Annotated in this window: 70 protein-coding genes and 2 pseudogenes; 11 read left to right on the forward strand and 61 right to left on the reverse strand. The window is 28.9% G+C overall.

The annotated features are described in order from the left end of the window. Positions 1-374 precede the first annotated feature (374 nt). Positions 375-554: a hypothetical protein gene (locus IC175_RS18290; RefSeq protein ID WP_021366504.1), complete on the forward strand. Its 180-nt coding sequence runs from the start codon at positions 375-377 to the stop codon at positions 552-554. Positions 555-655: 101 nt separating this feature from the next. Here IC175_RS18290 and vanZ1 read toward each other — a convergent pair whose 3' ends face one another. Then, entirely contained in the window at positions 656-1,165 is a 510-nt protein-coding gene (gene vanZ1, locus IC175_RS18295) for a glycopeptide resistance protein VanZ1 (protein ID WP_227851844.1), read from the reverse strand. A gap of 321 nt (positions 1,166-1,486) precedes the next feature. Continuing rightward, positions 1,487-1,876 carry a BlaI/MecI/CopY family transcriptional regulator gene (locus IC175_RS18300; RefSeq protein WP_227851845.1) on the reverse strand — a complete coding sequence of 130 codons (390 nt, stop codon included), beginning with the start codon at positions 1,874-1,876 and terminating at the stop codon, positions 1,487-1,489. Positions 1,877-2,296: 420 nt separating this feature from the next. On the opposite strand from IC175_RS18300, the gene IC175_RS18305 reads away from it, so the two are divergent. The 4 genes from IC175_RS18305 to IC175_RS18320 all read left to right on the forward strand — a co-directional run bounded on the left by IC175_RS18305 (position 2,297) and on the right by IC175_RS18320 (position 4,392). Next, positions 2,297-2,656 carry a DUF3796 domain-containing protein gene (locus IC175_RS18305; protein ID WP_227834498.1) on the forward strand — a complete coding sequence of 120 codons (360 nt, stop codon included), beginning with the start codon at positions 2,297-2,299 and terminating at the stop codon, positions 2,654-2,656. Further along, positions 2,656-2,859 carry a helix-turn-helix transcriptional regulator gene (locus tag IC175_RS18310; RefSeq protein ID WP_021384460.1) on the forward strand — a complete coding sequence of 68 codons (204 nt, stop codon included), beginning with the start codon at positions 2,656-2,658 and terminating at the stop codon, positions 2,857-2,859. The genes IC175_RS18305 and IC175_RS18310 overlap by 1 nt, the downstream gene beginning before the upstream one ends. 217 nt (positions 2,860-3,076) lie before the next feature. Continuing rightward, positions 3,077-4,045, forward strand: a complete 969-nt coding sequence (locus IC175_RS18315; protein ID WP_227851846.1) for a CPBP family intramembrane glutamic endopeptidase — start codon at positions 3,077-3,079, stop codon at positions 4,043-4,045. 29 nt (positions 4,046-4,074) lie between these two features. Then, positions 4,075-4,392, forward strand: coding sequence for a hypothetical protein (locus IC175_RS18320; protein ID WP_227851847.1), 318 nt, complete (start codon positions 4,075-4,077; stop codon positions 4,390-4,392). A 73-nt stretch (positions 4,393-4,465) separates the two neighbouring features. Here the strand turns inward: IC175_RS18320 and IC175_RS18325 are convergent, their stop codons facing one another. Continuing rightward, on the reverse strand, positions 4,466-4,753 hold the full coding sequence (locus tag IC175_RS18325; RefSeq protein WP_227851848.1) for a hypothetical protein: 288 nt from the start codon (positions 4,751-4,753) through the stop codon (positions 4,466-4,468). Positions 4,754-5,102: 349 nt separating this feature from the next. Between IC175_RS18325 and IC175_RS18330 the strand changes: the two genes are divergently transcribed. Next, complete coding sequence (locus IC175_RS18330; RefSeq protein WP_227435222.1) at positions 5,103-5,285, forward strand: hypothetical protein; 183 nt, start codon at positions 5,103-5,105, stop codon at positions 5,283-5,285. 73 nt (positions 5,286-5,358) lie between these two features. Here IC175_RS18330 and IC175_RS18335 read toward each other — a convergent pair whose 3' ends face one another. From IC175_RS18335 to IC175_RS18385, 11 genes are all read right to left on the reverse strand, one after another. Continuing rightward, positions 5,359-6,174 (reverse strand): N-acetylmuramoyl-L-alanine amidase, encoded by an 816-nt coding sequence (locus IC175_RS18335; protein WP_227851849.1) that lies wholly within the window; start codon positions 6,172-6,174, stop codon positions 5,359-5,361. A gap of 3 nt (positions 6,175-6,177) precedes the next feature. After that, positions 6,178-6,606: a phage holin family protein gene (locus IC175_RS18340; protein ID WP_255615875.1), complete on the reverse strand. Its 429-nt coding sequence runs from the start codon at positions 6,604-6,606 to the stop codon at positions 6,178-6,180. 63 nt (positions 6,607-6,669) lie between these two features. Beyond that, positions 6,670-6,852 carry a hypothetical protein gene (locus IC175_RS18345; protein ID WP_227851850.1) on the reverse strand — a complete coding sequence of 61 codons (183 nt, stop codon included), beginning with the start codon at positions 6,850-6,852 and terminating at the stop codon, positions 6,670-6,672. Further along, positions 6,852-7,151 (reverse strand): hypothetical protein, encoded by a 300-nt coding sequence (locus IC175_RS18350; RefSeq protein ID WP_227851851.1) that lies wholly within the window; start codon positions 7,149-7,151, stop codon positions 6,852-6,854. Before IC175_RS18350 ends, IC175_RS18345 begins: the two co-directional genes overlap by 1 nt. A gap of 11 nt (positions 7,152-7,162) precedes the next feature. Further along, positions 7,163-8,617 carry a hypothetical protein gene (locus tag IC175_RS18355; RefSeq protein WP_227851852.1) on the reverse strand — a complete coding sequence of 485 codons (1,455 nt, stop codon included), beginning with the start codon at positions 8,615-8,617 and terminating at the stop codon, positions 7,163-7,165. 17 nt (positions 8,618-8,634) lie between these two features. Further along, positions 8,635-9,435 (reverse strand): phage tail protein, encoded by an 801-nt coding sequence (locus tag IC175_RS18360; RefSeq protein WP_227851853.1) that lies wholly within the window; start codon positions 9,433-9,435, stop codon positions 8,635-8,637. 16 nt (positions 9,436-9,451) lie between these two features. Then, positions 9,452-10,060: a putative phage tail protein gene (locus IC175_RS18365; RefSeq protein WP_227851854.1), complete on the reverse strand. Its 609-nt coding sequence runs from the start codon at positions 10,058-10,060 to the stop codon at positions 9,452-9,454. Then, positions 10,060-11,112 carry a baseplate J/gp47 family protein gene (locus IC175_RS18370; protein WP_227851855.1) on the reverse strand — a complete coding sequence of 351 codons (1,053 nt, stop codon included), beginning with the start codon at positions 11,110-11,112 and terminating at the stop codon, positions 10,060-10,062. Before IC175_RS18370 ends, IC175_RS18365 begins: the two co-directional genes overlap by 1 nt. After that, a complete protein-coding gene (locus tag IC175_RS18375; protein WP_227851856.1) occupies positions 11,105-11,533 on the reverse strand; it encodes a DUF2634 domain-containing protein in 429 nt (142 codons plus the stop codon). Before IC175_RS18375 ends, IC175_RS18370 begins: the two co-directional genes overlap by 8 nt. After that, the gene (locus tag IC175_RS18380) at positions 11,533-11,859 is read right to left on the reverse strand and encodes a DUF2577 family protein (RefSeq protein WP_227851857.1); all 327 of its coding nucleotides are present in this window, start codon (positions 11,857-11,859) and stop codon (positions 11,533-11,535) included. The genes IC175_RS18375 and IC175_RS18380 overlap by 1 nt, the downstream gene beginning before the upstream one ends. Before the next feature lie 13 nt (positions 11,860-11,872). After that, entirely contained in the window at positions 11,873-13,372 is a 1,500-nt protein-coding gene (locus IC175_RS18385) for an NlpC/P60 family protein (RefSeq protein ID WP_227851900.1), read from the reverse strand. A gap of 300 nt (positions 13,373-13,672) precedes the next feature. On the opposite strand from IC175_RS18385, the gene IC175_RS18390 reads away from it, so the two are divergent. After that, positions 13,673-13,873, forward strand: coding sequence for a hypothetical protein (locus tag IC175_RS18390; RefSeq protein ID WP_074178739.1), 201 nt, complete (start codon positions 13,673-13,675; stop codon positions 13,871-13,873). Here IC175_RS18390 and IC175_RS18395 read toward each other — a convergent pair whose 3' ends face one another. From IC175_RS18395 to IC175_RS18615, 45 genes and pseudogenes are all read right to left on the reverse strand, one after another. Beyond that, positions 13,874-14,155 (reverse strand): hypothetical protein, encoded by a 282-nt coding sequence (locus tag IC175_RS18395; RefSeq protein WP_227851901.1) that lies wholly within the window; start codon positions 14,153-14,155, stop codon positions 13,874-13,876. Between the two features lie 5 nt (positions 14,156-14,160). Then, the gene (locus IC175_RS18400) at positions 14,161-14,796 is read right to left on the reverse strand and encodes a LysM peptidoglycan-binding domain-containing protein (RefSeq protein WP_227851902.1); all 636 of its coding nucleotides are present in this window, start codon (positions 14,794-14,796) and stop codon (positions 14,161-14,163) included. A gap of 23 nt (positions 14,797-14,819) precedes the next feature. After that, complete coding sequence (locus tag IC175_RS18405; protein WP_227822913.1) at positions 14,820-15,011, reverse strand: hypothetical protein; 192 nt, start codon at positions 15,009-15,011, stop codon at positions 14,820-14,822. A gap of 54 nt (positions 15,012-15,065) precedes the next feature. Next, positions 15,066-15,866, reverse strand: a complete 801-nt coding sequence (locus tag IC175_RS18410) for an SHOCT domain-containing protein (protein ID WP_227851858.1) — start codon at positions 15,864-15,866, stop codon at positions 15,066-15,068. Positions 15,867-15,941: 75 nt separating this feature from the next. Next, the gene (locus tag IC175_RS18415; protein ID WP_227851859.1) at positions 15,942-18,725 is read right to left on the reverse strand and encodes a phage tail tape measure protein; all 2,784 of its coding nucleotides are present in this window, start codon (positions 18,723-18,725) and stop codon (positions 15,942-15,944) included. Between the two features lie 3 nt (positions 18,726-18,728). Next, on the reverse strand, positions 18,729-18,875 hold the full coding sequence (locus IC175_RS18420; protein ID WP_227851860.1) for a hypothetical protein: 147 nt from the start codon (positions 18,873-18,875) through the stop codon (positions 18,729-18,731). Between the two features lie 26 nt (positions 18,876-18,901). Next, positions 18,902-19,372, reverse strand: a complete 471-nt coding sequence (locus IC175_RS18425) for a phage tail assembly chaperone (protein ID WP_227851861.1) — start codon at positions 19,370-19,372, stop codon at positions 18,902-18,904. 31 nt (positions 19,373-19,403) lie between these two features. Beyond that, positions 19,404-19,838: a phage tail tube protein gene (locus IC175_RS18430; protein WP_227851862.1), complete on the reverse strand. Its 435-nt coding sequence runs from the start codon at positions 19,836-19,838 to the stop codon at positions 19,404-19,406. Between the two features lie 13 nt (positions 19,839-19,851). Continuing rightward, on the reverse strand, positions 19,852-20,922 hold the full coding sequence (locus IC175_RS18435) for a phage tail sheath subtilisin-like domain-containing protein (protein WP_227851863.1): 1,071 nt from the start codon (positions 20,920-20,922) through the stop codon (positions 19,852-19,854). Beyond that, positions 20,923-21,375 (reverse strand): DUF6838 family protein, encoded by a 453-nt coding sequence (locus IC175_RS18440; protein ID WP_227851864.1) that lies wholly within the window; start codon positions 21,373-21,375, stop codon positions 20,923-20,925. Positions 21,376-21,382: 7 nt separating this feature from the next. Next, positions 21,383-21,793: an HK97 gp10 family phage protein gene (locus IC175_RS18445; RefSeq protein WP_227851865.1), complete on the reverse strand. Its 411-nt coding sequence runs from the start codon at positions 21,791-21,793 to the stop codon at positions 21,383-21,385. Then, the gene (locus IC175_RS18450) at positions 21,793-22,143 is read right to left on the reverse strand and encodes a hypothetical protein (RefSeq protein WP_227851866.1); all 351 of its coding nucleotides are present in this window, start codon (positions 22,141-22,143) and stop codon (positions 21,793-21,795) included. The genes IC175_RS18445 and IC175_RS18450 overlap by 1 nt, the downstream gene beginning before the upstream one ends. 1 nt (position 22,144) lies before the next feature. Then, positions 22,145-22,492: a phage head-tail connector protein gene (locus IC175_RS18455; protein ID WP_227851867.1), complete on the reverse strand. Its 348-nt coding sequence runs from the start codon at positions 22,490-22,492 to the stop codon at positions 22,145-22,147. Positions 22,493-22,520: 28 nt separating this feature from the next. After that, a complete protein-coding gene (locus tag IC175_RS18460; protein WP_227851868.1) occupies positions 22,521-22,742 on the reverse strand; it encodes a Rho termination factor N-terminal domain-containing protein in 222 nt (73 codons plus the stop codon). Positions 22,743-22,754: 12 nt separating this feature from the next. Beyond that, positions 22,755-23,693 carry a hypothetical protein gene (locus tag IC175_RS18465; RefSeq protein ID WP_054271807.1) on the reverse strand — a complete coding sequence of 313 codons (939 nt, stop codon included), beginning with the start codon at positions 23,691-23,693 and terminating at the stop codon, positions 22,755-22,757. Positions 23,694-23,724: 31 nt separating this feature from the next. Further along, positions 23,725-24,324 (reverse strand): phage scaffolding protein, encoded by a 600-nt coding sequence (locus tag IC175_RS18470; RefSeq protein WP_227851869.1) that lies wholly within the window; start codon positions 24,322-24,324, stop codon positions 23,725-23,727. Positions 24,325-24,442: 118 nt separating this feature from the next. After that, positions 24,443-24,637, reverse strand: coding sequence for a hypothetical protein (locus IC175_RS18475; protein ID WP_227851870.1), 195 nt, complete (start codon positions 24,635-24,637; stop codon positions 24,443-24,445). A gap of 22 nt (positions 24,638-24,659) precedes the next feature. Beyond that, positions 24,660-25,292: a hypothetical protein gene (locus IC175_RS18480; protein ID WP_227851871.1), complete on the reverse strand. Its 633-nt coding sequence runs from the start codon at positions 25,290-25,292 to the stop codon at positions 24,660-24,662. 66 nt (positions 25,293-25,358) lie between these two features. Next, positions 25,359-26,402, reverse strand: coding sequence for a minor capsid protein (locus IC175_RS18485; RefSeq protein ID WP_227851872.1), 1,044 nt, complete (start codon positions 26,400-26,402; stop codon positions 25,359-25,361). Between the two features lie 9 nt (positions 26,403-26,411). Continuing rightward, on the reverse strand, positions 26,412-27,995 hold the full coding sequence (locus IC175_RS18490) for a phage portal protein (RefSeq protein WP_227851873.1): 1,584 nt from the start codon (positions 27,993-27,995) through the stop codon (positions 26,412-26,414). Between the two features lie 22 nt (positions 27,996-28,017). Then, positions 28,018-28,248, reverse strand: a complete 231-nt coding sequence (locus IC175_RS19745) for a hypothetical protein (protein WP_227851903.1) — start codon at positions 28,246-28,248, stop codon at positions 28,018-28,020. Beyond that, positions 28,139-28,804, reverse strand: a complete 666-nt coding sequence (locus IC175_RS19750; protein WP_413927256.1) for an HNH endonuclease signature motif containing protein — start codon at positions 28,802-28,804, stop codon at positions 28,139-28,141. Before IC175_RS19750 ends, IC175_RS19745 begins: the two co-directional genes overlap by 110 nt. A gap of 278 nt (positions 28,805-29,082) precedes the next feature. After that, a pseudogene (terL, locus tag IC175_RS18505) lies at positions 29,083-30,414 on the reverse strand (phage terminase large subunit); the annotation flags it as partial. Next, positions 30,404-30,856, reverse strand: a complete 453-nt coding sequence (locus IC175_RS18510; RefSeq protein WP_227851874.1) for a helix-turn-helix domain-containing protein — start codon at positions 30,854-30,856, stop codon at positions 30,404-30,406. The gene IC175_RS18510 and the pseudogene terL, both read right to left, overlap by 11 nt. 78 nt (positions 30,857-30,934) lie before the next feature. After that, entirely contained in the window at positions 30,935-31,303 is a 369-nt protein-coding gene (locus tag IC175_RS18515) for a hypothetical protein (RefSeq protein ID WP_227851875.1), read from the reverse strand. Between the two features lie 58 nt (positions 31,304-31,361). Continuing rightward, positions 31,362-32,063 carry a BRO family protein gene (locus IC175_RS18520; protein WP_227851876.1) on the reverse strand — a complete coding sequence of 234 codons (702 nt, stop codon included), beginning with the start codon at positions 32,061-32,063 and terminating at the stop codon, positions 31,362-31,364. Between the two features lie 155 nt (positions 32,064-32,218). Beyond that, positions 32,219-32,425: a hypothetical protein gene (locus IC175_RS18525; protein ID WP_227851877.1), complete on the reverse strand. Its 207-nt coding sequence runs from the start codon at positions 32,423-32,425 to the stop codon at positions 32,219-32,221. A gap of 135 nt (positions 32,426-32,560) precedes the next feature. After that, the gene (locus tag IC175_RS19755) at positions 32,561-33,040 is read right to left on the reverse strand and encodes a sigma factor-like helix-turn-helix DNA-binding protein (protein WP_227851878.1); all 480 of its coding nucleotides are present in this window, start codon (positions 33,038-33,040) and stop codon (positions 32,561-32,563) included. Beyond that, positions 33,033-33,170, reverse strand: coding sequence for a hypothetical protein (locus IC175_RS18535; RefSeq protein ID WP_227851879.1), 138 nt, complete (start codon positions 33,168-33,170; stop codon positions 33,033-33,035). Before IC175_RS18535 ends, IC175_RS19755 begins: the two co-directional genes overlap by 8 nt. Before the next feature lie 30 nt (positions 33,171-33,200). After that, positions 33,201-33,677 (reverse strand): hypothetical protein, encoded by a 477-nt coding sequence (locus tag IC175_RS18540; RefSeq protein WP_227851880.1) that lies wholly within the window; start codon positions 33,675-33,677, stop codon positions 33,201-33,203. Positions 33,678-33,681: 4 nt separating this feature from the next. Then, positions 33,682-35,052 (reverse strand): DEAD/DEAH box helicase, encoded by a 1,371-nt coding sequence (locus IC175_RS18545; RefSeq protein ID WP_227851881.1) that lies wholly within the window; start codon positions 35,050-35,052, stop codon positions 33,682-33,684. Continuing rightward, entirely contained in the window at positions 35,001-35,327 is a 327-nt protein-coding gene (locus IC175_RS18550) for a VRR-NUC domain-containing protein (RefSeq protein WP_227851882.1), read from the reverse strand. Before IC175_RS18550 ends, IC175_RS18545 begins: the two co-directional genes overlap by 52 nt. Before the next feature lie 280 nt (positions 35,328-35,607). Beyond that, complete coding sequence (locus IC175_RS18555) at positions 35,608-38,025, reverse strand: virulence-associated E family protein (protein WP_227851883.1); 2,418 nt, start codon at positions 38,023-38,025, stop codon at positions 35,608-35,610. An 11-nt stretch (positions 38,026-38,036) separates the two neighbouring features. Further along, positions 38,037-39,995 (reverse strand): DNA polymerase, encoded by a 1,959-nt coding sequence (locus tag IC175_RS18560; RefSeq protein ID WP_227851884.1) that lies wholly within the window; start codon positions 39,993-39,995, stop codon positions 38,037-38,039. Beyond that, entirely contained in the window at positions 39,995-40,561 is a 567-nt protein-coding gene (locus tag IC175_RS18565; protein WP_227851885.1) for a DUF2815 family protein, read from the reverse strand. Before IC175_RS18565 ends, IC175_RS18560 begins: the two co-directional genes overlap by 1 nt. 29 nt (positions 40,562-40,590) lie before the next feature. After that, positions 40,591-41,184 (reverse strand): sigma-70 family RNA polymerase sigma factor, encoded by a 594-nt coding sequence (locus IC175_RS18570; protein ID WP_227851886.1) that lies wholly within the window; start codon positions 41,182-41,184, stop codon positions 40,591-40,593. Positions 41,185-41,236: 52 nt separating this feature from the next. Then, the gene (locus IC175_RS18575; protein ID WP_227851887.1) at positions 41,237-41,572 is read right to left on the reverse strand and encodes a hypothetical protein; all 336 of its coding nucleotides are present in this window, start codon (positions 41,570-41,572) and stop codon (positions 41,237-41,239) included. A 17-nt stretch (positions 41,573-41,589) separates the two neighbouring features. After that, positions 41,590-42,756 carry a DUF2800 domain-containing protein gene (locus IC175_RS18580; protein WP_227851888.1) on the reverse strand — a complete coding sequence of 389 codons (1,167 nt, stop codon included), beginning with the start codon at positions 42,754-42,756 and terminating at the stop codon, positions 41,590-41,592. 13 nt (positions 42,757-42,769) lie between these two features. Then, positions 42,770-43,207: a hypothetical protein gene (locus tag IC175_RS18585; RefSeq protein WP_227851889.1), complete on the reverse strand. Its 438-nt coding sequence runs from the start codon at positions 43,205-43,207 to the stop codon at positions 42,770-42,772. Positions 43,208-43,249: 42 nt separating this feature from the next. Further along, entirely contained in the window at positions 43,250-43,411 is a 162-nt protein-coding gene (locus tag IC175_RS18590) for a hypothetical protein (protein ID WP_227851905.1), read from the reverse strand. Between the two features lie 114 nt (positions 43,412-43,525). Beyond that, positions 43,526-43,744 carry a hypothetical protein gene (locus IC175_RS18595; RefSeq protein WP_009894510.1) on the reverse strand — a complete coding sequence of 73 codons (219 nt, stop codon included), beginning with the start codon at positions 43,742-43,744 and terminating at the stop codon, positions 43,526-43,528. Positions 43,745-43,812: 68 nt separating this feature from the next. Next, positions 43,813-44,436 (reverse strand): hypothetical protein, encoded by a 624-nt coding sequence (locus IC175_RS18600; RefSeq protein ID WP_227851890.1) that lies wholly within the window; start codon positions 44,434-44,436, stop codon positions 43,813-43,815. 21 nt (positions 44,437-44,457) lie between these two features. Further along, entirely contained in the window at positions 44,458-45,222 is a 765-nt protein-coding gene (locus IC175_RS18605; protein ID WP_227851891.1) for a BRO family protein, read from the reverse strand. A 19-nt stretch (positions 45,223-45,241) separates the two neighbouring features. Beyond that, positions 45,242-45,517, reverse strand: a complete 276-nt coding sequence (locus IC175_RS18610; protein WP_227851892.1) for a Bro-N domain-containing protein — start codon at positions 45,515-45,517, stop codon at positions 45,242-45,244. Between the two features lie 119 nt (positions 45,518-45,636). Beyond that, positions 45,637-45,822 carry a hypothetical protein gene (locus IC175_RS18615; RefSeq protein ID WP_227851893.1) on the reverse strand — a complete coding sequence of 62 codons (186 nt, stop codon included), beginning with the start codon at positions 45,820-45,822 and terminating at the stop codon, positions 45,637-45,639. Between the two features lie 162 nt (positions 45,823-45,984). Between IC175_RS18615 and IC175_RS18620 the strand changes: the two genes are divergently transcribed. After that, positions 45,985-46,341: a helix-turn-helix domain-containing protein gene (locus IC175_RS18620; RefSeq protein WP_227851894.1), complete on the forward strand. Its 357-nt coding sequence runs from the start codon at positions 45,985-45,987 to the stop codon at positions 46,339-46,341. A gap of 18 nt (positions 46,342-46,359) precedes the next feature. On the opposite strand, the gene IC175_RS18625 is transcribed toward IC175_RS18620, so the two are convergent. Next, positions 46,360-46,515, reverse strand: a complete 156-nt coding sequence (locus tag IC175_RS18625) for a hypothetical protein (protein WP_227851895.1) — start codon at positions 46,513-46,515, stop codon at positions 46,360-46,362. A 737-nt stretch (positions 46,516-47,252) separates the two neighbouring features. Here IC175_RS18625 and IC175_RS18630 point away from each other — a divergent pair. Beyond that, positions 47,253-47,471, forward strand: a complete 219-nt coding sequence (locus tag IC175_RS18630) for a helix-turn-helix domain-containing protein (RefSeq protein WP_227851896.1) — start codon at positions 47,253-47,255, stop codon at positions 47,469-47,471. 79 nt (positions 47,472-47,550) lie between these two features. On the opposite strand, the pseudogene IC175_RS18635 reads toward IC175_RS18630, so the two are convergent. Then, a pseudogene (locus IC175_RS18635) lies at positions 47,551-47,721 on the reverse strand (cell surface protein); the annotation flags it as partial. A 190-nt stretch (positions 47,722-47,911) separates the two neighbouring features. On the opposite strand from IC175_RS18635, the gene IC175_RS18640 reads away from it, so the two are divergent. Together IC175_RS18640 and IC175_RS18645 are read left to right on the forward strand one after the other, a co-directional pair. Further along, positions 47,912-48,733 carry a tetratricopeptide repeat protein gene (locus tag IC175_RS18640; RefSeq protein WP_227851897.1) on the forward strand — a complete coding sequence of 274 codons (822 nt, stop codon included), beginning with the start codon at positions 47,912-47,914 and terminating at the stop codon, positions 48,731-48,733. 124 nt (positions 48,734-48,857) lie between these two features. After that, the gene (locus tag IC175_RS18645) at positions 48,858-50,375 is read left to right on the forward strand and encodes a recombinase family protein (RefSeq protein ID WP_227851898.1); all 1,518 of its coding nucleotides are present in this window, start codon (positions 48,858-48,860) and stop codon (positions 50,373-50,375) included. The last annotated feature ends 38 nt before the right edge of the window (positions 50,376-50,413 follow it).

The raw sequence follows: 50,413 nt of genomic DNA on the forward strand, positions 1-50,413 counted from the left end.
TTGATAAAGCAGTTTATTATAAGTCTAAAGAACAAAAACTAGATTCTTTTGAATTAATGGTTCATTTAAAATTACATGAAGACCAGTAATACCAACAACGTATAAAGAGTAGTGTGTAATGAAATAAACACTACTTTTTATATGTATTTATTTACTCTATAAAATAATACCCATTCAAAATACTTTTCTTAAATCACTCAAACTAAAATACATATAAGATTATCATTAGTCAGTAAGTATATATTTTTCTACTTTCTAAAAATACATCCAAATCATCAAACTTTTTTAACAATTATTATTTTCAGAAAAGTGTTACTATTGAATATATTAAGAATAGTTAGAGATGGAGGAACTAAGATAGGAGCATAATTGTAATGTGTAGTCGTTGTGGAAAAGAAATAGATAAATATAGAAATAAATATATAACTTATTATGAGAAAAATACCAATGCAGAAATTAAAGTTTGTATAAATTGTGCGTTAGATTTATTAGAAAAAACAAGAGAAAATCAAGAATTGAACATACAAGAGTTTCAAGATACAATAATTCTTTAATAATTTAGGAAAGCACCTGTATAGGTGCTTTTTATGTGTAAATAATTTTATATGTAACTGTATTTTACGGTCTATTTTAAGCTAAACCTATATACTTATTTCTATAAGTTTGAAAAAATAACTAATCCTAAAAATAATACAACAATAATTGTCACAATCAATGCCAATATATTGATAATTTTTATGGTATTATTCTTAAATATTTTCGATAATAGCATAAAAACAGCTATTCCTATGATTCCTCCTAGTGTGTTTCCTATCAAATCAGTTATATCACTTGCACCTAGTGCAAATATATATTGAAGTGTTTCAAATGCTAAACTAACTCCAAAAATAGGTGCGACTTTTTTTATAAAGCTCCATTCTTCTTTTAGCATACACACATATATCCCAAATGGTATAAATATAGCCACATTTAATATAATCTCTGATATATCTACTCTATTATTAATTATAAGTGAACCCGCAAAAGGTACTAAGTTTATACTTCTAAGATTCATCGTTTCAAGAGTTGAAATATCAAATTGCAACTTGAATAGTATTATCCATGTTAAAACAATTATGTAAACTATAAATAATCCTTTTGTAATATTATGTTTTCTAGATTTCATTTATTACCTCCTTACTATATTATTGTATTATTTTATTAATACAATAATATAGTAAGGTAATTTATCTGTCAACTATTTCTTCTAAAATTATATTCCTTTTATAATTTCAATTTCTTTATCATATTTGCATGATTTAAGCTATTGTAGTATTTCATATCTTTCTTTAAAATTTAGTTGGTATTATTTTCTATATTTTTTACTATCAAATACTAAGGAAATAATCACTTTTCTTTATATAATTTTCTACCATCACATAACACTAACATTAAATCAAAACGCTACTCTCAATTGTCTCAAACTAAAAAGATACTGATAGCTTTATTAGTCATCAATATCTTCTTCTTTCAAATTTTTAAAGTATTCTTCTAATTTGTCCAAGCTTTTACTATCTAAAACTTCATCATCATGTAATGCTGAAATAAAACTCTTAAATGAATTGTTATGCATAAAACTAAAGAAACTCTTTGTCTCAACTTTTAAATAATCTTTCTCTTTTATAGCTATAGTATAATATGTACATCTATCTACCTTATCAGTAGTTAAAAATCCTTTGTCTACTAAATTTTTTAGGAATGTTAGTGTTGTACTCTTTTTCCAATCATACTTTAACTTCATAGCTTCTATGACATCCCTTGAGGCTAAGATATCATCCACTCCCCAAATATATTTCATCAGTTTTAGTTCTGCATGTGGTAATTTATTAATCTTCATTAGTTTACACCTCTTACCAATTTATGTATAACTAAATTTTATACCAATAAGAGTGTGTAATCAATTGAATTAGAATATATATTTATTCCAATTTATTCCATATAAAAAATAAGCACTCTTATAAAAAGAGTGCTTTGGTATATGTTAATGTATATATCTAATACAATTATAACATGTCTTATGTTCTAGTATGATAATTTTTGTTCGTTTTATTGTTACAACTTCTACTATAGTTTTATGTATTTCTTTTTAAATAATAAAAAACTACTTATTTTATTAATAATATAGATAAGTAATATTTATAAAATATTTTTTTATATTAAATTTATTTTTTATATTGCATGACAACCATAAAATGTTATATATTCTTAACAAGAAGTTAAAAATACATCACATTGCATAGTATTGGAGGAATTATTAATGAAAAATTTTAAAGAACTAAATAAGCTTGGATTTTTAGGTTTCTTAGGTTTTCTAGGGCTAATTGGTATATTATATACTGGTGAAATACATACAATTAGCTTCTGTGCGTTTTTTGTTTTCTTTAGATACTTTAATATAATGCCAGATGAATTATTTAAAGAAAATTTAAGAAAAGCAGCAACACCAGCATTTTTCTTAACACTTACATCATTATCAGCATCTATGGTTATATCTATTATTTCAGATAAAACTTCTAATATAGAAAATGGACTAGGAATTAGCTTTTCTATAGCAATGATTAGTTTTATAGGAATTTTCGCATATCTACAACATAAAGAAGGAAAAGGATTAGAATAATGATAATTCGTTCAAAAACTAAAGAATATAGAGCAAGGTACAATATGAATCAAGAAGAACTTGCATCATTGGTAGGTGTAAGAAGAGAAACTATTGGCAACCTAGAAAACGGAAAATATAATCCTTCATTGAAACTAGCATTTGATATTGCTAATGTATTTAATGTAAGCATAGAAGAAATTTTTGAATATATAAAGGATTAACAACTTAAATCAAGCGAATTGTAATAATAAAAATATAGTTCTCTTGTTTTTATGTTATAAAAAATGATATTTCTAGTTTTATATAACCTGTTAATATTTGTAATATTTTAGATACTCTTTATACTTACATTGCTGCTATACTTTTATTAAGAAAATTAATACAATATGAATTTGTTATTATAGAAAAGAAAGTAATATGTTAAAGGAGGTTTTTGTATTGAAATTACAAGAAAAATGGATTGATTTATTAAATCCAAGATATATTGAAAATGAAGAAAAAAGAAAGAAAACTCAGATTATAATATTTTTTTCTATAACTTTTGGCTTAACCTATTTATTAGGTTTACTATTATATTTCAATAAATTTATTGACCCAGAAAATTTTGCATCATTCATGATGATATTACCTTTATCTTCTGTTGCTATCGCAAAATTTTATACAGAAGGAAAAACTAATGATAGGTATAAGTTTTATTCATTGATAATATTATTTTTCCTTCTGTACTTTTTATTATTTATTATTGCCTCATTAAAGTTAATAACAAATAATGAATTCTCAATAATAAATGTTGTATTAACCTTTATAAGTAGTTTATGTGTTATTATTTATTCTTCTAAACCAACAGATTTGTATCTTCTAAGAAATCTAAGAATAGGTGCTTTATTAATTGTCTACTTTATATTTTCTCAAATTATCCTTGGATTAATAATAAGCAAAAATAATCTTAATTATAATGGTATTTTATTTTATCTTAATCTTACTATAATATCACTAATATATATTTATCCTTTTTTATCTGAAGAATACGGCTGGAGATGTTTTTTACAAAGTATTTTCTTTGGTAAATTTGGCAAAAAAATAGGTGTTATAATTGTAGGTGTTTGCTGGAGTTTATGGCATTTACCTTTACAATTTACATTCTATAGTCCAGATGCTCCAATAATGGGAAGTGTAATTCATTTAATATATGGAATCGGACTTTCTATATTTTTAGGTTATGTTTATTTGAAAACTAAAAATATATGGTTTTGTTCTATAATTCATGCTTTAATTGATAATTTAGATGTTATTTGTAATAGTTCTGAAATGACATTTAGCTACTATGTTATTTTAGAGAGGCTTATATTTGTATCATTATTTTATCTTCCTTTCCTCTTTGCAAAAGAATATAAAAAACATACATAAAAATTATTTTGTAAAGGAGGTATCCTACTATGAATTTTTGGAATATCAATCTTATACTTATTGGAGTGGGAATTATAGTATTAACTATAATAATATCTTTAATTAAACCTAAAACTAGTTTTTGCAGTGAAAAATATTTTAATAAATTAGAATCAATGTATGGAAATATAGATAAGAAAAAAACTGTTAAACTAGAAGCACTTTATCGCTATGTAACAGGTCTTGAGTATATAGCAATAGGCTTATTTACAAGAAGATTAGATATTACAATAATAGCAATAATATTAGTATATACTATAACAACAATGCTATATTATTTAATTAGAAGGAAATATATAACTATATAAACTATTTATAATAAAACGCTGATATAATCAATAAAGAAGGTAACAACTATCTCCAGTCGCTACCTTCTAATCATCAATTCTTAAGTTTTGATATACTAAAATTTTTAATTTGAGACTTGAATAACTGCTCAATCTCACCGACTACACTCTGTATCTTATTTTCATATCTTGAATCATAATATATATTTATCTCACCTATGCTATTTATACTTATAGAATAGTCTTTTCTTTCTATTATACATATGTTTCCACAATCAGATAAATCATTCTTGCATATTGATTTTAATTGCCTTTTTATCTTTAGAAAGTCTATTGTTGGATAAATATTATTTGGATAAAAACTTTTATCATTTATTAACATCTTATCCACCCCTTATCGTTTTATTTATAAAACTTTATACCTTAATCAAAACGATATTAAACATATTTTTCCATATATTTATAATTCTTTCATATAGTATTCACTTCTATCTATTGATAAAATCTAATATTTTGTAAAGCGTATCAAATCATTACCTTTTATAGCTGTGTACTTCTCTTTGGTTATACAATTAATAAATATAACTAGTTTTACAATTATAATGCCTAGTTTCGCATATCTACTTGTAAAATATTTTTAAAAAAAGTATTATTTAAATAAGATTTTAGATAACATAATATGCATAATTTACTGAATATTTTTTATTTTTCATTTTTTAGGGGGATTGCTTATGTTTAATGATATGATTGATGAATGTATTCACATAATGACTGCATATATTGCTAATTTAAAAGAATATTATTCATTCATAGAAACTCAGCTTGATGATTTCATTAAAAAATATGGAGAAGATATTGTAGAGTCTTGCCTTCATAGAATAATGATTTTGTTGTGCGAGTGTGCTTTAGTATAAAATTTAACCCATTAAAATAGATAAGAAGAATCTTATATAAAATTCGTCTTACCTATTTTAGTGTATGTCAATTCTATAACTTTTCTTTTACAAACGCTCTAGCTCTATCCATAGTTAACCATACATCATCAGCATATATCTGAGTAAACTTTTCTCCTGTGGTCTTACTCATTTCTTTCATCTTATTACAAGTTACTCCACCAATTACATATAGATTTTGTGTTTGGTGTGGCTTATAGTCTTTTATATCTGTAACTAAATAACTTTCTTTTGCTCTCTTATAATATAGTCCTAAAATGTCTGCTGATACTTTATCATCACCGCTGTATACTATTGTATGTTTGACCCTCTTTTTCTCCTCTGTATTATCTATAGTCTTATTTAAAATGCCTTCCGCTATTAACTTAGCAACTATATCTTTATGTCTAATATAATAGTTTGTATCTGCCTTACTATCTACGAAACATACTTCAATTAATATCGCTGGTGCTTTTGTATGACTAAGCCAGTAAAGCCCTCTTGTATCTGTCTTAGCCCCTCTATTTTTAAATACCATTGATAGTTTATCATTGACTCTATTTGCATACATTTTGCCATTATTAGTTTTATATATAGTTTCTGTACCCATAGGATTTAGGGTTGTATTATTTGCATTGAAATGGATTTGCACTGCTAAGTCTATGTCTTGTTTATTTGCTATTTGACATTGTTCTGATAAGTAATTATTAGATTTATCTATCTTACCAGTATATACAGTTGCTCCACCTTGTTTTAACCATTTAACAATTAAATCAGTTAGTATTCTGTTTTCTTTTCCTTCATCTATATAGCCAACTGCTCCTGTTCCTTTACCTGTTAGTGTGTGACCTGGTACTATTGCTATTTTCATTATTTACTTTCCTCCTTTAACATTCAATTCGTCTGTCATTGTATCTAGTAAATTTCCTATTTTCTCTTTTAGTTTTTTGGGCACTGGCAATCCACATAAGTACATATTTTTTAATATACTTACACTTTCATATAGAATAAATAAAATAGAGAAAAATTCGGATATTCCAAGATGATTTAATCGTAAAAAATCAACCCAATCCTGCGGTAACATAAATAAAAAGTTAAACTTTGTAAGTATGTCAACTACTGCTAGAAAAAATATACATGCTATCATTGCAACTTTTCTTATTCCTCCATTTATGCCAAAAGAACTATTAAACTGATGTGTTTTTATTGCTCTTAAACAACCTAGTAATGTATCAAATGCTATTGCTAATATTACTAACTTTATAAATATATTTGTTGCTAAAAAAACTATTGTTATATTCATACATCCTCCTAATTTTGTATTAAAATAGGACTTAGAAATTATCTAAGCCCATAAAAAAAGAACCTATATTGTTGGTTCTTCTCCTTTTACTACTCCACTATGCTCTATAATATAATCCTCTACAGCTTTTCTGTACTCTGTGTTAGTTACATCATCTAACTCAAAAGGTCTATTTTTTAAAGGGTTCAATCCTTTGTTTAATATTCTCTCTGCTAATATTCTTACTACAACATTATTTATATTCATTATAAAATTCCTCCTACCTTTTCATTTTCTGCAATTAGTAATTGATTTTCTAATTCTTGTATTCTTTTTTCTTCTTCTGTTAACTCTACTTTTATTTCTTCCAAAATTGGTTCTTTTGTTTCTACATTTATACCTATTAGCCTATTTCTAGTATAATCTATACTTCCATATGGCAACTCAATAGAATCTATTTTAGGAATATTGATATCTATACTATTACTTACTGTTTTTTCTCCATAAAACATTAATACATCTCCTGTTTTATTATCATAAAAAACTATTCTTCCTATATTTTTCATATCTAGACCTCCTATAAACATTTAATAGCATAATAAAAATAATACTTATCATTAAGTGAATCGTTTGGCATGTCGGAGCAATAAAAACCATTCTCTCTAAATACTGTACCAAAAAATCTAGTAGTATCATTTTCAGAAAAAGAATATTCATCATTAGGGTCACTTTGAATAATAGCCCAACCACGAGAACTATTCATAAAAGAAAAATATTTGTCTGGTGTAGCAATAGTGAGAAGTTGTGTTGATTTAGTCCAGCAGTGGTAAATAACAAAATCAGGTCTAAAGCCACAATCAACAAACCAATGCAATGTAACATCAGTGCTATAAGCATATTTATATTTAGAATTTAATGCACTTATTTGAGTATTTAACTGAGTTATAGTATTATTAGCTTGTGTTAATTGATTCATCAAATCTTGTAAACTAGCGTCTCCACTATCAAAACCTCCCTTAATTTTCTCTGACAACTCAACGAGTGTATTATTTAAACTTGCTTCTATATTCTTTAATGCCAATACATTTATGATACTTGTTTTTCCATTCTTAAACCCTTCTCCAATCTCTACCAATTTAGATGATATATCTTGTAAATTAGCATCTGTTGGAAGTGGCATTATACTCTTACTTATACTTATAACTTTTTCTTCTACAACATTTTCTGCATCAGTTACAACTATTTTTAATGTGTGTATTGCGTTGTCTGTAAGTTCATAGTTTATAGTCTTTTCTGAATACAAGTCTGTAGTAAAAGTCTCTTTTAATGTTTCATCTAAATAACACTCTATTTTTGTCAATTCACTGTATATTTTTGTTACAGTAAACTTAGCTTGTTTGTCAGTTGCACTTGATGTTATATTAATTCCTTTATCCTTTTTCCAAAAAGAGTAAATTCTATAAAAATTATCATAGCCATCATTTAATGTTATTTTTAGTTGATGCGTACTTACAGTAAAAGAATTTATTTGCTCATCTGTAACTATAGCTGTTAAATTAGCGTTATTTGTAACATTATTAAAAGTCTGAATTACTTTATCATCTAAGCTAACATAGACAGTTAAATTAGCATTTGGAGTATCATCATTTACGGAAAAATCAATACTAAATCCTTTACGCTTATCTGAAAGCACATTATCAATTCCTGATATACTAGGTTTTCCTTTTATAGTTATAATTCTATCAGAAGTGTATGGAAATACTTGTTTTGTGCCAACGTGCATACTTTCACAATTATAAGTAAATGTATATTGACCATATCCCCCCAAGCCCCAAACATTTCCTGAACCCCAATTTAATGTTGAGCCATTGTAAGTGCAACTTAAGCAAGTTTCTTCAAACTCACCATTTAGTCCATGGTCACCACCAATCCACCCAAAATTTTGCCTTCCACCTGCAAATGGATTAAATGCAAGATTTTTAGTATATTCTCTTTTGTCAGGTAAATTAAAATAACTCATTGATAACGCCATTTTTTTCACACTCCTTTCTATATAGGTAATATATTATTTATTGTATTTATATTGATTTCATTAAAAGTCTCTATCTTTGCAACAACTTCATCTATTGCCCCTTGCACAGTAGTAGCAGTAAGATTGCTTGTTGCATTGTTATAACTTGTTTTCTCTGCTGTTGTTTCTATACTATCTACGCTAGTTTTTACCTCATTTATTGCACTAACTATATTTGTTTTATCTGTTGTTTCAAGTAGTGTTGTATCTCCTATTTTATTGTTAATCTCCGTCTTAGCAGTTTCTATATTGCTTGTTAACTCCGTTTTAGTTGTATCAATTTTAGTGTCAACAGTATCTATTTTAGCATCTAAATCCTGTATATCTTTAAGTGTCGCAAGTATAACAGTTGGGTCTACTTTTAGATTAATATTAGCCACATTAGATACAACTAATATAACTTTTATTAATAGTTCTTTTACAGTTCCCGAATCTGCTTTAGGTTTGTATGTTACTGGATAACTAGAAATCGCTAATAATTGGTTTTTAGAATCGAATAGACCAACTTCTCTTATTTCAAATCCTCCAACATCTCCTGGTATGAATTTTTGTATTACTACCCAATTTGGATTGTCTTTATCTGATTGTGCATGTTCAAGTGTACTTTCCCAAACTACATTTTTTAAAGCTATTTGGCTCTCTGTTGGAGTATAAGAAGTCCCTCCACCATCTCCGACCTTTATCTTTGCAAAATCTACTTTTTCACCTGTGATACTTGCATTTGCTATTGCTGCCTTGCCAATGTCAGTCACTAAAGTAAAATATTGTTGTTCTGCCAACTTTATCACCTCATTTCTATTTTTTAGGATACAATGTTACTTTTTCTAATGCTCTATCATTTCCACTACAAATAGCTATTTCTCCAAAGCTTTCTAAATTTCTAGGTACATAAGGGTATATTGTAACTGTTTCTCCTGTGCTCATTGTTGCTCCTGTATAAAGCCCATTTTTATTAAATAGTATTCTCTCAAATTTGTGTTCAAGATGTGCAGGTTTTATTTCTTCTATTTTCTTATCTAATTCTAAAATAGTGTTATAACTGCAATTATTTGTTATAAAACTAAGTGTAAAACTAAATAGATTACTGAACACTTCTACATCAACATTAGTCTTTGTATAAGCCTCTCCTATCACTTTTATAACTTCTATTGTAGTTGTACCCTTGCCTCTCATTTTCGCTTTTATATTACTTCTTCTATCTTCTATGCTTAAATCAAATCTATTTTTAATAGATAAAATATTTTCCCAGTAATCTAATCCCCATGTTGCAGTATCAACAAAGAATTGGTCAAAAGTATCGTCATAAGTTTCTCTAAGTGTTTCTAGCTCTATATCATAAGCTTCTTGTATTTTTCTAGTAATATCATTGTTGTAAAAAGAAGGGAGCTTATCAATTAACTTCATTAAGCTACCACCTCACTAAATTCAAGCGTCGTAACACTTGGGACTTTGTCTTCTTCAAAACTTATATTTTCAGCTTTATTATTTAAAAGTAAATTACTAAAGTCATGTAGACCTTCCGTACTTGCAAGTATTGCACTTACTTTGGTGTAAATTATTTCTTTATTAACATTTATTAAATAGCTATTAATGCTTTCTAAGAAACTTTCTTTTACAAAATCTAGTGTATATCCTGCTTCTAATTTTATAGATGCACTTATACTTATATCAAGTGACGAAGGTGTTGCAACTGTTAGTGTAGCCCCAATCGGCATTTCTGCTTCGATATGCTCTCTACATCTTTCAATTACTTCTAAGTCAACAGCTTGATTATTTTCTCCAAAGATTAATACTTTCACCGTTCCTGCTCCATCCCAACGTGGATAAATTTTAGCATTATATACTCCTTCAACTTCTAAAGCCCATTCCTCATAGTGTGCTTTATTTCCGCTTGTAGCTTGATTTTTCTGTATTTTATAGAATCTTTCTTTTAATTCTTCGTCTGTTTCTATTTCTGTGCCACCTTTAAAATCTGCATTATTATAAATTTTAGTTATACCGTTTATTTCGTCTTGTAGCTTAAATTCTGTGTTTGCAGGTATATTATATCTAATTCCAATTTCTAAAGCCTGTATGGGGCTTGTATTTCGTTCGATTTCCGAACTAATTTCTATATCTTTAATTACCACGAATAATAGCTCATTGTAAGATATAATAGTTCCATTTTGAACAACTGTCCCGACTTTTCCCTCGAACATCACTTCTCCTGTCGCTTCTGTTCCTAACTTTCTGTATACTCCAAATTCATTTACTCTCTTATCTAAAAAATCATAGAAGTTGTCTTCTATAAAAGCTTTTTTATGAAGGTAGGAAAGTTCTATATAGAATTTTGCTAATTCACTATTAACAGGAGATACCATATCACTTAAAAAAGAACCCTCGCCTTTATAGATATTTAAATCTATATTGGATAGAGTTCTGCTTTTAACAACATCATATGTTTGACTACTATACATTAACTTCCACCTCCCCATAAATTGTATTTATAGTTATGTCTACACTTAATAAATCATCTGTAAATTTTGTATTTGCAACATTAACATCTAGTATATATGGATTAACTAGTAAAGACTCCTTTATATACCTAGATGCTTCACTTTCTGTAAGCCCTTTACTGTATTTTTGACCTATTAATTCAGATAGCTCTGTTCCATATCCCCAACTATAAATTTCATGCTCATACCTATTTGTTTTAATACACTTGTATACCCAAACTTTGATAGCTTCATTTCCTTCAACAATCTTAAAATCTCCATTTTCTAAAACAGGCTCATCTTTTTCAAAGTTCCATGCTACTTCTCTGAATAATTCTAACTCTTTTTCTTTTGATACTTCATAATCTGCTGGCACTCCTATGAATGGGAATATTGTACTCATTATAAACTCACCAACTTACTTACAACAGCAAATTTATTACCTATTTTAAACATTATTACTGTGTCCTCTTCCTCAAAAGTATCTATAAACGGATTTTTTACTTCATGTTTATGTTGTTGGCTTGTTTCTGTATTAAATGTTTCTATCTGTCTATCAAGAATCCAACTATCTATTAAAATATCTTCTTTTTCTAATACAATGCTATTTGTCTCTATTTTTAAATCTGGTAATTTACTTTTAATTTTTCCAATAAAAAAAGAAGGTTCATTGTAATGTTTCCCTTCCTCTCTTATTATTCCTATAAATTCATTTATTGGATTAGCCACTATATCACCATCCTTATAATACTCTCCTTGCCGTATTAAAATCTTTTCTAACACTTAACTTACTTATTTTAACCACATCACCTTTTTGTGGGGCGTGTAGATACTCTCCATTGCCTATATATAAACCAACATGACTAACTGGATTATGGAAAAATACTAAGTCTCCTGCCTGTAAATTATTTTTCTCTACTTTCTTGCCTTTAGTTGCTTGCTGACTTGAAGTCCTTGGCAGATTAACATTAACTTTCTTAAAGCAATATACCATCAATCCCGAACAGTCAAAATTACTAGGTCCATTTCCACCCCATTTATAAGGCTTACCTAAATGTTTCTTTGCCTCCACTATTACTGTACTTGCTTTTCCTGTTGCATTTGTATATCCTGTACCATCACCTATAATTACAGTTCCTTTTCTTCTTCCAAAATCATTACATTCTTTTTCACTAGACATTAATATATCTATTCTATACACTCCATTTTTTAAGTCAATTGCTCCACCTCTATCTGTTACTGTATAAGTTTTGCCATCAATTTTAGTGCCAGGACATTTTGCTTGAATTTGTGTCTTGAATTTAAGTTTACTAGGTGCAGCACAAGTATTGTTTGAAGGTACAAGTCTTTTGTTGTCCATCGCTTGATAATATCCACCCTCAAGTGGATTATTAGATGGATAATAAGCTGTAAATTCTGCTTTTACTTCTTTCCCATTCAGAGTGCCTTCGCCACCACTAAAATCTGAGCTTTCTTCTTTTTGCTCGTCTTGTCCTGCGGTCTTTTCATCCATAATATTTTGGAAGTTCAAATCTAAGTCTATCTCATAATTTCCAGAACTGTCCCAGTTATGTTTATCTGTGTCTATATAAAATAGACCTACAAGTCCTGTATAGCTATCCTTTACTTTTACACCTCTGCCAGTTATACAACTTACGTCACCATATCCTTTCAGATTACAAGTCTGCTCTATTCCTTTAAACTCACTTTCTATATCTGTTGTATTATTTTCTTGTTGTTGTATAACTTTTTGCATGATTACTCCAACATCTTTGAAAATCTCGTCGTTGACCTTCTCACTTATTTTATTGCCATACTGGTCTACAACTAATACCTTATTTTTTACATTTTCCATACTTTCTGAGAAGCTTGTATTTATAAGGTTAAACCCTTCTTCAAAAATAACATTTAGTGTAACTGTACCTTTTTCAATGACATTAAATTTATCTACATTAGCTTCTATCATATACTTTTTTTTAGTTGTCTTACTAGCTTCTGTATATGCACTCATTATAGTATCATAGCCAGTTACACCAATAAACATCTTCGTATATTTAACATTAGTTTTAGGTATATTTCCAATTGCAAGTTTATTGTCATTAAAAACTTGTTTTGCAATATCTTCAACCAACTTATCTTTAAAATTGTATGATACCTCGCTTTGAGTAAGTAAAAATCCCATGTCTTTTGATGTGAGGCTAATACTATTATTACTAGAGTCTTTAGACCTATTAATTATCATTCCTCGATAGATTTCTTTATCATCTACATAAAAACAAACCGTACTAGCTATTGGTATATCTATCTGTCTAAAATTAATATCAGAAGCTGACTGGACTATAGAAAACTCTAATGTCCTTGATGGTGACTTATAATCACCTGACCATGTAATTTTTTCTACTATATCGGTTATGTTGTATATAGCTCCATTTTTTATATGGACCTGTAATTTTATATTATTGATTAAAATCACCTCACTTACTCTACACATATAAAAACACCACCAAAAATGATAAAATATACCATGAAAGGAGGTGTTTTTATGTATGACTTCAAACCTGTAACAGGTTATTGCCCTTTTTTAGAAAAGGATATTACTGTTACTTGTAAATTTCTCTTAGTACATAAACCTAGAGAGCTTAATCCTGGTAAAAAATTCATGGGACATAATTGTTCACAAGAAAAATGCACTTATGATGGTAAATCCTGTCCTTTGGCTAATCTAGGGAGAGAAACTTATTAATTAGTCTATAAAACCTGCACCTGGACACATTCTTACTCCTGTAATTTTTGATAATTTTATGAATGTGTCCCAGTGTGCATAACCATATCCACTTTTAAAACATTCTCTTTCATACTTACAAGTTTGGCAAGGGTCTAATATATCATGTTCTTCTCTAAAACATCTCTTTATAACGTTTATTTGAATATGTTTTGCCATACAATATAAGTCTTTTTCTGTTAAATCTTCTTTCGTTAGACCATAGTTTTCTGGTATTATTCTTACTTTTTGCAACTCTATCACCTCGCTTAAGGAATTACTAAAACCCATCCATCTTTTATTATGTCAGGATTTTTAATTAATTTTTTATTTGCATCATAAATTTTCTTCCACAAATCTCCATCGCCATAATATTTTTTTGCAAGTGACCAAAGACTGTCGCCTTTACCCACTTTATGAGTCTTTTGTTTATTTTTAACTTCAAATCCCTTCGTCAAAGGTAAATCAAGTTTTGAAGATATCTTATCATTTGAACTCGTATTGATTTTAGGTATCTGTATTCTTTTATACTCTTTTAAATTTAAAGTGAAATATACATCTCCTGTACAGTCTTTTTCTTCATATTTAAAACTGTCTATTATTACTTCCATGTTTATATTAGTTTCTGTAATGGTATATCTTAATATAAGCCCCTCGTTCATCCACTTCTGAATTTTATTTACACAGTCGTATGGTGTTGGGAAACCTGTATAATCACAGTAACTTGCTTCGTTTTTAGGAAAGAAACTAGATATTTCTGTAGTTCTTAAACCTACACCTCCAAATACTGCAATTTCTCCTGTTTTCAAGATATTTGAGGTATTTACTATTGCCTTACTGTTTATCTCAAAAGAGCTTGGGAAAACAGGAAATCTAAAGGTGTCATTTGCTTGTCTAATCCACATTTCCAACTACATCACCTCTATATCTATTCTAAAGATATTAAAAACTTAGCTTCATCAATTATAGTTTTTTCAAAAGCTTTATCCAAATTTTCATACCTAGCAATATCTTCTTCATTATTTGAATACTCATGTATATCTTTAATTAAATTTTCTTTTGCTTGTATTAAGAAATTTAATCGCTTTAATGAGCCAATAAACTTTATGCCTTTATTCAACACAATCACCTCCATAATAAAAGCACCTACATGTTTGCAAGTGCTTTCTGTATATTATAAATTTAATAATTCTTTTTTCTTAGCATTAAATTCTTCTTCTGTTACTGCCCCCATGTCCAACAATTCCTTTAATGTTTTTATTTGCTCTAATGAACTATTACTTTCTGTATTTTTTTCTATACTATTTTCATTATTTCCGTTTTGAATTATAGATAACATAGATAATATTTGTTGTGCAGAATCATATGCATTTTTATATATAAAAGAATCTGTTTTTGTTTGTGTTGTAACCAAATTGATATATACATTTGGATAATTTAAGTTATTAAGTGTTATTTTTATTTTGAGACTATTTACAACTGTCTTTGTATTCTTTTTCCCTGTTACGCCTCCAACTACAGCTCCTACTCCTCCAAATAACACTCCCCCTGCTATTGCTTTGCCTAAACCACCTTTTATTATACTTTCTTCATCTTCTACTAGTTCATATTCTACAATCTCATCAAAAGAAAAAATTTTAGGGTTTATTTTTTTCCCTATAGAACCATCTGGTATTAGACATTTTCTTTGTACTTCATCAATTTCTAAATAAACAGATACTTGTTTTGTAGTGTTGAAGTTATCTAACTCCTCTAGATTATCACCTCTTTTTTCAAGAAGACCTAGAATGTCCTCCTTTGTAACTTCTTTATTTTTTTTATTTAAAAATGCTGAACCAAAAGCAGGATTAAGGACATATTCTATTCCTGTACATCTTTGCAAACATTTTTTACATACATATCCATCTTTAATTTTCAGATTTTTAGTTTTTTCTCCACATATTACACAATTTTCTTTAGAACTAAATAATGCCATATATTTATCCCCCCTAAAATATAATGATATACTACAATTATAGCACATACTCACATATTTTAGAGTTCTATGTTTCTATACACCACCTGCTAAATTTAACTTTATTTCATTAACTAACATCTTAGTTAATTTAGTCATATCAGCTTCTTCTTTAACTGTAACACCACCCCAATTTATATTAATGGTAATATTATTACTTTCTTTATTATTAGTAGTTTTACTATCAGTTTTATTGATGGTATTTTGCTGAGTTCTTTGTGTTATAGCTTCTTTATACTTACTTGTATAGTCACTTTCTTCAATTTCTTGTGGTTTGTACATTCTCTGAGTTAAATTACTAACTACATTGTCAATATTACTCTTCAAACTTGGTAATTCTACTTTTATACCTTCCCAAATTCCTAAAGGAAGGAATCTCCCTACTAAATCTCTTAATTTCCAAGAAGGGGAATGTACTCCAAATCCATTTTTAAATCCATCTATTACACCCTTTGCAAAATCATTTACTTTTCCTTTTAACCAGTCACCAGCTCCAGTTATACCATCCCATAACCCTTTAACAACATTTTTCCCTATGTCCAAAACTTTTTTAGGTAGTGCTTTTAAAGTGTCCACCACTGTGTCAACTAACTTTTTAGCTCCTTCTCTACCCTTGGTAGCCATTTGGCTTCCCCAACTCACTACTTTTTGAACTGTATTTGTAAGCCAAGTCCAAACTCTGCCAGGTAAGGTTTGAAAAAACACCACTATATTATTAATAATCATCCTAGCATATATTTGAGCATAAGTTATCATAGCCATGCCCCATTGCCCAATTTTTTGTACTGTATTTACTAACCAAGTCCAAATTTTATTAGGAAGTTGAGCAAAGAATGTTCCTATATTATTAATCCATATAGGAACATTTGTAACTAAGTAAGTCCAAACAGAAATACCCCAAGAAATTATTTTGCCTAATGCAAATCCTAATCCATAGCCAATTTTTGCAGGTAATTGTCCAAACCACACTCCAATATTATTTATCCATGTTGGAATAGTTTGAGTAAAGAAAGCTACAATAGCATTCCAACCATTTACAAAAGTCTGTTTTATGTTGTTCCACATCTGTACAAACCAAGTTCCTGCATTTGAAAAACTTGTACATAGACTTTCCCAAGCTTGTGGAATAGTTTGTGTAAAGAAATTACATATACTTCCCCAAACTTTTGTTGCTGTTTCTTTTATATTATTCCAAGCTTTTATAACAAAATCTCTAAATCCTTTATTTGTATTCCATAAGACTACTAAACCTGCAACTAAAGCGACTATAGCAATTATAGCAACACCAACTGGTCCTCCTAACGTAGCTAAAGTAGCACTCCAAACTTGTGTTACACCTTGAGCTATAGTCATCTCTCCAGTTAAAACTCCAACTAAAACTTGAAATCCGCTTAATACTGTGCCTGCTTCTGCCATGCCTGCTATATAGATTCTTACTGCTAATTTAGCTGCAACCCATGCTTTTTTTAGTGCAACAATGCTTTTAACTACACTAGTCATAATAGAAGCTGCTTTTATGCTTACAAAAATACTTGCAATTGTGCTTCCGTTTTTTAAAATCCAACTTAAAGACTTTATCAAAGGTGGTAATGCTTTTGTTGCAATCTTTACAGCATTAGATAATCCACTTTCAATTTCTTTAGCAAAGCTATTTATTGACTTAACACCATCATTTTTCAACCAATTCGCAAACTCATTTAAAGCAGGTAACATTCGTTGACCAAGCGGTATCAGTACATCTGCATTTATAATTCTGCCAATACCTTGTAAACCTTGCGAGAAGGAAGCATATTTAATTTTGTTTATTTCATCCATAGTATTTTTTGTTTCATCAAACTTATCTCCTATATTGCCAAGTTGCCTACAAACGTCTGGTCCTAAATCTTCCCACATAGTCTTAAAAAGCTGAGCTCCAATAGTACTTTGCTTCAAAGGGTCATTTACATCACCTATAGCTTTCATAGTGTCCATAAAAGCTTTCTTAGCAGATTCGCCTCCTCCTGCAAATTTCTTAGCCATATCGTCAGCGTTGAAACCTAGTTTCTTAAAAGCATCTACAGTAGTATTAGAACCATCGATTGCGTTTACAGAAAGTTCTTTTATTGCATCTCCAACTTTGTCAAGGTTGAATGCTCCACTATTCATGCCTGTTTCAAAAATATTGAACATGTCTGTAGCAGTAAACCCAAATTTTTTAAATTGAACCGAATATTCATTAATATTATCGAGTAATTCGCCCGAATAATCTAATCCTCTCTGTTGACCTTGTGCCATTAAATTAAATGCTTCATCGCCACTTATACCAAAATTTTGTATCAGTGCATCTGCTGACCTAATACTTTCAGATACCTCGTATCCGAATGTATCTCTGAATCCGATTGCTTTTTCAGTTAAACCTTGTATGTTTCCAGTTGCTCCTGCTAGGCTTTTGTCCACTATAGACATAGCATTTGCTATATCTGCAAAATCCTCGCCAAAATTATTTTTATATACTCCAAGCATAGCCCCTTTTAAATGTTCCATGCCTTGTACTGTATTTCCTGTTGAAGCTTGTATCTGATTCAGAGCCTTTTGATAATCTTCATTTGCTTTAATTGCCATTCCACCAATTGACACTACTCCTGCACCTAGCCCTGCACATGCTTTAGATGCTATTTCCCCAACTTTTTTTAACTGTTCTTGCAATCTTTCTTGTGCCTGTGATGTTGTATCAGTTTGGTTTTGGAGGGCTCTAGTAGCATCTCTAACTTGTTGCAAAGTTCTACTAGCTTCATCTCGCATTCTTATAACAGCTTCTAAAGCTCTACTACCTGCTGACATACTCTATAGCCCCCCTCCAAAATTCTTTATTTCTTCTATTTTTTCATCCATTTCTTGATACATAAAAGCTCTAATTACATGTTTTTCACCATATTTAAGCTTAAAAAAATCGGATGGCATCATATTATGGTATCTAAACATTAGATACATTAAATTAACTTCTCCATCCGATTTGATTAGTTTTTTATTTTTTCTTCTATTCTCTTATCTTTTTCAGAATTAGATTCGCTATATCCGTTTAGCTCGCATATTTTGTTATATAAATCATTGATTTCACCTGCCAACAACATTTTTCTTAATAACTCTTTTGGTGTTGGAGATTTAAAATGTTTTAATAACGCCTTATCTTTAAATGTTTTGCAAGAAGCTAATATAATGTTTGTTTTCATCTTAAAATTGTCTAAATCTTTAAGTGAACCATTTTCTATTTTTAATCCACTTGACTGTAATTCGTCAAAAGTTTCAGGTTCCAATGCTGTACATTCAAAAGGTATTTCTATACCTACTTTTTTACAAAATATTGTACATGTCATGCTTGGCATTTTAATTTCGCCTGCATCCATTTTGAGCAATAATTCTACTATATTCTTCACTTCTGTTGTTTCTTTTTTCTCTATTATTTCTTTTTCTAATTTATTTTCACTCATATTAATTCTCCTTTTTATTGTTAATTATTTTTTATGCTGCATCTAATATCTCAAAATCTTCAAAAGTGAAAGACGCTTCAATTTCTCCTTCTTTTCCAATCTCCCAGTCTATAATAGAAAGCCCATCAAAACTTACACCTGTTAAGCAAATCCTTTCTACCCCTATACCATCAGGGTCAGCTAATTTACTAATAATAGTGAATTTAGGCTCTCTACCTTCTTTTATAATTTGTGTTATATATTTTAACATCTTTGAATCTACATGATATAATGTTATAGAACCTTCGGCACTAGCACCTATTACTTTTTGACCTTTAATCATTTTCCTAGGTCTAACTATTTCAGCTTTATCAAGTTTAATTTCAGCTTTTAATGCTTTACACTCTGCTATCTGTTCTTCATTTAACCAACATTCTCCAAAAGTACCATTCATAACTTGATTTGATTCATAATTTGTAGCCAACATTCTCACCTACCTTCTACATTTGGACTCTTATATTTATATCTTCCATTGCATCTACTAATTTTAAATTTATTAAATAAAATCCATTTGAACCTGTATTTGCTTCTTTTATCTCATTTTCTTTCATCTTACTTGTATCTATTTTTTTACCTTCTAAATACTCTTTTTGCTTTACTAAGTCAATCTCAACTGTAAAATTAGAGTCAATTAATTCTTGTTTCGCTAATCCAGTTAAATATGACTGTACAGCTACTATGAATAAGCATTTATTGTCATAAGTGTTTGGACATTTACGTAAATATTTCTCGACATAAACATTTTTTATATCTTTGCTTATCAAATCTTTTGTATCGACAAGCTTAATCTTTTGAAATATTTCTCCTTTTTCTGCTGTTAAAGTTGTAAGAGAATTTACTCCCCTAGCAATTCTAATCTTACCTGATAATCTTCTTAAAATTAATTCTCCCGATTGTACTTTAGCGTCTGCACTAGCTTTGTCTATCTTTGTAATAGATTCAACTTCATCAAGAGGAGCATAAGTAACAGATTGTGTGCCAGGTGTAGAGGCTATAAGAGAAGCAATACGTGGCGTGTATTTTTCTGCTGTTATTTCTTCACCATCAACTACTACATTTTCAGTAAAATTAATAATTGCTTCATTATCAGCTTTGATATTTGCAAGAACCGCTTTAGCCTCTGTGCTTTCTTCCTCTCTTATTTTCTTAATCCATTTTGCAATTGTTTGTTTTTCTGATTCTATAGCTTCTGGCATACATAAGTAATTAAATTCTACAGATTCTAATTCTTCTAGTATATCCTCAACTTTTCCATCTTCTGTGAAAGTGCTTATAATAACTTTACTTGGTTTTAGTATCTTCTCATTGTCAGTAGAACCCATAAAAGCATATTTTATATATTTTTTATTAGAATCACTTAACGATGTTGATATATCATCTTCGCTTGTAAGCTCTTTATACATCTTTGTTGTATCTTTCAATACAATTACTACTATTCCAGCTCGGGAACGTTGTATAAAGCTTGTAGCCAACTCTTTAAACTCTATATTTATGTTAACTAATCCAGCCATTTAATCACTCCTTTCAAATCTCATATTTAGTTCTTCCATCAACTCATGTTTTTCTTCTTCAAAATAAATTTGCTCATGATAATTTATAGATATAAGAAATTGAACATAATTTCCTATCTCATCTTTTTCTATACTTCCACTTTTCTTACTGAAAGTTAAATATCTATCTTTTACTTTTATATTTCTAGTGAATATGTTCTCTAATTTATTTAGAATGTCAAATAAATCAGTTTTCTTTTTCTTCCAGTTTGGCAAATACTTTATATCAACTAAAAAACCTTTTATATCAGTCCTTTTAGTTGCTGAATTACTTTCTTCTGGCAATATCTGCACAAAAAAACAAGACTTTTTATTGTCTTGTATGTTATATCCTTCTACAAATATATCTTCATTAAAATTTTTAGATATTTCTTTAGTGAATGAGTATAGTATATCTTTGTAGCTTAACAACATATCACCTCTAATTGTAAAAATCTATTATTATTTGATTTAGTTCATTGTCAATTATACTGTTTATTTCATCAACACTTTTTGCTAGCATAAAAACACCTTCAACAAATCTTATACCACCTTCTTTTGGTCTGTAGTTTTCGCTAGTTCCTGTTCCTTGTCTAGTTCTATGACCAAATTCTAAGTGGTTGATATACTCTGTGTTATTAAATACAACTCCATCAAAAGTATTAAGTTCCTTATATTTCCAATTTTTTCTTGCTGTTCCACCATCCTTTGGAGCTACTGGTGTTTTCTGCTTTACTTTTCTAAGAAGTTGATTGCCTATTTTGTTTTTAGCTTTTCTAATGTTCTTAGTTAATTCTTTTTCTTGTCTCTCTAAATCTCTTATTAAATCATCTAGACTATTAAACTCTATCATTAGTATCTTTCCTTCAAAGTTAGATTAGTTTGTAGGTGACTTAAGTGAGAGAAAGGTTTAGATGCAATAAATGTTTCTACATTCCCATTTTCTAAAGTTATATCAAGTATATCTCCAACTCTCAAATCTATTTCGGGTCTACAGTATAACTCAAATACTGAAATGGAGCTTGTTATATCTGTATCTATAATATTGGGTACATTCCCATTTATAGCACATGGTATATCTTCTACAATTACAACATTCTCATCAAAATCCGTAACTCCTGTCTCCTCATTTTTAATACTTACACATCTTCTTATTGTCATTTTACAAAAGTATGTCAATGCTAATATATCTGCTTCTGTCATTTTACCACCTAACTTTTCTAAAATTATTCAAAATATTTTTATCCTTTTGAGATAATTTTATTTCCATTAATTCATCTGTTGTTTTAGCTGTTGCAACATTGTAAGTAACAGAATAACCACCCCTAGAAACTGAACTAACTTTGCCATTATCAGCACTATTATTACTTAATAGTGTTTCTTTTAATTTAACAATGACTTTATCTTCTATGATATTTTCAAGAGTATCATTAAGTGTTTCTATATTGCAGTATGCAAGAACTAGAGTAGTGTATTTTTTAATGTACAACTTTATTAAATTATCATGAGTATCATCTTTTAAATTTAGAATTAACTTTATATTTTCTAACATCTAACCACCTCAAATAAAAATAGAGAAACTAAATATTATTTAATTTCTCTATTAATTCATCTTTTTTCAGTTTTGAATAACCTTCTATACCATTTTCTTTTGCTAAGCTTTTCAGTTCTTCAAGAGTTGAATTTTCTATATCAATACTTTTCTTATCTTCTAGTAACTTAAATCCATCTTGTATTAGCTTATCTTTTAAAAAAGATTCTTCTACTCTACGTTCTATATTTTCTTTAATTAATATAAACATTTAAATCACTTCCTAGGCTGTAGGTTTAGCATCTTTAAAATTAGCATATACAGAGTTAACTTTGTTATCAAGGACCCACAATTCATGGTATCTTCTATAGTCCATAGACCATCCATCTGCTGTTTGATTTGTATCAGGGTCAAAGATTCTCATTTTATCTTGTTTCGTAACAGCAATAGGCACATCTATTGGAGCTATTATAAAGTTAGCATCTATTGCTTTTGTCCCTTTTGAATAACCTCCCTCTGTCTGGTTAGAAGAAGTACCATCATTAAGTATTATTGATGAATACATTCTGTTTTGAGGTGTTTTTATAAGAGGGCATCCATCGATTGAAGGTACTTGTGTTTCTATACCACCTTGTATAAAAGTAACAGAAGATAGCTTTTCTAACACTTTTTCTTCTACTGCAAACATACTATCATAATTCAAGTGACAAACTAAAGGTCCATTATATCCATTTTCTCTAATTACTTTTATACCAGCTTTTATCTTATTTATTATTGTACTTGAATTTACTGTGTATCCATATTCAACGTTAGTGTCTCCTGCTACATTCATAGCAGTAGTAGCTAATTTAGATAATCTATAAGCATCAATTTCTGGAATAACCTTTAATCTTTGGAACTCGCCCATAATATTTGTTGCAGTTACTAAAAAGTTAGTTTCATCCACATCCATAGAATCTAATGTGAATTTTCTTCCTCTATCTTGTGTCATAACCTTAGTTTCATATTCAAATTTAACATCCCCATTAACATAAGCATCAGACGAACCTCTTGCATAATCACCCAAGCCATCTGTAGAAAGCTTACCTATTTTTACTTCTTTTCCCCCTGTGTATTTTATTTGTTTTGCGTTAGAATCCATCCATCCAGTTAATAATTCTTGTGTTACTTGTTTGTCTAAGCCTTGTTGTAGAGCTTGCCCATACGCTAATATATTAGCCATATAATCATCATCCTTTCTTAATCACATTAATTTATTTAACTCCTAATATTTCATTTACCATCGCTTCCATATTTACATTCTCGTTTGTTTCTCCACTACCACCTGGTACATACTTGTAAAAAGACTGTGCATTTGTTTGTTTAGCAGTTTCAGTAACATTAGATTCAAACAAATCTTGGTAGCTTTCTTGTAACTCTTTTAATTGTTCCTCTATGCCTGTTATTTTGCCATCCTCACCCACACTTATTTTTTCTAAGTCAAACTTATTTGTTAATAAATCAGTATGCTTAGCTTTGTTAGTTAATAAAGCTTTCTCAACAGCACTTAATTTTCTTGTCTTTATACTCTCGCTTTGTATTCTTTCAACTTCTAGCTTATGATTTTCTTCTATCTTTTTAATTTCTGTTTGATGCTCTGTTTTAAGCTTCTCAATATCATCTTGAGTCATTTTACCATTAAAGCTTTTTATAGTCTTATCTGCTTCTTTTAGTTGTTCATTTACCTTATTGAAAGTTTCTTTAGGTACTGCGTGTTTGGGAAATTCAGTATTAACACTTTTTAATATTTCCTCGATATCAAGCTTATTTTCTTCGATTTTAATACCTTCTAATATTTTTCTTAACCATTCCATTTCCTCATCATCCCTTCTTATTTTCTCTATAGATTTTTATAGTTGCTCTCCAACTGTGAGAGTTTCTTTGTTCTTTATGCTCTACAACTTTTTTAAAACGAGCAAAATAAAAAAGTCCTTATAGACTTTTATCTAACGATTTATTTAGTTCTTCTTTTACCTTCTTTAAAATTTCATCATAAACTTTATCTATATTAGCTTTATTTTCTTTTTTTAATTTATTGCAAAGAATACCTACGTTAAGATTAGCAATACAATTAATAACGATTTGTACTACACAAACTACAACTATAATTTGAGTTAATATACACATTAAAATCACCTACCTTTTTTATCTAATAATTTATCTTAGTTTTCCCTTCTTTAGCAAAACGTGCTTTTATATCTTTAGATGCTAGCTCTCTTATATACTTCAAATCCTCATCAGAAAGTCGCTTTGCAGGACTTTTTATTTTTATTTTTGTTTCATTAATTTTTTCTTTTCCAAATATTCTATTTAAATTTTCTTCTAAATTTCTCACTGCTTCGTTAAATATGTCAATTTCTTTTGTAGCACTTTTTATATTTTCCTCAAAATCTGTTGTATCTAGCTCCAACTTAGCTGAAAATTCTAAGTTATTTTTCTTAACCTTTTCTTTATCAATGTATCTATGCTTTTGTTCTAAATTTTCAGCGTAGTTTGTTAAATTTTCAATAGTTGCAGTATATTCTACTTTTTGATATGTCATTTCAAATATATCTGCTTTACATGGATATATTTCTCCTTTTACACCTTGTATAATATAATCTCCTTTATTAGCTCTCATAGTACCTTCTAATGTTTCTAAGTCACAACTCACATTACCACCAATACATTTTTCTTGTATAAAATTACAGACTCTATCATTCTCAATAAACCATTTTGGTTCTACATCATAACCTAGTTTAAAAGCTTCTACTTCAACTGCTTTCTTCACAAACTTAGCCATATCACTTATTCCTCCTTGAATTTTTACACAATAAAACACTTGCTATTTAAACTTAACAAGTGCTCCTTATACAACTTCTATATTTTTTATTACATGTTCCTTGTACCATTCATTATAAGTCAAGTTTGCTGGAACTTCATAAGTTTTACCTTTTGGTAGTCGTGCTGTTCTTGTTTCCTCTTGCTCATGCGGGAAATATGGTATAGTTGTACACCTGCAACGTGGATGCATTGGAGGATAATTTTTTGTTTCTATAGCGTCCTTAACTAAAAATACTTTCATATCTACATTTCTACATTTTTCACAAGTATTCCCCTGTAATGTAGCCAAGAATTGATATTTATCTACGTTTTGACTTTCGTATGCTCTTTTATCAGCTTCCCCCATAAAATGTCCATGTTCAGTTTGAACTAATCTTATTGCATTTTCATAGCTAGAGTCCATTTTCTCTGATACTCTATTAGCAATCTTTTTCAAACTCTCCCCTCTTATAACCATCTGAGTAATTTCTTCTTTGATAACTTCACTTAATAAATATCTATTTTTCCAAATTCTTTCTGAATAGTTTTTACCACTCCAAGGATATGTAATTATATCCTTTAAAATATCTTTATCAAGTCTAGCGAAGCTTACACCAACACCAACACGCTTTTGAGTTTCATATATACTCTTATAGTAACTATCTTTTACAGATTCCTCTAATAGCTTTTCTACTCTATTATTTTGAATATCAAATGTATTATATATCTCTTTAGATATTTGATAGAATAGTTCTTCTAACCTATTTATTCTACTTTTCATAGCTAATGTATTAAGTTCTAATAGTAGTCTTTCATCAACAGTTTGTTCTATTAATTTAATATATTGCTTAATGTCCATACGCCATGCCTTAAACTCATTATTAGTTAAATATTTTTGTGTTTCTGCATATGTTAGTTTATTCTGCTCAGCATATTTGTAAAATAAATTAGCAATTTCTTTCTCTATGTTTTTCATTGCAATTTTATATTGTTTATCTAGTTCATTTAATACCTTTTTTTCATCTTTTAATCTTGCATTTAATCTTTGCTTTTCTCTTTCTTTCCAATATTCAGTATTATTATTTTCCATATTAAATACCTACATTGAACCTTCAAGTATTTTTTTAGCTTCATCTTTTGTCACACCTATAGCTATAGATATTACATTTATAGCTTGACCTAATGTTAGTGTTCCTGCTGAATATTGAGACAATACACCTACTAGTGATTGTGTCTGAGCACCATTTAAAGTTTTACCTGCTACTTCCTCTGCGTTGTCTATAGTATCATTCACAGTGCCATTTTCTTCTACATCTCCCTTTTTATTTGGTAAATTTTCAAAGTCGTAATCATCAGAAACGGAAGCTGCTTGTACTTGTTTTTCTTCTAAATAAAGTCTCTCAGCTTCCTCGGGGTCGTCAATCCAAGGATGATGTCTAAAAATAATTTTGGTAGGTATTATTCCCATACTTTTGGTTGCTATGTCTGCATCTTCTAAATCATTAGACATCATGTTACGTGTATATGTCTGTTGTACCTTTTTATAATCTGTAACTCCTAAAAAATATAGTATAGCTTTAATTAGTTTATCAAAAGAGGTTCTAAACTCAGTTTCAAGTAATCCACTTTTTAGTTCTAGCTTTCTATAAAAGAATTTAAGTGCTACACCACTTGCATTCCCAAACGATTCAGTATCTTGTTGTAATCCTTGACCGCTTTCATATATTTGCTTTTTAAGTATCTCTAATATTATACGTCTAGCTTCCGTAGGTATTTCTATTTGCATAGTTTTAAGACCACCACTATCTCCTTCTGAGTCCGTTTCAGTCTTTATTGTTTTATATCTTTTTAATTCTTTTAAAAACTCTGAGGTATCTTCTCCTCCAAAATTTTCAAGTATATAAATTATTTGTTGTATATCTTCTAAATCATTTGCAAAGCCACTCATAACTCGGTCGTATAGGTCCAATATTTTTTTATACTTAGATAAATCGCTTTGTTTTTTAATATTATTGGCAAATTCAATGAAAGGCACTGAGTTAAATCTATGAAATACTGTTATATGCTCTACTCGAGAACCACAACATGATACTCCAAAGAATTTATATTTATTTAATACTTTATCTGTCCAAAATTCAACATAAGTATATGGTTGTTTCTGTATCTGTCTTTCTACATCTTCTAACTGAACATAATATCTTATAACAGCTTCTAATTCTCTTTCAATACCATTTCTGTATATAGGAATAATTTCTTCTGTATTCACTACCCCATACTTGAATGTTTGGGCTATTATCTGTTCATTACTATATTCTTCATCTATCCAATAATGCAACCATGCTGTGCCACAATTTGATGCTTCTATAGCTAAATTCTTAGCTTTTCTAGTAAACTCATTCCCTAGAACATCTGTTACTTTCTCATTCAATTCCTTGTTATTGTCAATGTCGAATAAAACTGGATAAGTAAACATATAAGAAGCTTTTTCATCAACAAGTATTTCGTGAAAGTTATGACTAATTCTATTGTCAGCATTTCTGAGAGGATTTTCGTCTCTATTTTGAACAACTACACCCTTTTTCAAGATATCATTTTCATTATAATAATATGATTTAGCTTGTAATATTTCTTGTCTTCTAGCTATATCAGCACTTATTATTGCTCTTATTTTTTCTAACTCCACATCATCACCACCACCTATATTTCTACTTAAATACTGATAATCCTTGACCTTTTAATGCTTTTTCTGCAACTCCCGTTGTAGCATCACAATTAGACACCAAAAAACCATGAGCATAGTACACATGGTTTCCTTCAACAGTTAAATTATAAACTTTTACTTTTTTGCTTTCTATTAATGTGGTTGAGTCTATTTGAACATGACTTTGAACATGTTTGTCTTTCTTTGGAAGATGCCTTGTATTTTGTGCCAACAAATTCTGCTCCACATATAATACATTTTGATGTATATTTGATTCGTCTGTTTTTACCTCTCCATCTTTCTCCACATTTATCTGAACAGAATTGAGATGTTTGTACTTTGCTTTCAAAATAGTCCCCACATTCTTTACATTTACATTTATATTTTTCAAGATTTTTTGAAATCTGTTTTGCATGCTCTGAGTGCCATTTTCTACCTTCTTCACTTTTATGCCATTCAGTGGCTTTTTCTCTTGCTTTATTGAGATTGTTAATAGTTGCTTTGTAAAATTCTTCATCTTCAAGATTTTTCTTTGCATGTAGCGATAAGTGTTGTTTATACGGAATACATTCCAAGTTGTCAATGTTGTTATTAAGAGGATTAAAATCTTTATGATGAATATGATAGCCTTCTGGAACTTCCCTTTTATTATTAAACTCCCAGATTGCCACATGAAGTCCTTTAGCATGTTTTCTTTTTTCATTTTTACTTGACTGACTAAGATAATACTTTTTTTGTCCCATAAGTTTATATTCTTCTCCATTGAATATAACAGTTTCTTGTACTTCCATAATATCAACTCCTTTAGTGATATTATACTAGTTTCTGATATACCTGTCAATTTATCAAGACTTATAAAACCATTGATATAACTAAATACTTTGTGATTTCTAGTAGCTTTTATCCCTAGTTTATTTATAGTTTCTTTTTCTCCTGTACAACCTGACCATAATACTTTTCTAAGACCGAATGGAGTAAATACATATTCCCCTTCTTTTATTTTCTCTATGGATTTATTACCAAACAATGTTGATATTTGTGTTCCTTCTTCAAAACATGCATCATCATGTTTGTTCTTCCCTTCTCTTTGATAACTCACCATTGCCTTATAATAATCTTGCCATCTGTCTCTCCAATTAACTGGAAAATATATGTGTTCCATTACCCATGAGCTATTAGATAATATTCTAGCTTCTTTATTTTTCGACTGATGAAACCATTTAATAATAGTTTTATTACTTTTAAACTTTTCCTTCAATATTCTTTGTACATTTCTTGCAAAAGCTCTACCACCACTATTACTTTCTATATCAGCTTTGTTAACTTCATTTTCATAGAACATCTTAGCTGTTTTATACTCTGTTATTTCCATACTTTCCTTAGTATATAAAACATCTAGTATATAAGCTTCTTTGTTATATACTCCATATACAATTGAACATAAATAGTCTGCTCCCTCATCTGCTGTATCTACATAAGCTTTAATGGATGTAAATAGTAAATTGCCTTTATTATCAGCAGGAAGCTTGTCATATGTCTTAAATCTAGTGTATAAACATCCTTTAAGGTCAATAGGCTCTTGTTGATAGTTAGCACTTGCAATATCTTCGCCCATAGCTCTTACTTTTGATTTATAACTATTTAGAGATAATACTTCTTCACAAAGCATATTTCCATCTTCCTGCAATGCTTTCATATTAATATGTTTTACTTTCTTACCTTCTTCTTTGTAATGTTCTAATGCTCTACCAGCCAAGTCCTTACTAGACCATCTAGTCATTATAATTATTATTTTCCCACCTTCTTCAAGTCTTGATAGCATTGTATTAGTAAACCAATCCCAGTGTTTTTCAAGAACATTTTCATTATAGGCTTCCTCTGCATTTTTAATTAAATCATCTACAATCATCAAGGAACATCCAAAGCCTGTTGCTGTCCCACTCGGAGAAGTTGCTAAATAATTATTATAACCACCTTCTAATGACCATAAATTCATAGCTCCATCACCATGTTTGATTTTTGTGTTAGGAAATATATCACTATAGATAATAGTGTCTATATCAGCTTTTTCTTCTTGAATAGCATTTCTAACATTCTTTGAAAACATAGTTGAAAGAGTTTCATTATAACTACCAGTCATTATTTTTTCATTTTTATTTTTACCTAAAATCCATTCTACAAATAAACCTGCACTTCTACTCTTCCCATGCCTAGGTGGCATATTTATAATTAAAACTTCATCATCTGAATAATAAAAATCTTGAAGCTTATTACAGGTTTCAACTAAATACGCTCTATCTTCTTTATAAAAGTTTGGTGCTAATAAATTGCAAAAATAAAAGAACTCACGTCTCGCAAGTTCCTTCTTAGCTTCTAACTGTATTAATTTTTTATCCATCATCTAATTTTGCCAACCTTTTTAATTCCTCTGTAGATAGTTCTTTAAATGGATTATTTATTGTAATTTCATTAGTTGATTCTACTATTTGTTTATCACGCCATTCAACTGGCTTTCTATTTTTCAACCAAAATATTTGTGCTGTTGTATCAGGTACTACATGTTTAGTCACTCTTTTAGTTTCTTGACCTTCTTCATATGTTATTTCATCATATTCATAACCTAACGCTCTTTTTAACAAAGCATTTTCAACCTGCCTGTCAATTATTTCTTTTCCCTTTTTTAAGGCATTACAAATATTACTATACTTCTTTTTCCAGTCATATAGTGTTTTGACATTTATTCCAATATTAAATGCTATTTGTTCATCTGTAAGCCCATCTCTTGCCCATCCTTCAATCTTAATTAATCCTTCTTCTGTTATCCAGTATTCATATTTTGCCACACCACCACCTCGTTTTTGTCGTTTTGGGAATAAAAAAAGACCTAGAATTTTATATCTTCTAATTTAAGGCCTCCTATTCTAAATACCACTAGTTCCTTCAATATTTCTCATTTGTCTATCTAAAGTTCTTTTTCTAAGCCACATCAAGCATTCTTCTAACTTCTCTATAGCCTTCTCATTCTCTTTACAAGCATATTCGCTATCTTGAAATGCTTGTAATCTTGTTATAACTGCTAATATTACATCTTCATTATTAATTCCATTGACGCCACATTCTTTTACAGCTCCTTCTTGAAAACTAAGATATTGAATTGGTTCTATACAATCATCCTCGCAATCTGCTCTTCCTAATATAAAATAGCATGGGGCATTATACTTCCATTCGTCTTTATCTTCACAATAAAGCTTAGTATAATTTTGTGTACATAAACTATTTTTAATCTCCATTATATAATTCTCCTTTTAATTTATTGTATAAAAATAGACCATCCATCAAGATAGTCATTTAAATCATTTCTATTAATTCCTTAATCTTTTTATATACCTCTTTATAATTCATATCTTTATCTATTAACTTAGGTAACTTCATAGATATAATTCTTTCAAGTGCTTGTATATCAAACAGTTCGCTTTGATTTAACTCATCTCTTTTTACACCCTTTGGTATACCTAATTTCTTTCTCACAAGTTCAGTAAAATGTTTATAATGCATCTGAGGTTTATTGCTTCCTTGACCAGTAGCATAATAAACAAACTCTTGTATTTCATCTGTAAAATCTTTTCTAACCTTTTTACCTTCTGTTCTTATACCTAACCATTCTTCATCTTTTTCATTAGCTATATAGTATCCATTTTCTTTTATAGAATGTATAACTTCATATACCCAATCAAAATATTCATCAGAAACAGGCATATTAGATTTTCTTACTATAGCATAGATTCCTTTTTCATTGTACATATATATTTTCTTAGCATTTTTATTTTTATATATCGACCCCTCAATTTGAGCCCCCGTTATTTCAATAGATTTTCCTTTCATATACTCAAAGTTTCTATTATGTATATTTTCTATCGCTTTACTTGGGTTAGAATATTTAAGAGCATGACCTAGTTGTGTTCTGCTCATAAATATTTCTTTTTCTTCATTCATGTAAAAGTCGCATGTTGTCCCTAAAAATTTTCCTTTTTTAACAAGTTTTAGTTTCATAAAATCAACCTCCTGGATATTTGAATTTTAGATATGCACATTATGCATATCCGAATAGTGCATATTATGCATTTTTAATAGACCTTTTCAGATGTCGGTAACTCCGACATCTGAAATTTATTAATTTTTGTATAAAAAAAGACCTAGAAATTAATCTAAGCCTTATTTGAGCCATCTTTTGCTTTCATATTTACTATATAATTTGCCATAAGCACTACTCCCCTTATCAATAAATCTTCACTAATAGCACTTTTTCCTATAAAACTCTCAACATATTCAACTCCATAATCTAAAAATTCATCATCTGCATCTATATTAAATTCATCTAATTCTTTTATTATCTTTCCTCTTAAATCATTCATATTGTCATACTCCTGTAAAAAAATAAAAGACTAAACTTACCCAAACTTAGTCTTTTTAGTGGGGGATATTCTATACACTTGTTTCATACTACCATTATAGCTTATATAAAGTAACAATAAAATATCATCATTTTATCATAGTTTTATTTTTAGACCATCTACTCCAAATAGGTATATTCCAAGTTCTTTAACCATTTCATTTACCCAACGTCTCACTGTTGCTACTCCACAATGTAAAAGTTCTGCTATATCCTCATAAGTTTTTTCTTTAAAAAAATATAACTCTAAAGCTTTGTATTTTTCTAAAGACTGCAACTTATTTTGTGTTGCTTTTAAGGTTTCTAATGCCATATCTATATGTGCTACCATAATTAAGGTTTTTGCTTTACTTCTTTTAATGCTTAATATATATAAATCTTCTGTATCTAAACATAATAAATCATCATAATCACTTTTAACATCTTCAATATCACTAATAGAATTTGCAATATGACTTTTTAAATCATTATAATGTTTAAGCAAAAGTTTAGTATTATGAAAGACTTCCCTTTTTTTATTTTCTTTTTCTTCTTTTCTTAATTCTCTTACAATTTCTTTTATACTTTCTTTATCCACTTAAACCACTCCCTCTTGCTCTCTTTGAACAACTTCTACTGCAATACTCAACTTTAGATTTATCTACCTTATAAAATCTTCTACCACACCAAGCACATCTTACTATTTTACCTGGGCTTATAAGTTCCATCTTTTCTTTTTACTTTCATACTCTCACTCCCTATATTTTAATCATAGTTATTAACCCAACTAATTCTGGGCTTTTATGTTCTCCAATATTTTTAAATAAACCTACTATATCATTTCTATTTTTAAACCTAAACTCACACCCTAATTTTTTAAAATAACTATATCGTTTATAATCTAGTGCTACATCATAGATACTTCCATCTGAAAGCTTTACATTTTTAAAAGTTATCCTGTTATTCTCTTTATCTATATTAAAATTACAATTTACATCACTACTTCCATAATCCCTATAATAGACAAACTTAGTAAAAGAACTATTCTCTTTTTCATAATATTTATCTTGCAAATTATTATAGGAACTTATATAACCCTTAGTTGCAATATCTTCTCTAAAGATAAAATTACCTGTCCCTATAAAAGTATTGTGATTTATTATTACACTGAATCCTCGAGCTTGAGGTTTAAAAATATTTCTAGGTTGTACCTTTTTATCTATTTGTATATTCATACTCTCACTCCTTATATTCTTTTAACTTCGCTTTAACTGCTTCAAGTAATGAACTCTGTCCTTTATCCTTATTCTCCAAAGCTTCCATTACTTGTTCATCTATTGTATCTTTACAGATTAGATGATGAATAATAACATTTTTCATTTGGCCTTGTCTATAAAGCCTTGCATTAGCTTGTTGATACAGTTCTAAACTCCAGGTTAATCCAAACCAAACAATTATACTTCCACCTGATTGTAAATTAAGGCCATGTCCTGTACTTGCTGGATGACAAAGTAATAATTGTATTTTGCCATTATTCCAATCCTGTATATCTTTTGAATTTTCTATTGTTCTTGGTTTCAAATTCTTAAACTCTTTCATTAAACGACTATAATCATGTTTATAGTTATAAAAAACTATAATGGGTTTACCATTTGAAACATCTATAATTTCTTTTAGGGCTTCTAATTTTTCTCTATGAAATTCCTTTACATTTTTATCATTATCATAAATTGCTCCGTTAGCTAATTGTAAAAGTTTATTTGCTACTGCAGCTGCTGATGAAGCTGTTATTATATCTTTATCTAATTCTAATATCTTCTCTCTTTCTAGTTCTTTGTAATATTTAAGTATTTTCCTATCAAGGTGTATTTCAATTTTATTATCTATTTTTCTAGGCATATTCAAATAATCTTCTGCTTTTAAGCTTATACAAATATCTTTTATTTTATTATGTATTGCCTTTTCTGCTCCATCTTTAAGCTGCCAATTATATATAGCTCCTGTTTGATAATTTTTTTGTCCTGGTTCAAAATATCGTTCTTTATATCCTGTAATAGTTTTGCCTAACCTTTCACCTCTATCAAGTAAATACATCTGTGGCCACAAATCTATTAAACTATTTGGTGCTGGTGTACCAGTAAGCCCAACTACTCTTTTAGTTAAAGGCAATATTTTCTTTAAACTTTTAAATCGTTGTGCTTTATTTGATTTAAAAGAACTAAGTTCATCTATCACAACCATATCAAATGGCCATTTTCTTTTATAAAAATCCACTATCCAAGATACCATTTCTCTATTTATTATATAAATATCTGAATCTGTACTTAAAGCTTTCACTCTATCTGATTTACTACCAAGAACTTTAGACACTTTTAGATGCTTTAGATGCTCCCATTTTTTTATTTCACTACTCCAGGTATCTCTTGCGACTCTTAGAGGTGCTATAACCAAAACTTTTGATATATCAAAGTAATCATACATTAATTCATTTATAGCTGTTAAAGTACAAACTGTTTTACCCAATCCCATATCTAATAATAAACCTATATTATTATTGTCTATAGTTTTTCTAATTGTGTATTCTTGGTATGGATGTGGTTTAAATTCCATCCCTTGACCTCCTTGACAAAATCATCTATTTCTTTTAATGTACTTACACATTTAACTTTAAATCCTAATTCTTTTAATTCTTGCATTTTATACTTTTGAAGCTTTCTTGGCTTTTTACCTGGTGCTTTAAGTTCTACGAATATAACATGTCCTTGTGGTAATAAGACAATCCTATCTGGCACACCTGCTTCCCCTGGTGAAATAAACTTCATAGCCTTACCTCCTAACAACTCAATCTCTTTTTTAAATCTTTTTTCTATTCGTGATTCTAACAAAATATCACTTCCTTAAATTTAGGTGTCTACAATGTCTACAGATTTTCTATATATATGTATATATGCATATTAGGCATACATATATATATACGTATATGCCTAATATTACTTTTATTACTTTATATATAATTTTTGTAGACATTGTAGACGTTAGTATTCTATACATTGCAATATCTATATTTTAGGTGTCTACAGAAGTGTCTACAAAGCTATTTTTTCTGTAGACATTGTAGACACCTACCTATTTTACATAAATTTAGTAAAACTTACTTTGTAGACACTATTTTGTTCTAATATATGCTCTTTGTTTACCATACACTTTTCCAAATCTTAGATGACTACTGTGTGGCTCCCACCCATCTAAACCTTTTAATATGTCATTAATTTCTCTTGATAAGATAGGCGTGAGTTGTTTAGGTTCTCCATTAAATAGCTCAACCCATATCTCCATAACACATGTTTTTTCTCTTAATATTATTCCTTCTTTTAACTCTCCAAAATCTGAACCATGGATATATTCTCTTTTTTCTGAAATACTTAAATCATACCAATTCTCAGTAATAGGTTTATTTAAATATTCTTCAATAATTCCAGATTTAGCATTTTCTTCTGAGTGGTTTTTTTGTTGTTTTTCAGCTTCCTTTTTCTCTTTATCTGATAAATATAAAGGTTCATTAGCTTTATATAATTCTAATGCTTCTGCCCAAATCTGATTTCTTTCATTATCAAGTTGACCATTAAATATATTTTTATTATTCTTCTTTACTCCTGTATCTATTGGCCAAAACCTTCTATTACCAGTCTTATCTCTTAAAAACTCTTTATCATTAGTTGTACCTATAACTACACATTGACGTAAAAATCTTGATGTTCTTTTCCCATAGGCAACCCTATATATATCCTCTGATTTACTTAGAAAATGCTTAACTGCCTCAATATCCGCTTTTTTAGTAGCCATCATTTCACCCATTTCAAGCAACCACACTCCTTGTAATTGTTCGTATGCTTCCTTACCTTGTACTGTAGTTAAACTATCAGAATACCACTCCCCACCAAGTTTTTTAATAAAAGTACTTTTTCCTATTCCTTGAGGACCAGATAAAACCATCATATTATCAAACTTTATTCCTGGATTAAATACTCTAGCTACTGCTGCTACTAAAACTTTTCTTATTATTGTTCTTGTATAATGAATATCTTCTGCACCTAAATAATCAATTAAAAGAGTGTCCAGCCTCTTAATACCATCCCATTTTAAAGAATTTAAATAATCTTTTATGGGATGAAACGTATTATTTTCAAAAGCAATTACTAGAGCATCATTTACTTTTGATGGTGATGAAACAGTGTAAATTGTTTCTATATGATGTCTAAGCCCAGAATCATCACTATCATTCCAATCATTTAATTTATCATCTTTTCTCCAAGGTAATTTACCTAAGACAACAGCTCTATTTGAAAATTCATTATATGCTATTTTATCTTTTAAATAGGGGTCATTTTCTATAAACATTAAAATATTATTTGTTGTTTTCTTATAGCTTCCTTTGTTATCATATTCTAACTTAGTTAACCATTCATCATCTTCAAAATCTATATCACCAAAATCATCTTTAGCCTTATCAATATTTTCTCTACCTATAGTCTTTCGTACTTTAGAGTCACTACTTGCAAATTCACTCATTCGAGTAAATGAAGGCAATCTATTTATAGGTGTTTCTGGTTTAGCATCTTCATCAAGTTCTCCAAATTTATGTATCCTAACTAAATCAAAAGCATTACATAAGATACCACTTGCTGGATCTGTACCATGATGACTATAGGAAAACTTATCATCATAAATAACTACTCCACCACTTGTACTACCTTCTGCATAAGTGTATCTAGTTTCATCAATACCAGGAATATACAATTCATCTAAGAAAATATCTATAGATTCTGTGATACTATAGGACCTGCAAAAGGCACCTATAATTCCATCTTTTTCAAGAGGGTTTTGTTGCTTTTTTAATTGTGTATTAAACTTTTGTCTCTCTCTTGAACTTTCTGGCCAATAACTTACATCTGTCCAATCCAAATATAAATCTAGTATTTCATTTGGGTTTAAAAATTCACCATCTTGAAATTTAAATATATATTCTCCATCAATTGAAGTACTTGGAAAGTACATAAGCCTATGAGGTTGATATGTAGTATCATCAAACATATCTATTCCTATAGCATCTGCTATCATCCTAGAAATTGCTTGATACTCTTCTGGTAATACTGGTCTAGCTAAAGGTATTAGCAGTCTGTATCTAGGATTACTCTCAGTATGTGAGTGTGTAGAGTACATAAGGCAAGCATAATCATTTAATAGTGTAATATCATCCCATATAGCCTTATCTGCATAGTCTATATCCAAAGTTATAATACTTCTATTTGCAATATTCTCTGCTTTTCGTCTACCATTTTTTAAACTTCCACCTACAAATCCACCAACATCTTTCACTCTATCTTTTTCAGTTTTTGACATCTTCTTATATTCTGTATAGGTTTCTTGAGTTCTTAATGTTTTGCTTAATCTATTTACAAGTTCGGACCATAAAATACTTTTATTCTTCCAATGAGTTTCTAACTTACTTTTTCCTATGGCCAGCATGAGTTGGCCATCATGTTTTACATTTATGTGTTCAATTTCACTGGCCTTTGCATCCATAAATTAATCACCTAGTCTTTCTTATAATAATCACATTCATATCCATCTGCTTTAAGTGGGAGTCCTTTAGCCCAAGAGATTTCTTTTCCCATAATTCTGTTAACTTCTTCTAAGGAGCCATATTTTTTATCTACATCAAGTACAAGTTCATCATGCACATGCATTACAATGTCATAGCCTGCATCTGTTACATTAAACATAGCTTCTCTTAGACAATCTCTAGCTGTAGCTTGAACAATATTCTCAACTAACTTAGGTCCATAGGTATCTACTCTTTTCCACTGTTTACTTGTCTGTTCCATACCTTCATATGTTATCTTATCTCCACTAAATGTAGTATGTGGCTCTATCTTAGGTCTTAAATATGATAATCTTCTACCACTTGGTAGTTCTATAAATAAAACTCCTGGATTATAAATAAATTTAATCCCATGTTGAAATTCTACTATAGTCCTATCTTTTATAGCTTTTTTAGCTGCCTTATCTACATCCCACCAAAATTTAGTTATATTTGGATTAGCATTTCTCCATGTTGTTACAAGAGGTTGAAGTTCATCTTCGTCAAGACCCATTTTTATAGCTCCCATTGATATTAATGCTCCTATACTTCCTCCATATCCAAGAGCCAGCTCTGAAATCTTACCTTTTTGTCTAAGTGGGTCACCTTTTTTAATACTTTCTATTGGAATTTTAAACATCTGACTGGCACTAGCTTCATATATTTTTCCATGAGAATTAAATACATCTAATCTCCACTTCTCACCAGCAAGCCAAGCTATAACCCTAGCTTCTATTGCACTAAAATCTGACACTATAAATCTATGTCCTTCACTTGGTATAAAAGCTGTTCTTATTAACTGACTTAAGACATCTGGTACACTATCATACAAAAGCTCTATTAAATCAAAGTCACCTTCTTTTAATAGGTTTCTAGCTAGGTCTAAATCTTCTATATGATTTTGTGGTAGATTCTGTACCTGTACTAATCTTCCTGCCCATCTGCCTGTCCTATTAGCCCCATAAAACTGTAGCAGACCTCTTACTCTATTATCATTACCTTTAGCTAATTTCATAGCCTCATACTTCTTTATAGAGGTTTTAGACATTAATTTTCTAAGTTCTAAAACCCTAATTACATTTTCATCCTCAACTTGTTTTAATATTTCTGGAATACTTTCTTTTGTTAGACTTGTAACCTCAAAGCCCGATTTATCACTTAACCATTTTTTTAATTGAGCAGGACTATTTGGATTATTTAGACCAGTTATTTCAATTGCTTCTTTTGTAAGTTTTTCAGTATATCTTTTATCACACTCTATTGCATTTTCTATTAGCTGTGTATCTACTCTGATGCCAGTATCATTAATTATTTGGTCTAAATACCATAACTTATTTTCTCTTTCAGTAGTCTTATACTTGCTAAGTTTATTTCTTATTTCTCTTTCAACTACAACATCTTGTTTACAATATTCTTTAAATTTATTCCACTTTTCCATATCGTGTATTGGTAAATTTCTAGTTCTTCCTTTGTTAGTTTTTGTAGCTTTACAAGGCTTACAGAAATATTGTATTAATGACTTACCTTCTTTCATTTTCTGCTTATCTTCATTAAACTTTAAAGCCTTAGATACACTATCTAAGCTTCCTGGAAGTCCCAGTGTTAAAGCTTTTATCATTGTACATGACCACTCATCTGGTTTTAAATCAATGCCCAAAAATTTACTTATTGCTATTCTTTCAAAGTTAGCATTAAATGCTGATTTTATAATAGTGTTATCTTTTAAAGCTTCTATTACTTCGTTTGGTAACTCTTCATCATTTACTAAATCAATAACTCTTACTTCTTCTTCATCAAAAGCATAGGCAAATAACAGTATCTCAAAATTAGTAGAGTCTACATATCTGTAGACTCCAACTTTTTTTATATCTAAATCACTATATGTCTCTATATCAATTGATAATGTTCTCATTAACTTAAGAAGTCCTCTTCTTCATCTTCAAAATCATCTGAGAAATCTGCTTCTGCACTAGCTCTAGCTCCTCCAAGTACTTCTCCATCTGCTAACTTTTGAACATTTTGCAACCCACAACCTATTCCTTTATTTCCTGCACTATTATATGGGAAAAAGTTTATACTAACTCTTCCATAACAACCACTATATACTTCTGTATTATCTAATATTTCATTTAAGTCTTTATCAACTACTCCTGGCTTTTGAGTACTATTTGCATTTAGAAAATACATTCCTATATATTCCTCTGCTTCATCAGCTCTTTCGTCATCTCCATCACGAAGAGGTGTTTTTAAATTACCTGGTAACTTTCCACCCCATTTAGAAGTTTTACCTTGTTCTTTTGCTACATCAATAGCCTTCTTTATTCTTCCTAAAGTCACCTTGTCTGATTTTGGTATTAAAATACAAACTGAATACTTGGGCTCTGCACCTTCTACCATTGCTCTGCTTTTAAAAATATTACAATAACTTAATCTCACCTTTCCTGTTACCACCTTTGTTGATTGTACTGAATTACTCATAATTTTCTTCCTCCTAATATTTTTATATTTTATAAATAGATATTATCTAAACATAATTCTCTTAAATTCTTTTTTGCACTGTATACCCCATTTTCTACATTTTTTCTTTTATATTTTAATAGTTTAGATATCTGTATAACCTCAAAACCTTCTGCATATAATCTCATTACCTTTTGTTGCTTTTCTGGTAAATAATTAATATAATTAATTACTTTTTTTGAAATATATGTGTTTATTACTTCATCTTCTACTAGTGTATTGCCATTAGACAGTACTTCATAATGTTTTGGTTCTATAGAAATTCCTTCATTCAAAAATGTATGTTTTTTTCTCAACTTACTTTTAATATAAGCATACATTTTGTATCTAATACATTTCTTAAAATATGCTTTAGGGTAAGTCTCTCCTTCTGTCTTCAGATTTTTTATCCCCTCATATATTCCAATATATCCAGATTGAATTAAGTCATCTTTATCTATATAAGTTTTATTTTTATTGTTTTTTAACAATATATTGGTTGTTATCTTTACTTCTTTATCAAACTCTCTTAGTAATGTTTCAAATGCTAATTCATTTCCATTTTTGAATTCTAGTACTAGTTTAATTATTTCTTGATTATCCATAAAACTATATCCCCTTTTTATACTTTTTATAGCTACTAGGAATTAAATATTTTTAATTATCCTTTACTCTTACTGATACAAAGCATACTGGACTAACCTTTATATGTTCTGGTATATACACTCTATCAAGATGATTGTCATTCACTTCAAAGAAAGTTGACATCACTTTATCTTTTATTAAACTTTCTCTTTTAAAATCCATTACTATAGCTTTTGCATTTTCTTCTACTGAATTATACTCTGTAATATTTAATCTCTTTAACATATCTAACAAGTTGTCTTTTTCATAAACCAAATTTTCTTCAATACTCTTTTTTCTTTCCTTTAAGTCTAAAATCAAACTTATACTCTCTTCCAATTTATCTTTTGTAGCTTCATCTAATGACATATAATACACCCCCTAATTTATATTCCAAAATCTTTTTTAGCTGAATCTATACTATTAATTTCTGGCCTTTTATCACTTTCTAGAACTAAAGTAGCTTTGCCAACAGGTTTTATAATTAAATCATTTAAGAGATTAACAAAGTCTTTTTTACCTATAGCTTTTTCCATATCAGTAATTCCTTTTAATACTCTTGGCTTATAAATTTTATCTTCCTCATAATCTGAATTTAATAAAACATTAGCAACCTCTTGTTCATCCACATACTTTCTATTACTTCTACCTTCTACAAGCTTATATCCTGGATATTTAACACCATGCTTTTCAGCTTGTTCTAGTGCATAACTTTGAACATCCTTTAACCAATCTTGAATATTCTTAGAAAAACCTAAAATATCTGCAATCTCATATTCATTAAGAGTAAATGTGTCAGCAAAATCATATTTTCTAGCTAGTTTAAGGTTATTCTCAGCTCTTTTTCTACAATCATTTTTAGCTCTACAAAATCCACAATGACTACCACTTACAAAATCACCCTCACCATTAAAAGCCATTTGAGCCTTCTTTTTAACATTCTCTGCCCATGTAAGTAACTTGGTAACTTCTATTTCTTCGCTTGATATGTTATCAAGTCTGGGTTGAATTATTGTTGTTTTAACTAAATCAATATCATATAGCATTTCAAACTGATTATATGCACCTAAACCATATAGTCTAAGTTGAGGGTTCTCTATAGCTGAAACTTCCACACCTTTTCCATACTTTAGGTCTATAACTTGAAGTATTCCATCAGATATTACAACAACATCTCCTGTTCCAAATCCTTCTGGAACCCACTCACTAAAATCGAGTCTCTCTTCTAACATTACTATTACATCATCACATATAGCTTTACTATCATTTACTAATTCAACTACATTCTCAACATAAGACTGTATGTAATCCTCCATTTCTGAGTTATAGTACTCACTTTTCTGTATGTTTTTAATTCTTGCATTATATGCTTTTTTACTTATTTTTTCATACTCTAGCATTAATTTAGCTTCTGCTAATTCATGTGCTATTGTCCCTTCTTCTGCATATATACTAGTTGATGGTGGATAGTTTTCCTCTAACTTTATACTAGGAGTACAGCGAAGCCATCTATGGGCTCCACTTGCACTAAGTCTTGCATGTTGTACTGACATTTATGTACCCCCCTTATAAACTCTCTAATTTATCCATAAAGACTGGGTAATCTTCTTCTTTTACTTCGCTTAACTTACTAGCCCCAAATTCACCAAATAACTCTTTAAGCTTATCCTTCTTACCCGCCTTACTTACTTGTGCTGCCTTAGTTCTTACCTCTTCTTTTGTGTATTTAACCTCATCAGTTGTATCTTCACTACCCTTTGTCACTTCTTCCTTGACTTCTGTTTTTTCTTCTTTAACATCTTCTTTTACTTTTACATTTTTAGTCTTTTCAGTTTTCTTAGCTTCAACTTTCTTCTCTTCTTTCATATCTGTTATATTTATAGGTTCTATCTGCATTGCTTGCCCTAGATTAAGTCCTCCCAAAGCATTTGCTACTACTAATAGTGCATTTGTGAATTCTGGTGCTTCTACCTTAACTTTTACATTTACATTAACTTCAACCATTTTAAATCTCTCCTTTTTATGTTATAATTTTATTAACTTTTTTTATTTTGTGTGTTGGTTACTTTGACCAGCACTTTTTTTATTTAATGTTCTAACTGATATTTTCTTACCAGTTTCAACATCCTTAAATACTATATCTGCTAAAGACTTACCATCTTTTTTAAGTGTTACTATGTTCTTATTACTAATATTAAGACTCAGCAATTTCATCACCTTCTTTCAAATACACTTTAATATTTTTATTCCTAGTTGTTTAAAAATAGTTGTCCAATTTTCTTCTATGAGAAAGTGCTAAGCATTAGCAACTTCTCTATTTTTTTAACTTTCTACTGTCTCAGCTTTCTTCATTGCTATATTAATAGCTACTTCTTTGGCTACTTCATCAAACTCTTTCCATCTTCTCCTGTTCTCTTCATCAGATATACGTGGATATACTATATAAACTTCTGTGTTTTGATTAGCTATAATTTTTTCATCATATTCAATATTTTTTTCTTCATCATACTTGTATGGTTTAAATTGTTGTAGTATTTTCATAACATCACCCCTTGTTATAAAATATGAGCTCATAAACTTGTCTTATACTTATTTAATTATTGCAATTTTTAATCTTCATGTACTTCATAAAATAGAGTATCTAACATATATAGCAGAGGACTATTTTTATCTATAGCTAGTTCTTCTTCATCTTTAATATAAAATTTTATTAAGTCTTCATCTATGCAATAAGTTATATAATTATCTTCACCTATGCACATACCTACTTCTTTTTCTATCTTATTTTGGTCTGCTATTTTTATATCTGCTATTGCATCAAGTGTATCTACTATTTTATAAAATATCCTTTCTCTATCATTCAATTTATAACTTTCTTCTTCCTCTCCTATATAAACAAGATATTTGAGTAATTCATCTTCTTCTATATCACCAAAAAACTTTAGCATAAACTTAAAAGTAAAATCATCAAATAGTTTTTCATCTATTTCTGAATACTCAAAATTCATTTTTTTGTAGTTTAAAGCTGTATTTAATGCAATTTTATCTAAAATATCTCTATCCATTTCTAAAAGAGCATAATCATTAGCTATCTCATTGTTAACACCATTCATAGCTTTCTTGAAATCATCTATCATATTCAATTCCTTAACTGTTAAATCCATTTCACTTTCAACTCCAACACTCACTATATCCTCATTTATAGCACTCACTATTCTGTTATTTTCTTTCATTTTTTTTATTCCTCCTTAAATTTAGTTTTCAAAAGCATTTAAAGCTTTTTCTAGAACTGGTATTACATTTTCATAGTATCTAAAATTTTCCACCTGTTTATTTGAATGCTTAGCCTTATCCCATACCTTAATTCCATATTCATCTATTTTTAGATTATAAGCATTTGCTAATCCTCCAACTTTTTTTGATGAAATACCTAACATCGCTCCTATTTCTGTAGCTGAGTAAGTTTTTCTTTCCATCTTAGGTAATGGTATTAATGCTTCTCCAGAAATAAGTTCTGTAGTCTTTGAATACATAATCTGTTTATATTCTTTTATGTCTACTTTGTCAGCTAATTCCAGATATATCTTTGCCTCCCTCGCTCTTGCATTTTTTAATCTTGCTTGAGCATTCATGTATTTTATTTCTGATTCATCTTTAACATTTTTAGGATTATTACTATATGTACCTGTTTTTCTTATTGATGGTAGTACTTCATCTGTAACCCAATCTTGAAATTTCTCTGCTTCTTCTTTTCTTGATTTAAAGATTAATTTATATACTCCACTTTCAGTAAGAAAATTTTCTCCTGTATTATGCAATTTTCTAAAGTGACTATCTGTCACAATTGAATTAGTTAATTTAATCACTTGATTCTTATTCATTCTAGTAACTGCTTTTCTAACTCCTTCATTACCAATTCCTAAGCAATTTCCACAATGATATGGATTAAATAAAATTTCACCTTCAAATTCAAACACTTCAACTTCTTTTCCTTCAAACATCATCAAATTATTACTCATAATTTATTCCTCCCTAGTTTTAATTTTCTAAAGTAAACACTACTGATTTTGTAATTAATCTATACATATCGCCTTCTGGTATTACATTTACTTCCAAAGTCTTAGTTTTACTTTGTGGATGTGGTATGTGGTGTTTCACCACCCACTTACAATGTTGTTTAATTGCATTAGTTGTATCTTTATAACCTAAACATCTAGCAATATCTGTTGCTACAAAATATGGTTTACCATCAATTTCAACTGTTCTTATTTCTCCAAAGTCACTATTTTTAAATGCTTGTAAATTATTACTCATAATTTCTACCTCCCTAATTATTTATTTTGGTGTCGCTTTGAACGACGCCTAATAAACCTACTCCAGTCATCTTTCGACCACAAGTGGGCGAAATCGCATTTCAGCTCTGTGTTTTTGTATCAATTATTTATAGTTGATTTTTCTAAAAGCTCATTTGACACTTTCATACCATCAGCCATAGCAGCAATATAATCTTGCTGTTCTAAATTTAACTTTTTAAACAAAAGAGTCATTTGAATAAGCTTTCTGTCATCATCATCTAAAATCAAATTATTTAAATGATGATTCGTTTTTTGTGTTTTCATTTCAGCACCTCCTTGTGTTATAAACACAGTATATCATCTTATTTTTGTGTAGTCAACACTTATTTTCATATATTTTTGTGTTTTTACCACAACATTTATATTGACTAATTCTTTTTTGTGTTATACTATCTAATTAATAACATAATTATTAGGAGGAAAATCATGCATGAACGTATATATAAAATAAGAACATCCTTAAAAATGTCTCAACGTGAATTTGGTGAAAAACTTGGTGTAAGCAGAGATGTCATAAGTAATATTGAATATAACAGGGTTACACCTAAACCTGTATTTATACAACACTTATGCGACCTATATAATGTCAATAAAGCTTGGTTAGAAACTGGCGAAGGAGAAATGTTTATAGAGTTCTCTGAAAATGAAAAAGTACTAAAAATAGCAACTGACATTATAAATGAAGACGATAAGTTTATGAAAAATATATTATTTACTTTTAGCAAACTAAGTGATGAACAAAAAGAATTTCTCATAAACTTAATGAAAAATATGACACAATAAAACCACCCAAAAGGGTGGCTATTTTTTTATGTTTGGCTTTAAATTTGTTGCAACTATATTTATGTACTTTAAATGTTCTATATCTAATGCGTCCCTAAATTTTAAAATTTGATTTATTCCTATGTTTGCTAGCTTTTCTGCATCATCAATTAATCTTTTTCTTTCTTCATCCATTGCTACATTCCTCCAACTCATAAATATTTTATATTACCCCTCATATTATAGATATACACTTAAATACACCTAATATTAAACACCACCAATCCTTTTATTTTTAAATACACTATATGTAGTCGTCTCTTATATATTATTTCCTTCTTTGTATAAATTTAGTATATTATTCATATTTTCATCTAAACCACATCCTTATATATTTATTCTTTATTCTCTTGTCTTCTTTAAACGTTTTATATCTCCTATTTTCATATAAAATTAAGAAATATTAAGTTTTTAAGAACTCACGTTCGTATAAATAGTTATAAAAATCCCCTTAATTTACAACTCTAGTAAATTTATTTCAACAAATTATCTATTTAAGATTTCTTAAAATTGCTTTGTAAATATATTATATAGAGTTCCTAAAATTGTTGCAACCTAGGCAATATGTCTTTTTAGTACTCATTTTATTTTTCATTTTAAAAATATTTTACTTTATTGTATATATGTGTATAAATCCGTATTTTTGAGTATTTTTCTTACTATATCAAAATTCATAATTTTAATTTCAATTTTTTTTATTACAATTTTTTACATTCTTTTTATGTCTATTTTTTTATTCTACTACGATAAAATTTTATCTCAAGTACATTTTACCATATTCTACCATTAAAAAATGATGCTAATACCCGCATTTATTTTATAATTCTACAAATAATATCATATATAAAATTTAATAAAAGGAGATTTTATATATGCTAAAAAAACTAAGAAAAGAAAGAGGTCTGACTCAAATAGAATTAGCTAAAAAAGCAAATTATAGTAGAGCATATATTTCTGATTTAGAAAATAAAAGATATAAAAATATTAATATTTCTACAATTATAGATTTATCACTTGCTTTAGAAATAGATTTTTTAGAATTGTGTAGATATTATTGCGAAGAAGAATTAATAAAAAGGAAATTAATATAAAATATACTTATGAATAAAAAATAGAGTAGTTCAAATTACTCTATTCTTGTCCACATAGTCAATATAAAACTCAACCCTTAATTAATATAGCTGTAGTATAGTTTTGTTTGTCTGCAATTACACCAGCAGTTTCGTATTTATCTGCACCTTTAATTGATTCAATTTTATCAAGAGCATTTGCAGATATAGGGCAACTAGCAATAAACATAGATAAAGATAACCCTATTGTTAATAATTTTTTAATTTTCATAATATCTCCTTCTCTTAAATATTTTCACCTAAATTATATAATACTTTTCAGGAAAATGTTACCATAAATTAAAAAAAATTATTATTACTTAATATAATATTAATTAAAATATCATTCTTAAATTAATGACTTTGGTAGAATATGGTGATAAAATAAAATTAGTGAGAGACAATATAAGGGGGATTATATTATGATAATCAGTAAAAAAATAACAGCAATATTAGTATCATCTTTAATTATGATATCAATGGTTGGATGTGCTCCAAAAGAAAGTGCTACAGAAGTAGCTAAAAAGTACCTTGATAGTATAGAAATCAAAGACTACGAAGTAGCATATAATTTATTAAGTAAAGACAGTAAGGAAAGTGTCAGTCTAGAAAAATTTGAAGAATATCAAGATACTTTATTTAAACTTCAAACCCTAAAAGATTATAAACTTGGTGAAGAAAATAAAGTAGAGAAATACAAATATTCTAATAAAGAGTATACAAATCTTGTTAAAATAAAAGAAACTGATACTATAAAATATATCACTGAAAATAAAGAAGATACTGCAAATTTTGATAGATATTTTATAATCGAAGATAATGAATATAAATTATTATGGCATAAAGACTTTAAAAGAGCTCTTAGCTCTAATTATGTCAAAATCGCTAGGTTAGAAACAAAAAAAGATGAAGATAAGGATTATAATAAAGCTGCTATTGATATCAAAAAAGCTATAGAAATTGATGATAAAAATCCACCTGCATATTATACACAATCATATATTTATATAGAGTTACAACGATATGATGAGGCTTTAAAGTCAATTGATAAATCCTTAGAATATCTAGATAAAAATAATGAGGCTTATAAAATAGACGCTAGTGATGCTTACAATTTAAGAGGTGTTATTTTTATGAGTAAATCAGAATTTAATAAAGCTAGAGAATCTTACAATAAGGCGCTTGAACTTAACCCAGATAATGAATATGCAAAAACTAATCTAAATGATATTAAAGGATTATAAGGCATTAATATTATAGAAAATAAGTATGTTGAAAGTTAAATTAACTTTTGACATGCTTATTTTTTATATTTTAAACTCTATTGATTTACTATATAATAGTACCTAAGGAGTGTGATTACTTATTATGAGTGTTGCCATATACTTAAGAAAATCCCGTGCTGATGAAGAGGCAGAAAAACAAGGCGAATTTGAAACTTTAAGTAGACATAAATCAACCCTACTAAAACTAGCAAAAGAACAAAACTTAGATGTAATTGAAATAAAAGAAGAATTAGTTTCTGGTGAAAGTATAATACATAGACCTAAAATGATTGAACTCCTAAAAGAAGTAGAAGAAAATAAATATGATGCAGTCCTAGTAATGGATTTAGATAGACTTGGACGTGGAGACATGAAAGACCAAGGTGTCATACTAGAAACTTTCAAAGAAAGTAAAACCAAAATCATCACACCTAGAAAAACATACGACCTAACAGATGAATTTGATGAAGAGTACTCAGAATTTGAAGCATTTATGGCAAGAAAAGAATTAAAACTTATATCAAGAAGAATGCAAAGAGGTAGAATAAAATCAGTTGAAGAAGGTAATTTCATAGGAACTTCTGCTCCATTTGGATATGATGCTGTAACAACAGGCAGAAAAGAAAGAATACTTGTACCAAATAAGGATGCTGATATAGTTAGAACTATCTTTAACTTATATATTAATGAGGATATGGGTTGTAGTAAAATATCTAAATATCTAAATAACTTAGGCATTAAAACTGCTACAGGTGCTAATTGGTACAATTCTGCAATTACAAATATAATAAAAAATAAGGTCTACTGTGGCTACATTCAGTGGCAAAAAAAGGACTATAAAAAATCTAAAAATCCAAATAAAATAAAAACAGTTAAACTAAGACCTAAAGATGAATGGATTGAAGCAAAAGGAAAGCATGAACCTTTAATAAGTGAAATAACATGGAAAAAGGCTCAAAATATACTCAAAAAAAATGGTCATGTCAGCTATGGTAATCAAATAAAAAATCCACTTGCAGGAATAGTGATTTGCAAAAATTGTGGTAGACCATTAGTATATAGACCATATGCAGACCATGACTATATAATTTGTTATCATCCTGGTTGCAATAAAAGTTCTCGATTTGAATTTATTGAAGCTGCCATTTTAAAATCTTTGGAAGACACTGTAAAAAAATATCAATTAAAAGCATCTGATATAGACTTAGATAAAAATAATAAAGATAGTAATATAGAATTTCAAAAACGAGTCTTAAAGGGCTTAGAAACTGAATTAAAAGAATTAGGCAAGCAAAAAAATAAGTTATATGATTTACTAGAACGAGGAATATATGATGAAGATACATTTATTGAAAGGTCCAACAATATAATTTCAAGAACTGAAGAAATTAACGATTCAATTAAGACAGTAAAAAATAGATTGAGTACTGTTAAAAAAGACAATGCTAAAATAATAGAAGATATTAAAACTGTGTTATCACTTTACCATGATTCAGATTCCCTTGGAAAAAATAAACTCCTAAAATCTGTAATTGATAAAGCAGTTTATTATAAGTCTAAAGAACAAAAACTAGATTCTTTTGAATTAATGGTTCATTTAAAATTACATGAAGACCAGTAATACCAACAACGTATAAAGAGTAGTGTGTAATGAAATAA

The organism is Clostridioides sp. ES-S-0123-01, from assembly GCF_020658415.1.
GTDB lineage: Bacteria > Bacillota > Clostridia > Peptostreptococcales > Peptostreptococcaceae > Clostridioides.

Coding starts and splice junctions, on each gene's coding strand:
- IC175_RS18290 (WP_021366504.1), top strand. CDS start 375: ATGTGTAGTCGTTGTGGAAAAGAAATAGATAAATATAGAAATAAATAT.
- vanZ1 (WP_227851844.1), bottom strand. CDS start 1,165: ATGAAATCTAGAAAACATAATATTACAAAAGGATTATTTATAGTTTAC.
- IC175_RS18300 (WP_227851845.1), bottom strand. CDS start 1,876: ATGAAGATTAATAAATTACCACATGCAGAACTAAAACTGATGAAATAT.
- IC175_RS18305 (WP_227834498.1), top strand. CDS start 2,297: ATGAAAAATTTTAAAGAACTAAATAAGCTTGGATTTTTAGGTTTCTTA.
- IC175_RS18310 (WP_021384460.1), top strand. CDS start 2,656: ATGATAATTCGTTCAAAAACTAAAGAATATAGAGCAAGGTACAATATG.
- IC175_RS18320 (WP_227851847.1), top strand. CDS start 4,075: ATGAATTTTTGGAATATCAATCTTATACTTATTGGAGTGGGAATTATA.
- IC175_RS18325 (WP_227851848.1), bottom strand. CDS start 4,753: ATGTTAATAAATGATAAAAGTTTTTATCCAAATAATATTTATCCAACA.
- IC175_RS18330 (WP_227435222.1), top strand. CDS start 5,103: ATGTTTAATGATATGATTGATGAATGTATTCACATAATGACTGCATAT.
- IC175_RS18335 (WP_227851849.1), bottom strand. CDS start 6,174: ATGAAAATAGCAATAGTACCAGGTCACACACTAACAGGTAAAGGAACA.
- IC175_RS18340 (WP_255615875.1), bottom strand. CDS start 6,606: ATGAATATAACAATAGTTTTTTTAGCAACAAATATATTTATAAAGTTA.
- IC175_RS18345 (WP_227851850.1), bottom strand. CDS start 6,852: ATGAATATAAATAATGTTGTAGTAAGAATATTAGCAGAGAGAATATTA.
- IC175_RS18350 (WP_227851851.1), bottom strand. CDS start 7,151: ATGAAAAATATAGGAAGAATAGTTTTTTATGATAATAAAACAGGAGAT.
- IC175_RS18355 (WP_227851852.1), bottom strand. CDS start 8,617: ATGGCGTTATCAATGAGTTATTTTAATTTACCTGACAAAAGAGAATAT.
- IC175_RS18365 (WP_227851854.1), bottom strand. CDS start 10,060: ATGAAGTTAATTGATAAGCTCCCTTCTTTTTACAACAATGATATTACT.
- IC175_RS18370 (WP_227851855.1), bottom strand. CDS start 11,112: ATGTATAGTAGTCAAACATATGATGTTGTTAAAAGCAGAACTCTATCC.
- IC175_RS18375 (WP_227851856.1), bottom strand. CDS start 11,533: ATGAGTACAATATTCCCATTCATAGGAGTGCCAGCAGATTATGAAGTA.
- IC175_RS18385 (WP_227851900.1), bottom strand. CDS start 13,372: ATGATAATTAATAGGTCTAAAGACTCTAGTAATAATAGTATTAGCCTC.
- IC175_RS18390 (WP_074178739.1), top strand. CDS start 13,673: ATGTATGACTTCAAACCTGTAACAGGTTATTGCCCTTTTTTAGAAAAG.
- IC175_RS18400 (WP_227851902.1), bottom strand. CDS start 14,796: ATGTGGATTAGACAAGCAAATGACACCTTTAGATTTCCTGTTTTCCCA.
- IC175_RS18410 (WP_227851858.1), bottom strand. CDS start 15,866: ATGGCATTATTTAGTTCTAAAGAAAATTGTGTAATATGTGGAGAAAAA.
- IC175_RS18415 (WP_227851859.1), bottom strand. CDS start 18,725: ATGTCAGCAGGTAGTAGAGCTTTAGAAGCTGTTATAAGAATGCGAGAT.
- IC175_RS18420 (WP_227851860.1), bottom strand. CDS start 18,875: ATGTATCTAATGTTTAGATACCATAATATGATGCCATCCGATTTTTTT.
- IC175_RS18425 (WP_227851861.1), bottom strand. CDS start 19,372: ATGAGTGAAAATAAATTAGAAAAAGAAATAATAGAGAAAAAAGAAACA.
- IC175_RS18430 (WP_227851862.1), bottom strand. CDS start 19,838: ATGTTGGCTACAAATTATGAATCAAATCAAGTTATGAATGGTACTTTT.
- IC175_RS18435 (WP_227851863.1), bottom strand. CDS start 20,922: ATGGCTGGATTAGTTAACATAAATATAGAGTTTAAAGAGTTGGCTACA.
- IC175_RS18440 (WP_227851864.1), bottom strand. CDS start 21,375: ATGTTGTTAAGCTACAAAGATATACTATACTCATTCACTAAAGAAATA.
- IC175_RS18445 (WP_227851865.1), bottom strand. CDS start 21,793: ATGATAGAGTTTAATAGTCTAGATGATTTAATAAGAGATTTAGAGAGA.
- IC175_RS18450 (WP_227851866.1), bottom strand. CDS start 22,143: ATGACAGAAGCAGATATATTAGCATTGACATACTTTTGTAAAATGACA.
- IC175_RS18455 (WP_227851867.1), bottom strand. CDS start 22,492: ATGTTAGAAAATATAAAGTTAATTCTAAATTTAAAAGATGATACTCAT.
- IC175_RS18460 (WP_227851868.1), bottom strand. CDS start 22,742: ATGTTTATATTAATTAAAGAAAATATAGAACGTAGAGTAGAAGAATCT.
- IC175_RS18465 (WP_054271807.1), bottom strand. CDS start 23,693: ATGGCTAATATATTAGCGTATGGGCAAGCTCTACAACAAGGCTTAGAC.
- IC175_RS18470 (WP_227851869.1), bottom strand. CDS start 24,324: ATGGAATGGTTAAGAAAAATATTAGAAGGTATTAAAATCGAAGAAAAT.
- IC175_RS18475 (WP_227851870.1), bottom strand. CDS start 24,637: ATGTGTATATTAACTCAAATTATAGTTGTAGTTTGTGTAGTACAAATC.
- IC175_RS18480 (WP_227851871.1), bottom strand. CDS start 25,292: ATGGCTAAGTTTGTGAAGAAAGCAGTTGAAGTAGAAGCTTTTAAACTA.
- IC175_RS18485 (WP_227851872.1), bottom strand. CDS start 26,402: ATGGAAAATAATAATACTGAATATTGGAAAGAAAGAGAAAAGCAAAGA.
- IC175_RS19750 (WP_413927256.1), bottom strand. CDS start 28,804: ATGGAAGTACAAGAAACTGTTATATTCAATGGAGAAGAATATAAACTT.
- IC175_RS18515 (WP_227851875.1), bottom strand. CDS start 31,303: ATGGAGATTAAAAATAGTTTATGTACACAAAATTATACTAAGCTTTAT.
- IC175_RS18520 (WP_227851876.1), bottom strand. CDS start 32,063: ATGAAACTAAAACTTGTTAAAAAAGGAAAATTTTTAGGGACAACATGC.
- IC175_RS18525 (WP_227851877.1), bottom strand. CDS start 32,425: ATGAATGATTTAAGAGGAAAGATAATAAAAGAATTAGATGAATTTAAT.
- IC175_RS18535 (WP_227851879.1), bottom strand. CDS start 33,170: ATGGAACTTATAAGCCCAGGTAAAATAGTAAGATGTGCTTGGTGTGGT.
- IC175_RS18540 (WP_227851880.1), bottom strand. CDS start 33,677: ATGAATATACAAATAGATAAAAAGGTACAACCTAGAAATATTTTTAAA.
- IC175_RS18545 (WP_227851881.1), bottom strand. CDS start 35,052: ATGGAATTTAAACCACATCCATACCAAGAATACACAATTAGAAAAACT.
- IC175_RS18555 (WP_227851883.1), bottom strand. CDS start 38,025: ATGGATGCAAAGGCCAGTGAAATTGAACACATAAATGTAAAACATGAT.
- IC175_RS18560 (WP_227851884.1), bottom strand. CDS start 39,995: ATGAGAACATTATCAATTGATATAGAGACATATAGTGATTTAGATATA.
- IC175_RS18565 (WP_227851885.1), bottom strand. CDS start 40,561: ATGAGTAATTCAGTACAATCAACAAAGGTGGTAACAGGAAAGGTGAGA.
- IC175_RS18570 (WP_227851886.1), bottom strand. CDS start 41,184: ATGGATAATCAAGAAATAATTAAACTAGTACTAGAATTCAAAAATGGA.
- IC175_RS18575 (WP_227851887.1), bottom strand. CDS start 41,572: ATGTCATTAGATGAAGCTACAAAAGATAAATTGGAAGAGAGTATAAGT.
- IC175_RS18580 (WP_227851888.1), bottom strand. CDS start 42,756: ATGTCAGTACAACATGCAAGACTTAGTGCAAGTGGAGCCCATAGATGG.
- IC175_RS18585 (WP_227851889.1), bottom strand. CDS start 43,207: ATGGTTGAAGTTAATGTAAATGTAAAAGTTAAGGTAGAAGCACCAGAA.
- IC175_RS18595 (WP_009894510.1), bottom strand. CDS start 43,744: ATGAAAATACTACAACAATTTAAACCATACAAGTATGATGAAGAAAAA.
- IC175_RS18600 (WP_227851890.1), bottom strand. CDS start 44,436: ATGAAAGAAAATAACAGAATAGTGAGTGCTATAAATGAGGATATAGTG.
- IC175_RS18605 (WP_227851891.1), bottom strand. CDS start 45,222: ATGAGTAATAATTTGATGATGTTTGAAGGAAAAGAAGTTGAAGTGTTT.
- IC175_RS18610 (WP_227851892.1), bottom strand. CDS start 45,517: ATGAGTAATAATTTACAAGCATTTAAAAATAGTGACTTTGGAGAAATA.
- IC175_RS18615 (WP_227851893.1), bottom strand. CDS start 45,822: ATGAAAACACAAAAAACGAATCATCATTTAAATAATTTGATTTTAGAT.
- IC175_RS18620 (WP_227851894.1), top strand. CDS start 45,985: ATGCATGAACGTATATATAAAATAAGAACATCCTTAAAAATGTCTCAA.
- IC175_RS18625 (WP_227851895.1), bottom strand. CDS start 46,515: ATGGATGAAGAAAGAAAAAGATTAATTGATGATGCAGAAAAGCTAGCA.
- IC175_RS18630 (WP_227851896.1), top strand. CDS start 47,253: ATGCTAAAAAAACTAAGAAAAGAAAGAGGTCTGACTCAAATAGAATTA.
- IC175_RS18640 (WP_227851897.1), top strand. CDS start 47,912: ATGATAATCAGTAAAAAAATAACAGCAATATTAGTATCATCTTTAATT.
- IC175_RS18645 (WP_227851898.1), top strand. CDS start 48,858: ATGAGTGTTGCCATATACTTAAGAAAATCCCGTGCTGATGAAGAGGCA.